The following is a 57,671-nucleotide window of genomic DNA, read 5'->3' as shown; positions in this document are numbered from 1 at the left end:
CGGGGTGGTAGAGGTCGACGCGTTTTCCGGGCCAGGTGCGTGCGACGTTGGCGGCGCTGCTGACCGCCGCCGCACCTCCGCCGATCACGGCGACGGACTCGGCTCGGGCAATCCGGTCGTGTGCGGCGCGCAGCTCGTCGCCGACGTCGGCTGCGGTCTGAAGCGTCGGCCGCCGCCAGAAGCCGTTCGTGACACCGGTCGAAATGACCAGCGCGTCATAGCCTTCGATGGCCGACGTCCCGTCGTCGCGCTGCAGGAAGACGTGACGGGCGACGGGGTCGACGCCGGTGAGCGTGCCGTGCACGGTGCGCACCCGGTCCAGCCCGCGGAACCTGTCGAACCCGATCACGTAGTCGCGTGCCCAGTCGTCGGGCCGACTCAGCCGCAGGCCAAGTTCCTGACCGCTGACCAGTGCTGGTTTGACCGAGATGCCGACGACGTCGGCATGGGGTGCCAGTCGGATCGCGGTGAGGATGCCGCTGTCGCCGAGCCCGGCGACGACGACGCGCTTCCTGGTCACCGCGGCGCCTTTGGCGGCCCCGGCGAATTCGCCGCCTTCGGCGGCCATGGCACGAACCGCGAGACCCGTTCCACCACGGCCTGATACGCGGGGCGCCGCTCGAGGCTTCGCGTCTCCATCATGGGGATGCTGGCGCCGAGGAACATCGCCAGGATCGCGATCGCGCCGAGGACCAGCCACCACGCGTCGGCGGGTGCCGCCGCGACGCCGAACAGGGCGACGGCGAACCAGAAGCTGAACTCCCCGAAGTAGTTTGGATGCCGCGACCAACTCCACAGTCCGCGGTCCATCACGTCCCCCGGTTGGCGGTGCCGCACGAATCGGTGCATCTGGACGTCGGCCACCAGTTCCAGCGCGACCGCGGCAAGCCCGATGACGAACGCGAGCCACCCGAGCCATGCGAGACCCGGGCCGGGCCGGGTCACGGCGACGTACGCCGGCACCATGGCGAGGAACACCTGACACGTCGGGATCAGGTGGATGGCGACGAGGTCGGCAACCGGTTCGAGACGGCCCGCGCGCTGTTTGAACATCGGGTAACGCCAGTCCTGGTGGTGCAGGCCGGGGAAGGCGTAGACCCAGTTGGCCGTCAATCGAATCGCCCAGAGCAGCACCACGATCGAGATGAGCCAGCAGCGCAGTTGGTCAACGCCCGGCCCTGCCTGACTCCACCAGTAGAAGAGCAGCAGCGGCGGGATGACGCTCCAGTAGGCGTCGTAGAAGCTGGAGTTCCGGTAGGCCCGACTGAAGCCGAAGATCACGACGGTGGCGAGCAGGTCGGCCACGAAGGCGTCCAACCAGAGCTTGCCGGTGTGGGGTCCCCACGCCAACCAGGCCGCACCGACACCGATGGCGACGACGTAGGCGACGGTGACGATCGCCAGTGATCGGGTCTTACTCATTGGCCCCTCGGGTTCCGGGAGAGCCAAAAATGTAACACGTTCTAGTTGTCGCGCGACGGCCGACGCCAGGTCAGAACGTGTGTCGTCGATCTTCTGGCACTCTCGAAGACGTGGACGACACCTCGGCGCCGGAGCGCGAAGACCCGTTCGACGTCGCGATCGACGAGGCGGTGAACTCACTGCCCGCCGAACTCCTCGCCGCGATGGGCAACGTCGAGATCGTCGTCGAAGACGAACCTCCCGGCGGACAACGTCTACTCGGGCTGTACCAAGGCGTCCCACTGACGCGACGCACCACCGCCTACAGCGGCGTACTTCCCGACAAGATCAGCATCTTCCGAGGTCCGCTCACGCGACTCTTCGGCGCCGATCCGGACCGGCTATACCGCGAGATCAAGCACGTCGTACTCCACGAGATCGCACATCACTTCGGCATCAGCGACGAGCGGCTCGTCGAACTCGACCGCTATTGAGGCTTCAGCATCGGGGACGAACGGCTCGGTCGTCGTTTCATCGCGCCGCCGCTCGGGTAGCCAACCGGACGAGGCGCTCAGCCCAGCGCGCCGCCATCCGTAGTCCGATCGATGAGGTACTCGCATGTCGAACAACGACAGGACCGTCAGCACCAACCAGGACGTCGTGTCCTTCCTGACCGAGCAGCACGAGGCCATCAAGCGACTGTTCGCCGAGACGCTGGACGCGCCCGACGCTGCGGCACAACGGAAGTCGTTCGACGCCCTTCGCACGATGCTCGCCGTCCACGAGACCGCGGAGGAGATGATGGTGCATCCGCGAGTGCGCCGCAAGGTCTCCGGCGGTGACGAGATCGTCGATGCCCGGCTGTCCGAGGAGCACGATTCAAAGGTCGCGCTCGCCGAGATCGAGAAGCTCGACTTCGGCACCGCCGAGTTCAGCAAGGCGATCATCCATCTGCAGGCCGCCGTCCTCCAGCACGCCGAGAAGGAGGAGACCGAGGAGTTCCCCCGCCTCGAAGACGAACTGGACGCCGCGGAGTTGAAGAAGCTCACCGAGGCGGTCGTGTTCGCCGAGCGCATCGCACCGACGCATCCGCACCCCGGCGTCGAGTCGGGTGCCGCCAACTTCGCGGTGGGACCCTTCGCGTCGCTGCTGGACCGGGCGCGCGACGCACTCAAGGGCTCGGCGGCCTAAAACACGAGGCGTCGAGTCTGCGGGCAGATCGCGGTCGGCGACGAATTCGCGATCTCCCCGCACACCCGATGCGACAGAGGGGCCCCCCGGTGTCGGTTGACGGGTGTCGACTTCTATCGTGACTAGATGAGCAATGTTGCTGATTCCGATCGGGTCGCCGATCTGGCGAGGGCGGTCGTAGACGACCACGACCCGCGGTCCGTCCCTGTGACCGAATTCCTCGGCGCCTGTTACGACGCCGGCCTGTCGTGGGTGCACTTTCCCGAAGAACTTGGCGGACTTGGTCTTTCGCGCAGCAACCAGGCGATCGCGGACCGCATCCTCCAGGGTGCCGGCGGGCCGGTGCCGCTGGGGCTGAACCCGATGGGCTACGGCATGGCGGCGCCGACCATCCGCGAACATGCCCTGTCCGACGAGGTCAAGAAGGCTTGGCTGCGTCCGCTGGCCACCACCGAGGACATCTGGTGTCAGCTGTTCTCCGAGCCGGGCGCCGGATCCGACTTGGCCGGCCTCGCCACCTCGGCGGTGCGCGACGGTGACGACTGGGTGATCAACGGCCAGAAGGTGTGGACCAGTCTGGCCCACCGGGCGCGGTGGGGCCTGCTGTTGGCCCGCACCAACCCCGACGTCCCAAAGCACAAGGGCCTCACGTACTTCGTGGTCGACATGCACTCCGCGGGCGTCGAGACGCGACCGCTGCGCCAGCTCACCGGCCAGGCGGAGTTCAACGAGGTGTACTTCACCGACGCGCGCATCCCCGATGCCCACCGCCTCGGCGAGGTCGGCAACGGCTGGGGCGTCGCGATGACGACCCTGATGAACGAGCGCAGCGCGCTCGGCGGCAGCGGCAGCAGGCGCGGCGCGGGCACCATCTCCGAGGCGGTCTCGCTGTGGGCGGCCCGCCCTGAACGGCAGACGCCCGTTCTGCGCGACCGGCTGACCCAGCTGTGGCTGCGGTCGGAGGCACAGCGCCTGACGTCGGAGCGCTCTCGGGTGTCGGCGACCGTCGGTGGGCCGGGTCCGGAGGGTTCGATCGGCAAGCTCGTCGGCGCCGAGCTGAACCAGCAGATCTACCAGTTCTGCATGGATCTGCTTGGGCCAGAAGGCATTCTGTACCACGGATATTCGAAGCCCGAGGATGGACGGGAGGATGCAAAAGACACGGACTGGCGCGGTCCCATCCAGCAGCGGCATCTGCGCAGTCGTGCGAACACCATCGAAGGCGGCACGTCCGACGTGATGCGCAACATTCTCGGCGAGCGGGTCCTCGGCCTGCCCGGTGACCTGCGTGCCGATGCCGGCATGCCGTGGAAGGAGATCCCCCGTGGCTAAGACGGCTGATGTGGCTGAGACGCTCGCGAACGAACCCCGTGCGGAGTTCATGTTCACCGACGAACAGCAGCAGTTGCTGTCGGCGGTCCGCCGGTTCGCCGCGGAGAACTTCGACGAGACGACGGTGCGTCGGCTCATGGAGTCCGACCCGCCGTTCGATCCGAAGGCGTGGAACCGCCTTGGCGCCGAGCTCGGCGTGCTCGGCCTGTCGGTGTCCGAGGCCGACGGCGGCGTTGGCGGCACTCTCGTCGACCAGGCCGTCGCCGTCGAGGAGCTCGGCGCGGCGCTGGCGTGCGGACCGATCTTCGGCACCGTCTACCTCGCCATTCCTGCGCTGGTCGCCGCGTCGTCGGGACCGGCGCGCGACGAGCTGCTGGCCGAGCTGGTCGAGGGTCGCCGGACGGCGGCATTCGCCGTGCCCGACCGGGCGGGTGCCGTGGACGCGTCCCTGGTCGACGTGACGGCGACCCCCTCGGGGGACGATTGGACGCTGACCGGAACCGTCGACGGCGTGGTCGACGCCGGTGCGGCCGACGACCTGTTGGTCGCCGCGATCGGCCCGGACGGTGTCGCCCTGTTCGCGGTCGACGCCGCAGGGGCGGGCGTGGAACGGACAAGTCAGCTGACGGTCGACCAGACCCGACCGCAGGCCGTGGTGACGCTGTCGGCGGCGCCGGCCCGCCTCGTTGCCGGGCACGACGAGGCCGAGCGCGTGATCGACCACGCCTTCCAGGTGGCGTCGTCGCTGCTGGCGGTCGAACAGGTCGGCGCGGCTCAGCACATGCTCGACGTCGCCGTCCAGTACGCCAAGGAGCGGCTTCAGTTCGGCAGGCCGATCGGCTCCTTCCAGGCGGTCAAGCACCGGTTGGCCGACATGATGGTCGACCTCGAGCACGCCCGGTCGACGGCCTATCACGCGGTGTGGGCGCTGACCGACGGCTCGGACGATCCGGCGTTGGCCGCCAGCATCGCCCAGGCGACGTGTTCGGCAGCGTTCAGCCGGATCGCCGCCGACGCCATCCAGACACTGGGCGGTATCGGGTTCACCTGGGAGCACCAGGCGCATCTGTACTTCAAGCGGTCGATCGTCGACGCTGCGTTGCTCGGCAGTGCCGAGGAGCACCGGTCGCGGGTGGCCGAACTGGTCCTTGACACCGCGTCGGCCGAGAAGCCGCCGCGCGTCGCCGACGGCACCCGCGGCTAGCGTCGAGACTGCGTCCACGGTCGCGAAACGTGCGCAATGACGACCGTCAGCGCAGTCTCGTCGGCGGCCACAGCCCGTCTCACCACAGCACGCGGTAGTTCCACAGCGCCCCGGCGACGAGCACCACGCCGACGCCGAAGAACAGGATCCGCACGGTCACCGGGCCGAAGCGGGTGGTCGCCCGCACGATGTTGCGCTGCGCGCGCCTGGCTCTGATCGTCCGTCGCGTCGACAGTGCCAGCACCAGCAGTGACGGAAGCAGCGCCACCGAGCAGTAGGCGACCACGACCAGCGGCCACGCCGACGGCATTGGTTCACGCGCGGACAGCATCGTCAACGACGTCAGGTACGGCACCGACGTCGCGGACTGACCGAAGCCGATGACGAGCCCGACGATCGCGAACAGCCAGGGGTTGCGCCGCGTCAAATTCAGCGCCCAGAGCGGCGGGGTGGGGCGAGCGGAACCCGACAGACTGGCCACCGCGATCAGCACGACGCCAAGCACCAGCTGGCCCCAGTACCGGAGGGTCGGCGTCACCTCGAGGTCGACGCGGTCGGTCAGGAAGCTCAGGCCGAGGACGGTCAGCACGCCGAACGTCGTGGTCGCCGCGAACACGCCCCCGATGAAGCTCAGCCCGCCGGGCAGCGCCGACCTGCGGCTCAGCCTGCTGTCGTAGACGACCGCCGAGGTCACCCCCAGGTTCAGGACGTTCAACGAGTCGAGTAACGCGAAGCCCAGCAGCGGTAGCAGTAGTCCCAGCATGACGTGACGAACCTACGGGACGTACCTTGGCGGCGCCCCCGGGGCGTGAACGTGGCCCGTTCGGGTACCCCTTGTCGCGACTCGCCTCTCGAAAGGACCCATGACCGCAGCACGATCGCATCTCGACCAGTCCGACTTGGCCGAAGCCCAGCACATCGTGAAGGCGGTGGCCGACGCGTTCTCGGCAAAGGTCGTCGGGCAGCATCACCTTCGCGAATCGATGCTGATCGGCGTGCTCGCCGGCGGCCATCTGCTGGTCGAGAGCGTGCCGGGGCTGGCGAAGACGACCGCCGCCAGGGTCGTCGCCGAAGCGGTGGGCGGTGAGTTCAAGCGCATCCAGTGCACGCCCGACCTGCTGCCCAGCGACATCATCGGCACCCAGATCTACGAGGCGGCGACCAATTCCTTCGTCACCCGGCTCGGCCCCGTGCACGCCAACATCGTGCTGCTCGACGAGATCAACCGGTCTAGCGCGAAGACCCAGAGCGCGATGTTGGAGGCCATGGAGGAACGTCAGACCACCATCGCCGGCGTCGTGTATCCGATCCCGGAGCCGTTTCTGGTGATCGCCACCCAGAACCCGGTCGACCAGGAGGGCACGTATCCGCTGTCGGAGGCGCAGACCGACCGCTTCATGCTCAAGGAAGTGGTCCACTACCCGTCGACGGAGGACGAGGTCGAGGTCATCGCCAGGATGGACTCGGGCCTCTACGACAAGGACCACCGCACCGCGCCGGTAGTCAGCCTCGACGACGTGCGCCGCGTTCGGCAGCTGGTGGGGTCGGTCCACATGGACCGGGCTCTGATCCAGTACGCCAGCCATCTGGTCGGGGTTACCCGCGATCCCGAGGCGCACCTCTCCCCCGGCATCGCGCGGCTGATCGAGTACGGCGCCAGCCCCCGCGCCACCATCGCGTTCTGCCGCACGGCACGGGCGCTGGCCGTTCTGCGCGGGCGGACCCACGTCGTGCCCGACGACGTCGCGAAGCTCGCTCACCGCGTGTTGCGGCACCGCCTGATCCTGGGGTTCGAGGCGGCCAGCGCCCGCGTCACGCCGGACGTGGTGGTCGACGCCGTCCTGCAGGCAGTGCGGGTGCCGTGAGTGGGCGTCCATCTGGACCGCGCCAGGGCGCACTTCGGCCGTGACGGCAACGGCCTGCTCGAGGGCGGTCGGTACGCGCTGGTGCACACCCGCAGCCTCGAGTTCGACGACCTGCGTCCGTACGTGCAGGGCGACGACGTCCGCGACATCGACTGGAAGGCCTCTGCCCGTTCGGGTCAGGTGCTGATCAAGCGCTTCGTCACCGAGAAGCACCACAAGATCATGGTGGTGGCCGACGCGGGGCGCAACATGACCGCGGCCGCGCCGTCGGGTGAACTCAAGGGCGACGTGGCGGCCAACGTCATCGGTGCCATGGGTTTGATCACGTTGAGGAGGTCCGACGAGATCGGCATGGTGTTCGGCGACGCCCGCGGGTCGGTCGACGTTCGCCTGCGGCGCGGGGAGACTCACGTCGAGCACATGTTGCACCGGTTCCACGATCACGTCGGCAGCGGCCCGGCGCCGAGTCACGTTCTCACCCAATTGGATTGGGTGGCACGGCATCAGCGTCGCCCCCTGTTGATCGTCGTGGTGTCCGACGAGCCCGACGTCGACGACCGGCTCGACGGTGCGCTCACCCGGCTTACCGCCCGGCACGACGTGATGTGGGCGATGGTGTCGGACATGCCCGCGATCGGATCGAACGAGGACGACGGTTTCGACGTGGCCGACGGTCGCTTCGTCTTCGGCGGAGCCGCCCTCGGCCAGGGGGTGGTCGACGCGTATCGCCGTGCGGAAGAGCAACGCCGCGAGCAACTCTCGGAGTTCATGGTCGGACACGGCATACCGCACGCCGTGATCGGCGGCAGCGCGGCCATCCGCACCCGGCTGATCGCGATGACCGAGGTGTACGCCCGTGCCGGATGACCTGTTGCGCCACGTGATCGGTCCGACACCGTATTCGTCGCTGTGGCTCTGGCTTGCGATCGCGCTGTCGGCGCTCCTCGTGGGGTGGTACGCCGGCGTGCTTCTGTTCACCATGCCGCGAAAGCGACTGGGGACCGTACCGCTGGTCGGGGCCGCCCGGGACCGGATGGTCCGGTACCGCGCCGCGCGGACGGTGCGTGCCATCGGTGATCGCTACCGGGCGGGTGAGGTGTCCGCCGGTACCGCAGGAGAAGCCGTCAGTCGCGAAGTGCGACGATTCCTGCACCAGGTGACCGGCGTCCGCGCGGAGTTCATGCAGCTCGACGGTATCGAGCGCAGCGAGATTGCCTCGGCAGCACCGCTGTTGACGAACCTCGTCGACATCCGGTTCAACCCGGAGTCGACGTTGGACGTGGGCCTGGTCAGTCGGGACGCCGAGGAGCTGATCCGGTCATGGGCCTGACGTGGATGCTGGTCGTCATCGTCGGCTGCGTCGCCCTCGCGGCCTGCATCGCAGCGGTGGTGCTGCGCCCGATGCGGGCGGAACGCCGGAGGCTGCGGCCGTTGGCCAACTCGCGACGCCTCACCTTGCTGCCGGAGTACGCGCGGGCCGTTCGGGCCAGGACGATCGCTGCGGTTGTGACGATCGTCCTGCTCGCGGTGATGTTAGCCGGATCGGTGATCGTCGCCGCGCGCCCCACCGGATTGCCAACGGCGGCAACGCAGTACGGTGGGGGCGACCCCGAGGACGTGATGCTCTGCGTCGGCGCGCCCACGACGGACCCGGCGGTGAACGCGGCGCTGGCCTACTTCGCCAGTCAGGTCGACACCTTCGGAACCCAGCGCATCGGCATGACGTCGTCGAATCGCCGGGTGATCCCGCTGACCCGGGACTATCAGTACGCGAAGCAGACACTGTCGGATTACGCCAGGCCCGCCGACCAACGCGGTGACGTCGCGGCGTTCTCTGCCCCGGTGTCCTACGTGGACTACTCCGCCAACCTGGACGACCTGCTGACGTTGTGCCTGACCGGGTTTCCGGACTTCGAACAGACCACCGCGCAGCGCCGTTCGTTGATCTACGTCGGGCCAGACACTGCGCCGTCCGGTGGCCCGGCGTTGTTCACCGCCGACCGGCTGCGCGACCTCGCGGCCACCGGCGGCGTGCAGCTCAACGCCGTGATCACCGGCCAGGATTCGGGTGGCCTCGCGTCGCTGGCCGGTGCCACCGGCGGACGAGCGCTGCCCGCGGGGCCTAGTGTGGTCGCGAGCCTCGACGACATTCGTGACCATCCACCGGCCGCCAAGTTCAGCGAGGAGGCCGACGGCGCGACCGCGCCCGAGACCCCGGACGTTCCCGTGCTCATTGCACTCGCGGCGGCGGTGGCGTTGGCCGGATGGCCGATGGTGCAGCGCCGATGACGTTTCAACCCGTGTTGCCTCCGTTGCTGCTGGCCGCCGTCGCCGCGATCATCCTGGTGGCCCGCATCGCGGCGCTGCGCCGGCTCACCTCGGCGGCCCGCACCCGCGGGATCCTGTGGCGCTGGGCGGGTCTCACGCTCGCGGCGCTCCTGCTCGTCGCGAGCGCGGCCCGGCCCGTACTGGACCCCTCGGCGGAGAACACCCGCGTCGCGGATTCGCAGGCGCCCAACGTCTTCCTCGTCGTCGACCGGTCCCCCGACATGAGCGTCGCAGACGGACCCGACGGGTCGTCGAGGATGACCGCGGCGCGGGGCGACGTCGCCGAACTGCTCGACCGGTACCCCGACGCCCGCGTCGCCGTCATCTCCTTCGCGAGCCGGGCGGCGTTGGATTGGCCCCTGTCGGCGGACACCTGGAGCCTGCGTCCGGTGGCGTCGGTATTGGCGCCCTATCCGGTCAGCCCCGACGCCGTCACCGCCACCAACGCGGGGGCGGCCGGAAACATGTTGCGCTACCAGCTGATCGGGGCCGTCCAGCAGTATCCGCGGGCGAAGAATCTGGTGTTCTACCTTGGTGCCGGCGCTGCCGAGGCGGCGTTGCCGCCGCGCGACTTCAACTTGCCAGAGGGTGCGGTCGACGGCGGGGCCGTGCTCGGCTACGGCAGCGCCGCGGGCGGTCCGATTCCCGGCACGGACGTCACACGATCCCCGGTGGACGAGGCGACGCTGCGTGGCGTCGCCGATCAGATCGGCGTCCCGTACGCACTGCGCAGCGGTGTCGGCGACCTGACCTCGGTGCTGCCCGCCGAACCCACCGGCGACGATCCGGCCACCGTCGGCAGCGGCACCGCGAGCCGCACGGAGCTCTACTGGGCACCGGCGGCGTTGGCCGCGGTGCTGGTGCTCCTCGAGCTCTACTACGTGCTCCGTGAGTTCCGACGGACGCGGCTGACCAATGCGAGCGTGACCGTATGAGCCAACGACGTTGGTGGAAGCGGGGTTCGCTACGTGTACGACTGCTGGTGTCTTCAGCGCCGGTGTCGCTGGTGGTGGTCGTCGCGCTGCTGAAGCTGTGGACCGTCGTCGCCGCGGGCGGGTCCGTGGCCACCGACTTCGCCGAGCGGAACACCGACGCCCTGGGCCGTGACGTCGCGACGCTGAGCGTGCTCGACGTCGTCGAGCCGGCCCGAACCCGTTTCGCCGCAGGCACACTCGCCGTCCTGAAAGACCGCCTCACCGAGGCAGACGGGCAGTTCGCCGCGGCCTTGTTGCAGACCGCGCAGGCGCAGTCGTGCCCGGTGCGGGTCAACCTCGAACTGGTCAGGGAGACCCTCGGCGACCGGGCGGCCGAGAAGTTCGACGGTGCCGCCGTCGGCTGGTATCGCAGCGCGTTGGCCGTCGTCGACGACGCACCCGACGGATGCTTCACGGGCAGCACCGACGCCGACCCCGACCGTCGCGCCGTGCTCGAGGCCACCGTGGCCCGCCTCAACGCCAAGATCGACGCCGTCTCGGCGCTCCCCCCGCCACCACCTCCACCACCGCCGGCGGCACCACCACCACCACCACCACCACCACCGCCGTCGGTCCCCGGGTCGACCCAGCCCGACGCGCAGCTGCGGCTCAACCCCGGCGTCGGTGACCCCCTTGATCGGCTACAGCAGATCCTGCGTGACGCGGCGGCAGCCCAGAACGGCGGTTAGCCCCGGCGCGCTCTACCCTCGGGGAGTGTCATCGGTATTGACGGTCAACCGCACCCAGCAGGACCCCGGCGGACCCAAGACGGGAATCGACAAGCGTCCGACGAGCGAGGCGGTCGCCGTCCGGGCACCTGGCCCGATGCGCGGCGGTCTCGGCAGCGGCATCGTCGGCGACGTGATCGGCAACCGCAAGCTCCACGGCGGTGACGATCAGGCCGTCTACGCCTATGCCCGTGAAGATTTGGACACCTGGGCGGCGCACCTGGACCGCGAACTGACCAACGGCATGTTCGGAGAGAACCTCACGACGGCGGGCGTCGACGTCACCGGAGCGGTCATCGGCGAGCGGTGGCGCGTTGGCACCGACGGCGTGCTTCTCGAGGTGACCAGTCCGCGGACGCCGTGCAAGACGTTCGCCACCCGACTCGGGGTCGACGGCTGGATCAAGACCTTCGCCCGCGGCGGCACCCCCGGCGCCTACCTGCGCGTGATCGAACCAGGATTGGTGTCCGCCGGGGATGGCGTCAACGTGGTCGAGCGGCCGCCGCACGGTGTCACCATCGGCGTGGTCTACCGCGCGTTACTGCTCGAGAAGGACCTGTTGCCGGAGATCCTGGTGGCGGACGCGCTGCCGGAGGACATCAAGGCGCTGGCGCGCAAACGCGCGGCGGCCACGTAGACGGCCCAAGAACACGTAGTCGACCCATGAAAAGAGGGGCACCCGTTTCCGGGTGCCCCTCCTTGGTCGGCGCCTGATTAGCGGCCGTTGCCCACGATGGCAACCGGCGGCCGGTTCACCTGCTGCTGGATGTCGTTGACCCACTGGTGGTGGTCGATGCCAGCGGAGTATCCGACCTGAGCCGGGTTGACGACGGGGGCTGCGGCGGCGGGCCCGGCCAGCCCGACGAGGGCGGCGGCGAATGCGGTGGCGGCGATGGTGGCAAATCCGAACTTCTTCACGGGGTGAGCCCTTCTTTCTAGATCCTCTTGGTGTGCTGATGGCTACAACAGCCAGTTCAGCGAAGTAATTCCGGTGGCGGCAATTGACCGCCGGATGGCAGGAACGCGTCGATTTGAAAAGTGTCTAGCCGATCTAGCAAACGGTCCAGGCGCACCACGCGACAGCGGCCGTTTGGCCTGTCGGCAGGTCGCGCATGATGGTGATCGTGACCACACGACTCGGCGTGATCTTCCGCCCGGACTTCCACCCACACGGCCTCCGAGGCGTCGCGACCGCGGCGGAGGCGGCAGGAGTCGACGAACTGTGGCTGTGGGAGGACTGCTTTCAGCAGGGCGGCATCGCCCAGGTCGCCGTCGCCCTCGCCGCGACGGAGCGACTCAACATCGGCATCGGCTTGATTCCGGCTCCGCTGCGCAACGTCACCGCAGCCGCCATGGAATTCGCCACGCTGGACGCGATGTTCCCCGGGCGGACCCGCGTCGCCGTCGGCCATGGTGTGCAGAGCTGGATGCGGCAGGCGGGTGCCGCCGTCGACTCTCCGCTGACCCTGCTGCGCGAATACGTGACCGCACTGAGGGCGCTCTTGAGCGGTGAGGAAGTCACCGCGGACGGTCGCTACGTGCGGTTGTCGAAGGTGCGCCTGGACTACCCGAGTGCGATCCCGTACCCAATCCTGATCGGCGGCACCGGGCCGAAGACGCTGCGGCTGGCCGGCGAGATCGCCGACGGGGTCCTGCTCGACAGCAGGTACGCCACCCACACGGTGGGCGAGGCATTGCGCCACGTCGCCGACGGACGAGCCGAAGCTGGTGACCGCCCCTTCAACACGACACTCTTCCTGGCCTGCGCCCCTGGTGACGGCGCCGAGCGGCGGCTTGCCGACGAAGCGGCGCGCCAGGAGGTGCCCACCGGGGGCGTGTTCGGGGTGGGCGGTACGGCCACGCAGATCGGCGACGGGCTGGCGCCCTACCTGGCCGCCGGCGTGGACGCGGTCGCACTCCAGCCGCTGGACTCGGCCGACCGGATGGCCGAATTCATCGCAACGGCGGGCGAGGTCCGCGCACTCACCTCGTGACGGTCATCAGCGGTTGCGGTGAATGATGATGAACTCGGGCCACTGCTGCTGCTGCACCACCGGCGCGTTCGCGGTGATCTGACTGTTTCCCGGGGACACGCACTGCGTCGCTGAGCCGACGTCGGTGCAGCTGAGCGGTGCTGCGGCCGCGGCGGGTGACATGGCGATCGCGAGGGCGGAGCCCCCTGCCACGGCCAGTGGGGTCAAGTAACGGGCTGTGAAGTGCATGAGCACATCCTTCGAGCCGCTCTCGCGGCAGTTGTCTTTCATTCAACTTCTCTATCAACGACATTGGCGCGCAGGCCATTCCGCCGGGCCGCGCCGATGTGGCACCGCACACAGTCGGAAATGAATCCCGGGCGGCGCAGGTTCAACCCTTTAGACCGGCGCGAAGGAAACTCCGAACCGGATGAGCGTCCGAATCGCGGCAAGCAGGCCACGAAACGAACACGTTCCAGATGAAGGGATGAACATCATGAAGAAGATGCAGAAGTTTGGCTTTGCCACGATCATCGCCGGTGGACTTGCCGCCAGCGCCCTGGGTCTCTCGGGTGCCGCGCAGGCCGACATCGACCACCACGCGTTCATCAATGACATCACGCAAGATGTCTACGTGCCGCACGTCGACACGACGGTGCACCAGAGCCGCTAAAGCAGATCGCAACGAAGGGGTACCCGCACTGCGGGTGCCCCTTCTTCGTGCGCTATGACTGGGTGATGGCGTCGATCGCGCGGTAGATCCGCTGCTCGCTGACCGGTCTCGCGGTGCCGAGCTGCTGCGCCCACAGACTCACCCGGAACTCCTCGATCAAGCGCGCTACGTCCCGCACGTCGTCGGCTGCGGCCCGCGCCGGCGAAAGCGCCGCGACCAGTTCGTCGTATGCGTCCTGCAGTTGGTGAACCCGGACCATCCGCTCGCGGTCGGCGACCAGGCCCTGCGGCAGCCGTTCGAGCCGACGGCCCACGGCGGTCAGGTAGCGGGCCAGGTCGAGCAGGTGCGTCGCCCCGGTGGCCACGACGAAGCCCTTGGGTAGCAGCGCCGCCAGTTGCGCGCGGATGTCCGCGACGGCGTCGGCGTGGGCGGGTGGTGGCGTGGCGGGTATGGCGACCTGAAGTTCGTGCAGTGCCGCCAGCACGCGTTCGGCCCGGTTGAGCACGTCGCGAGTGGTGGGGGCGATCGACGCGGCGACCCGGTCCCGCAGCGCGGTGAATTCGGCGCGGCTCCACACCGGCTTCGGCGCGAGGGCGGCCACGGCGGCGTCGGCGCAATCGTCGAGCAGCGCGGCCAGCGAACCGTCCGGATTGCTGCCGAGCACCAGGCGCTTTCGCGTGTCCAGCTGTTTCTCGAGGGCCTTCGTCGGCGACGGCGTCGACAGCCGAAGCAGGCGCCGGGTCCCGAGCCCGGCGGCGGCGGTCTGCTCGGCGGCGGTGGCGAACACCCGCACGTCGACCGTGGTTCCGTTGTCGACCAGCGCCGGGTAGCCGCGCACCGCGCGCCCGCCACCGGCCGTCTCCACCACGCGCGGGAGTTCGGCGAGGTCGTCGGGCCACGCCCGCAGACCGGTGCGTTCGAGCTTGCCTGCGAAGGCCTCGGCGACGGCGTCGCGGACCGGCGCAGCAAGTCGTTCCTGCAGCGCTTCCAGATCCTTTCCGCGAGCCAGCTCGGTGCCGTCACCGGCCTCGACGGCGAACGTCACCCGAAGATGGTCGGGAATCTTCCCCAGGTCGAAGGCGTCGACGGGAACCAGGACGCCGGTGCGGCGGCGCAGCTCTCGCTGCAGCGCGTCCAGCAGTGATCCGGCGCCGGGGTCGAGCGAGCCGACGACGGCCCGTGCGGTGTCGGGGGCGGGAACGAAGTTGCGCCGCAGGTCCTTTGGCAGCGACTTGATCAGAGCGGTGACCAGTTCCTCACGCAACGCCGGTACGTGCCAACCGAATTCGTCTCCGCCGAGACGGGCCAGCACCTCTACCGGGACGTGCACGGTGACGCCGTCGTCCTCACGACCGGGTTCGAAGCGGTAGGTCAGGGGCAACGACAGGTCGTCGGCCTCCCAGGTGTCGGGCTGGTCCGCGTCGGCGTCGTTGCGCAGCAGATCGTCGCGGGTGAAGGTCAGCAGGTCCGGCGTCCGGTGGCGCTGTTTCTTCCACCAGCCGTCGAAGTGCCTCGCCGACACCACCTCTGGCGGCACCCTGGCGTCGTAGAGCGCGTAGACCTCGTCGTCGTCGACCAGCAGGTCCCGACGACGGGCGCGCTCCTCCAGCTCCGCGAGCTCCTCCCGCAACCTGGTGTTGTCGCGGTAGAAGTGGTGCCGGGTCTGCCAGTCACCCTCGACCAGGGCGTGGCGGATGAACATGTCCCTGGCGACCACCGGGTCGACCTGGGCGTAGCCGATGCGTCGGTGCGCGACCAGCGGAAGTCCGTAGAGGCTGACGCGTTCGTAGCCCATCACCGCGCCGCGCTTGGCGTCCCAATGCGGCTCGCTGTAGGTGCGCTGCACCAGATCACCGGCGACACGCTCGACCACCTCGGGTTCTACGCGCGCCGCGGTCCTGCCGAACAGTCGGCTGGTCTCCACCAATTCGGCGACGACGACCCAGCGCGGGGGCTTCTTCGTCAACGCCGAACCGGGCGCGAGGACGAACTTGGAGTTGCGCGCGCCTGCATAGTCCCTGCCGTCGCCCTCGCGTAGACCGACGTGCGACAACAAACCCGCCAGGAGCGCGGCGTGCACGCTTGCCGGGTCGGCCGGTTCCTGGTCGTCGCTCTCGCGGATACCGAGATCGCGGGCGATGCTCCGCAGCTGGCCTGCGAGGTCCTGCCACTCCCTGATGCGCAGGTAGTGCAGGTACTCGGTGCGGCACATTCGTCGGAAGGCACTTCCCGACAACGACTTTCGCTGCTCGCCGAGGTAGCGCCACAGGTTGAGGTAGGAGCTGAAGTCGGAGAACTCGTCGGCGAACCGGACGTGCTTCTGCCGCGCCGCTTCCTCGTGGTCGGACGGCCGCTCCCGTGGGTCGGGTATCGACAGGGCCGCCGCCAGCACCAGCACCTCGCGAACGCATCCTTCGGCTTCTGCCGCCAGGATCATCCGGCCGACCCTGGGGTCGAGCGGGAGTTTCGCGAGCCGGCGGCCAAGCTCGGTGATGGCGCCCTCGCCGTCGAAGGCACCGAGCTCGCGCAGCAGTTGCACGCCGTCGCGGATGCTGCGCGCGTCCGGCGGGTCCAAGAACGGAAAGTTCTCGATGTCACCGAGACTCAGGGCGGCCATCTGCAGGATGACGGCGGCGAGGTTGGTGCGCAGGATCTCGGGATCGGTGTACCGGGGCCGCAGCTCGAAGTCGGCTTCGGAGTACAGCCGAATGCACACCCCTGGCGCGGTACGGCCCGAACGGCCCGCCCGCTGCGCGGCCGACGCCTGCGAGATGGGCTCGATCGGCAGGCGCTGCACCTTGGTGCGGCGGCTGTACCGCGAGATGCGGGCCGTCCCTGGGTCGACGACGTAGCGGATGCCTGGGACGGTCAGCGACGTCTCGGCGACGTTGGTGGCCAACACGATTCGGCGTGCCGACCGACCCGGCTGAAACACCTTCTGCTGCTCGGCCGTCGGCAATCTGGCGTAGAGCGGCAGCACCTCGGTGTTGGGGTTGAGCGCCTCGCGCAGCGCCTCCGCGGTGTCGCGGATCTCGCGCTCGCCGGACAGGAACACCAGCACGTCGCCGCGCGGCTCGGACTCCAGTTCGCGGACGGCGTCGACGATCGCCTCGGTCTGGTCCCGGACCTCGGTGCGGATCACGTCCTGGTCGGGATCGTCGGGATCGTCCTCGTCGGAGGTCGCCACGGGAAGTTCCAGTGGGCGATAACGGATTTCGACCGGGTAGGTGCGGCCGGAGACCTCGACGATGGGCGCCGCGCCGCCGGCACCACCGAAGTGCGCCGCAAATCGTCCCGGCTCGATCGTCGCCGACGTCACGATGACCTTCAGATCGGGCCGCTGCGGCAACAACTCCCGCAGATAGCCGAGCAGGAAGTCGATGTTGAGGCTGCGCTCGTGGGCCTCGTCGAGGATCAGCGTGTCATAGCGCAGCAACCGACGGTCGCGCTGGATCTCGGCGAGCAGGATGCCGTCGGTCATCAGCTTGACCAGCGTGCGGTCACTCGCGTGGTCGTTGAACCGGACGGTGTAGCCGACGGCCTCGCCGAGTGGGACGCGCAGTTCGTCGGCGATCCGCTGCCCGACGGTGCGGGCGGCGAGCCTGCGCGGTTGGGTGTGGCCGATGGTGCCGCGGATGCCGCGCCCCAGCTCGAGGCAGATCTTCGGCAGCTGGGTGGTCTTGCCCGACCCGGTCTCGCCGGCGACCACGACCACCTGGTGGTCACGGATGGCGGCGGCGATGTCGTGGCGCTTCTCGCTGACCGGCAGGTCGGGGTAGGAGATCTCCGGCACCGCCGCCAGCCGGGTCGCGACGAGGGCTTCGGCCGTCGTGAACTGGGCGGCCAGCTTCGCCAGGGTCTCCGGGTTGCCTCCGCTGCCCCGCAGCCGACGCCGCAGCCGGTCGGCGTCACGGATCGTCAGGCCGTCGAGGCGCGCACGCAAGTCACGCAATTCGTCGCCGGACACTCGGTCAACGATAGGCGGTCGGGGACGGACTCTCAGCGGCGCCAGAAGTCGTACTCATCGCGGCCCGGGCGGAAGCCGGCCGCTTCGACGACGTCCACGGCGACGTCGAACTTGTCGCCGACCCGGACGGGCACGTGCGCGTCGCTCCCGAAGGACACCGCACCGCCACCCTCCTCGTACCACCACCGCATCAGGGACACCGACGCGAGCGGGCTGGAGGTGTTGATCTCCAGCGGTCGATCGGAGCTGGCCAGCGCGCGGAACACCGTCCGGTACTCCTCCTCGAAGTCGGCCTCGCGGTACTCCCCCTCGCGCGCCGCGGGCCAGTAGCGCCGGGGGTAGTCGCAGTGCGCCAGCACCTCGAATACGTCGGAGCCCTCGACCAGGCGCAGCAGCTCGGCGAAGTAGGCCCGCACGACCTCGTCGGCGGGCCGCGACCGGAACACGTGGTTGGCGTAGACGAGGTGGCCGTCGTGCACGATCGAGTGCAGTGAGCCGAGCACGCGGTCGAAGGAACCAGATCGCAGGACCGCGGCGACGCTTCCGGCGAACAGGTGCGGCTCGCCTGCCTCGATACCCGACAGGATGCGCAGCTCGGGGAACTCGTGGCGGCACCGCTCGATGCTGGCCAGGTACTCGTCGACGTCGATGGGAAGCACCCGCTTGCGGGTCCCCACCTGCGCGTCCACCGGCGGGTGGTCGTGATCACCCCAGTCGGTGAAGTCGACGTGCTCGGTGAAGGACACCGCGGGCAACCCGATCTCGACGGCACGGCGACAGGTGTTCACCATGGAGGCGTCGGGGCCGGTGTCCCAGGAGAACTCCGTGTGCACGTGGTTGTCGGAGGGAAGAGTCACTAAGCCGGTCACGAAGCCCGTCATGAAGAACACAGTGGCATGGTCGGCGGGCCTGGGTATGAACGTGTGATGGCTCCGAACCGAATCCACCGGACGGTGGTCGCGGTTCTGCTGACCGTGCTGACGGCCTCGGCCTGCGTCGACGCCCCGCCCGCACCCCTCGCGCCAGCACCGTCGCCGACCGCCATCCCGCCGTCACCAGAGGCGCCTCCCGGCTCCGGTCCGCGCTATGTCGCGATGGGTGACTCGGCCGCCGCGGCGCCACTGGTGCCCGACCAGGCCGAACCGGTGGGCTGTCTCAAGTCGACCAACGACTACCCGTCGGTGCTGGCCCGCCGCATCGGGGCGGCGTCGTTCGCCGACGTCACGTGCAGCGGGGCGCGCACCGAGGACCTCGTCTCGCGTTCCCAGCCCACCCGCTCCGGTCCGGTGCCACCCCAGCTCGACGCGGTGACGGACGACACCCAGCTGGTGACCGTGACGATCGGCGGCAACGACGTCGACCTGCCGAAGATCGCGGCCACGTGTCGGCGGACCAGCCTGGACACCCCGCCCTGCTCGTCGGACCTGGTGGCCGACGGCGTCGACCAGATCTCGGAGTCGATCGCGGCCGACGCCGACGACTGGTCCGACCTCGTCGACGAGATCCGAGCGAAGGCGCCCGCCGCCAGGGTGATCCTCGTCGGCTACGGCACCTACGTCCGGCCCGAGGGATGTTTTCCCGCCGAGCCGATCAATCCGGTCGACGCGGCGTACTTCCAAGCCAAGGTCGACGAGTTGGACGGCCGCCTGCGCGAGGTGGCCGCCGACCGGGGCGTCGAGTTCTTCGACACCCGTCCGCTGTCAGTCGGACACGACATCTGCGCGGCCCCGCAGGACCGGTACATCGAGGGGTTCGCCCCGGTAAGCCCGGCGGCTCCGCTGCACCCCAACGGGGCGGGCGCGTTGGCGATGGGGAACGCCCTGGCGGACTACGTCGCCGCGGGCGGGTGAGTCAGCGGTCTGGCGACCAGTAGTCGAGCATCTCGGCGAAGGTGTCGAATGCGGGCCGCGAGACGCCGTAGGTGGCCTCGAAGTGGATGCTCAGGGGGAAGCCGAGGTCGGCGACGCCGTCGAGCACGCGCTTGTAGAGGTCGAGCATCAGCTTGCGCTTGACGGCGGGGTCGGCGGCCGCCAACTCCTTGACGAAGGCCTGTTCGGCGGCGACGGCGGCGTTGCCAGGATCCTGGATCAGCCAGTTGACCAGCCCGACGTTGGTCTCCATCTTCGGGACGAACCCGAACGACAGCAGCACCTCGGGACGGTGGTTCGTGGTCTTGGCGAAGTCGGTGAGGAAGCCGACGATCGTGTCGGAGTAGAGCAGCTGCGTCATCCCGTAGGTCGCGCCCTGGTCGCACTTGAAGTTGAAGCGACCGTGTTCGCCGTCGCGGGTGGGAATGAGGATCGCGCCGCGGTTGGGGACGACGTCGGCGTAGATCGACAGGGCGTCGGTGGGTGCAACGCCCGCGCCGTCGCCGTCGGCCATCGTGCGCGGGACCCCGACGAAGGCGATGCCGTCGAAACCGGCGTTCAGCAGCTCGCCGAGGCGTTGTTCGAGCGCGGGCTGGTCGAGGAAGGACGTGACCTGCGTGCACAGCCCGTTCATCGCAGGCAGCTCGGGCTTGATGATCGACCAGTATTCGAGGACGTCGAGCTTCGGCTTCATCTCGATGGGACGGTCGCCGTCCTCTTCGATCATGCCGGGGATCATGACGTGCCGGATGCGACCCTCGATGCCGGCGTCCTTGGACAGCTGCAGCACCTTGTGGGCTTCGTCGACGGCGTACCCCGCACCGCGGTCGACGTTGGGCGGGACGAGTTCCAGTGCGATGGTGTTGAGGGCCAAGGGACTGCTCCAATTCACATCATCGGATTCACGTCGTCGACTTCAGGCCGGGTGGCGTGTCGGATCGAGTGGCGCTGCGCTGCGCATGGCCCGGGATTTGCGGGCCGTCGGGAGGACACCCTACCGATCGACCCCACGGGGCAGCACTTTCACCGGCCCCTATGGGACCTTCCGACGTCGAGTTAGGCAATGCTAGCCTTGCCAAATGCAGCTCTTCAGACGCGTTATACACGCACCTCGTGCCATGGCCCTTGCCTCGTCGATCCTCGTCGGGGCCGCCCTCGTCGCAGGGTGTGGCAGCTCGTCCACCCCGAACGAGACGACCTCCTCCGCCGCTGCAGCCGCGGACACCGTCACCGTGTCGCACAAGTTCGGCGAGACCAAGATCCCCGCCGATCCTAAGCGCGTCGTCACCGCAGGCTGGATCGACCAGGACTTCGTCTTGTCCCTCGGCATCGTGCCGGTCGGCAGCCGCGGCGGCTACTTCGAGAACTACGACAGCTTCCCGTGGGTGCAGAAGGAGACGGGCGGCAAGGGCGTGCCCGCCATCGAAGGCGACTCCATCAACTTCGAGGGCATCGCGGCGGCCAAGCCCGACGTCATCTTCGCCATCAACGAGACCATCGACCAGAAGACCTACGACCGCCTCTCGCAGATCGCCCCCACCGTGGTGCAGTCCGCCGACTACCCGGACGAGGAAACCCCGTGGAACGTCCAGCTCTTGACGACCGGCAAGGCGCTCGGCCGCGAGGAGCAGGCACAGAAGCTGGTCGACCAGGTCAACGCCAAGTTCGACGAGGCCAAGGCCGCTCACCCCGAATTCGCGGGCAAGACCCTGGTGTCGGACTTCACCTCAGAGGCCAACTCGCACTACGTGATTGGCAAGGGCGACCCGCGCAACGCGATCTTCGACGGGTTGGGCCTTGACACGAAGGACACCGTCGGCGACGTCTCCGAGGAGAAGCTGAACGTCCTCGACGGCGAGGCGTTGTTCGTCAACGGCCTCAGCAAGGAACAGATGGCCGACGTCCCGGCGTTCCAGCGGCTCAACGTCGTTCGCGAGGGCCGGACCCTGTACGCGGGTTCGGAATCCAACCTCAGCGGAGCCATCGCCTTCGGCGGACCCAACGCCATGATGTACGCGCTGGACCTCTTGGTGCCCCAGCTCGGCAACGCCTACACGGGCAAGCCGGTGGAGGACCTCTCCAACGCCTAGCCTTTCCCCGCTTTTCCTGCGCGAGCAGTCGTAAAAGTGCGCGACACCCCGGCGTGTCGCGCACTTTTGCGTCTGCTCGGCGTCAGGGTGAACACCAGGCCGGGACTTCGCCGACCATCTCACCGTGCGGTTCGGCTAGATCGCGGCCTGATCAGCGTCTGTGCGTGCTAAGTTGCGATTCCGAAAGCGCTCGATCGGCGGCTCGAGATGCAATCGAAACTCTATTGCACTACATCCTCATTGGAGACTTCCCTCGTTGATGGATGAAGATGACGTAGGCCCTCACCCGAGTCCGCAAGCGGCATCGGTCCGCTGGGCGCGCGCAGCCGTTGTGATGGTTCTCTTCGTGACCGCCTTGGACTGGGTGGGCTGGGCCACCGGAATCGCCCAGTTGACGCGGTTCTACCCGGGCTGGCCGCAAATGACGCCGTGGACTGCTCTCTGGTTGGCGCTACTTGGGGTCGCAATCCTGATGGAATCGAGCGCTCCTTCCCTCAGCCGGGTGTGGGCGCAGCGTGGCCTGGTCGTGGCGGTGGGTGTGATCGCCACGATCGTCCTCGCGGAGTACCTGACCGCGAGGACGTTCGGCGTGGACCAAATGTGGTTTGGGGAAGCAGTTCGGGAGTTGCAATCGACCTGGCCGGGTCGTCCTAGCCCGCAGACGGCGCTATCGGTCCTCTTACTGTGCGCCGCGGTGGGTCTGAGACGACCCAACCGCCCGTGGATCCGCGTGCTGTGGGGGGTGTGCCTTGGTGCCGCGGTGGCAATACCGTGCGTGACAGTGCTGGCGTACTTGTTCGACGCCATTGCCCTGGTGAATGTCGCGTCATCAACTGGCATGGCGATGGGGACGGCGCTGGGCCTGGTGTTGCTTGGCGTGGCAGCACTGTTGGCGCGACCTGACCGGGGACCGATCGGTTGGCTGTACTTCCAACCCAACCGGCGAACGGCTGTTCGGCTGGTAGGCGTCATCGCAACCTTTCCGATCCTCGTTGGACTGTCGCGGCGACTCTTTCTCTACCTAGGCATGGGAGACGATGCGGGGTTGGCGCTGTCGACCGCGGTGGGCACCGCCATAGTCGGCGCGTCGACGTTCTATCTCAGCCAGCGCGAAGAGAGACAAGTCGAAGCCGCCGAATCGGATCGGGCCCTGCTCCGCGCCAGCGCGGGCGGGATGCTCAATTCCGAGGTGGTGTTCGAGGCGATCCGCGATCGTGGCGGCCGAGTGGTCGACTTCGTCTACCGCAGCGCCAACCTGGCCACCTATTCCTATCTAGGGCTCGGGGAGGACGAGCTACTGGGCCGCACTGCACTGGAGATCGACCCAAATCTCGAGGCCTCTGGCCTGATGGAGCAGTATCGCCAGTGCCTTTACACGGGAGAGCCACTGATACTGAACGACATTCGGCATTCCATCGAAACACTCGACGGTGAACGCATACTCGACATCCGTGCGACGCGCGCAAGTGTGGACATGATCAGCGTCGGCTGGAGTGACGTCACCGAGCGTTTCCGCGCTGCGCAGCACATCGCAGCTTCTGAAGAACGCTACCGCCTGTTGTCCCAGAACGTAGGTGACGTGGTCTGTCACATCCGAGACGGCAAGTTCGTCTGGCTTTCACCGTCCGTCGAAGCCAAGCTGGGCGCGCCCCCTGAACACTGGCTGGGTCGCGGATTTGCGGATGTCATTCCACCAGAGGACGTGTCGGCCCACGCCACTAGATGGAAGGAACTCGCGGAAGGCGGCAGTGTCAAGACACGCGTGCGGGTGGTCGCGGCGGATGGCGTGGCTCACTGGTTCGACCTGCACGCCAAGCCCTTTTACGACGTGGATGGCCGCCAGGATGGTGTGGAGGCCGCACTCCGTCTGGTCGACGATGAAGTGAACGCGGAGCAGGCGGTTGAAGAGTCGAACCTACAACGGGCGAAGGCCGACCAGCGATATCGCCGAGCGGTCGACAACGCAGCCATCGGGATGTGTCTGATCAGTCCAGACGGCCGCTTTCTGGAAGTCAACGACTCGCTGTGCCGGTTCTTCGGCTATGACGCCGAGACTCTGACACAGAAGACGTGGCAGGAGCTCACTTCCGCGGAGTACCTGAACGCGGACTTCGACAACGTCACGGAAATCTCGGAGGGTCGCCTCGACTCGTACCGGATGCTCAAGCAGTACATCCATTCCGACGGCCACTTGATCTGGGGCGATCTGTCGGTCAGCTGCACACGCTATGCGAATGGTGCTGTGGACAACTTCATCTCGCAAATCATCGACATCACTGCGGAAGTCGAGGCGCAGGAGGAGCTCAGAAAGCGAGATGAGCGGAATCATGTTCTGACCCAACGCCTTCAGGAGCAGGCAGACCGCGCGGCAGCAGAACTGGTCAGCGCCGCCTCCTACATCACGTCGATTCTCCCGGACGGCCTCCGCGGACGAGTCGCCGTCGCGTCGTACTACCTGCCGTCTCAGCAATTGGGCGGCGACTGTTTCGACTACCGGTGGATCGACGAGGATCATCTACTCGTCTATCTGATCGACGTCTCCGGACACGGGATCGAGTCGGCACTGCTGTCGGTATCGCTGCAAAACCTGTTGCGCTCAGGGGCAATTCCCACGGAAACCCTGCTGGCGCCCCACTCGTTGTTGGCCGAATTGAACCGCCGCTTTCCGATGATTCAGCAGAGCCACCACTACTTCACGATCTGGTACGGCGTGTACAACGCATCAACCCGCACGCTTCGCTACGCCAGCGCTGGGCATCCCCCCGCCTACGTGTTCAACCCCGGAATCGACAAGGCGGTCGGCGCAACCGAACTGACTTCGAAGTCGCCACCGGTAGGGATGTTCGACGACTCAGAGTTTTCGTCTCGCGTGTTTGCGGTGCCGCACGGCTGTCAGATCCTGGTGTACAGCGACGGCGCCACCGAGCTCGCTCTCGCCGACGGACACCAGTGGTCGCCTGCGGGATTCAAGAACCTCACCACCAGGCTGGCCCGCACGCGAAACTGGTCCCTCGACGAGTTGGTTGACGACCTGCGCGCCTTGACACCGACCGGCGCCTTCGACGACGACTGCTCACTCATCCAGTTGACGTTCGACTGACGGGTTGGTGGCGGGCGCAGTCGAGCGCGACCACCCTCAGCTCGCCGCCGACGCGATCGCGCCAGCCCTGCGCGAGCAGACGCAAAAGTGCGCGCCACCCCGGCGTGTCGCGCAGTTTTACGCCTGCTCGCGGACCGCTCGGCGTTAGTGCGTCTGGTCGCCGGCTAGCGAGCGAGTTCGGCGGCGATGCGCGGACCCAACTGCTCGAGTGTGTCGGCATCCAACAGGTCGGAGTGCCGGCACTGCAACGCCGTCACCCGCAGCTCGCCGCCGACGTGGTCACGCCAGGCGTGGGACGCGACGCCGAGATGGTCCATCTCCAGCATGGCGTCCACGAAGAACACGTCCCCGTCGTAGCGGCCGTAGTTCGCACCGATGCTGAATCGCTCTGCGGCGACGTAGCTTTCGATCGCGAGGGCAATCTGGCCGTCGTCGAGCATGGCGATCGCATCGTCCTGCTCGTGCATCAGGGCCACCGCCTCGTCGACCGTCATCTTGGCGTCGGGCGCCACCGGGAAGCCCATCTCCCGCAGCACCCGGGTGAGCACCGCGGCGGGGTCGAAGGCGTCGGATCCGTCGACCACCTCGGGATAGGAGTCCAGCATGCCGAGGAAGGTGACCTCACGACCTCGGTTGACCAGCACCTGCGCCGCGACCAACGCCACGGCCCCACCAAATGACCAGCCCAGCAGACGGATCGGGCCCGTGGGCGCGATGGCTTCGACGGTGTTAGCGTAGTCGGCTGCCAACTCTTCGATGGTCGCCGGCAGTGGACCACCGCTGAACAGTGGCGACTGCAGACCGTACAGGGGAATCCCCTGCGGCAGATGCCGTTTCAGCCCGCTGTACTGCCAGCTCAGTCCGCTGGCGGGGTGGATGCAGAACAGCGGCGGCTCGGATCCGGTGGTGCGCAGCGGAAGGACGTGGGCCAGGCCCCCGTTCGCCTCGGCTGCGTCGTCGGTCAACCTCTCGGCGATCTCCGCCACCGTCGACGCCGTCATGAGGTCTGCCACGGGCAGGTCGACGTCGAAGGCACTGCGTATCGCCGCCGCCAGCCGGACCAACAGCAGCGAGTGGCCGCCAAGGGTGAAGAAGTCGTCGTCGACGCTGGTGACCTCGATGCCGAGAACGTCCGAGAAGAGGCTGCAGAGACGTTGCTGCTCCGGTGTTTCCGGTGCGCGACCCGTTCCCGAGCCGATGAGCGGCGCCGGCAGCGAGTTCCGGTCGAGCTTGCCGCTGGGGGTCAACGGGAAGGCGTCGAGTTCGACGAACGCCGACGGGACCATGTGCACAGGCAGCGCCGACGCCGCGTGCTTGCGAAGCGCGTCGAGATCCGAACCAGTGGCCTGCCCCGTTGGCAGATAGTAGGCAACCAACCGGTTGTCGCGCACGACGACTCGCGCCGACGACACGGCAGGATGAGTGGCCAACACCGTCTCGATCTCACCGGGTTCGATCCGTACCCCGCGCAACTTGATCTGGTCGTCGGTGCGGCCGAGGTACTCCAGTTGGCCGTCACGCCGCCACCGGGCCACGTCGCCGGTCCGGTACATGCGCTCGCCGTCCCCGAAGGGGTTGGCGACGAACGTGGATGCGGTCAGGTCGTGACGGTGCAGGTAGCCGTCCGCCAATTGCACACCCGCCAAGTACAACTCACCCGGTGCGCCGGGAGGGGTCGGGTTCAGGTAGGGGTCGAGCACGTAGGTGCGCACGTTCCAGCCGGGCACGCCCAACGCCACGGGTCCACCGTCGGCAGTCCACCCCAGCACGTCCACCGACGCCTCGGTGGGCCCGTAGAGGTTGTGCAACGGCACGTCGAAAGTGCTGGCGAACCGGTTGGCCAGTTCGGACGACAGCGCCTCGCCGCCGACGGTCACCCGGGTCAGGGACGTGCATCGCGCGGCCAGCGGCTCCTCGAGGAACAGTTCGAGCATCGACGGCACGAAGTCCACCGCCGTGACCCGTTCGGCGACGATCGTGTCGGCCAGGTACCTGGGTTCGCGGTGCCCGCCCGGGCGGGCCAGCACCAACGTGGCACCAACACTCAACGGCCAGAACACTTCCCAAACCGAGGTGTCGAAGCTGATCGGGGTCTTCACCAGCATCCGGTCCTCGGACCCCAGTGGGTATGCGTCCTGCAGCCACGCGATGCGGTTCGCGATTCCCGCGTGCGGCACCGCGACGCCCTTCGGGCGGCCCGTCGTGCCGGAGGTGTAGAGCACGTACGCCCACGACGCCGGGTCGACGTCGGGGAGGTGGGCCGGCGCGGGCGCATCCCGCACGGCCAGGACCGTTGCCGGGTCGTCCAGCACCGCTGCCGGTTCGGCGTCGCCGACCATGAACGCCAACCGATCCGCCGGATACTCAGGATCGAGCGGGAGGAAGGCAGACCCGGTCTTCGCCACCGCGACGAGCGCGACGACCAGTTCGGCCGACCGCGGCAGGGACACCCCCACCACGGCGCCAGGTCCGGCACCGTCGCCGATCAGTTTCGCCGCCAACCGGTCTGACCACTCGTCGAGCTCGAGGTAGGTCAACTCACCGCCGGCGTGGCGCACCGCCGTTGCGGACGGTGTCCGACTGGCCTGCAGCGAGACCGTCGAGGCGAGGTCCGCCGCGGACACGTCGTGGTCGGTGGCGTTGTGGCCGACGATTACCTCGTCGTGCTCACCCTCCTGGAGCAGCTCGACGGCACCAACGGCACGCGCGGGCTCGGCCGCCAGCCTGCCGAGCAGGCTCACCAGGCGCTGCGCGAGGGTGTGCACCGACGACTCGTCGAACAGGTCGGAGCCGTACTCGGCCAGCACCGTCGACTGGCCATCGACACCCTCGTCTATCAGGGTGAATCCGAGATCGAACATCGCAGTGGTGACCGTGGTTTCGCGCCACGTGGTGGGCAGACCGAACATCTCGGCGTCCTCACCGTCGCCACGGTGATAGCCGATGAAGACGTTGAAGAGTGGATTGCGGCCCGCGACTCGCGGTGGGTTCAGATCCTCGACCAGCCGCTCGAAGGGCATGTCCTGATGTGCGAAGGCCGCCAGGTCCGCGGTCCGGACCCTGGCCAGCAGCTCGTCGAAGGTGGGATTGCCCGACACGTCCGCGCGCAGGACGACGGTGTTGACGAAGAAGCCGATCAGGTCGCTGAGCGCGGCCTCGTCGCGACCCGCGACGGGGGTGCCCACCACGATGTCGTCGCCGGCGCCAAGGCGGTGCAGGAGGGCCGCCACCGCCGCGTGCAGGACCATCAGCATGCTCATTTGACGTTCGCCGGCCAGCTGCTGAAGCGCGACGACGACGTCGGTGGGCAACTCGACCTGCAGCGTGCCGCCCGACCCGCTTGGCCGCGCCGGGCGGGAGCGGTCGGCCGGCAGGGTGAGCTCGTCGGGCGCGTCGGCCATCGCAGCGCGCCAGAACTCCAGCTGCTCCGCACCGGTCTCAGCCAGCAGCTCCCGCTGCCACAGCGCGTAGTCGGCGTATTGCACCGGCAACGCGGGCAACTCCGCTACGTCACCGGACACCCTGGCGGCGTACGCGCGGTTGAGGTCGGCGATGAACGGCGCGTCCGACCACTCGTCGGTTGCAATGTGGTGCATCAGCAGCACGACCGTGGCGTCGTCGACACCCGTGCGGAATACGCTGACCCGCAACGGAATCTCGACACCGAGGTCGAACCTGTGCCCGGTGGCCTCGGCGACCTGCTCGGCCAATCGCGAGTCGTCGCAGTCGACGACGTCCAGCGACACGCGCGTCCCGAGCGGCAGAACCCTTTGGCAGAGCCCTCCGTCGTGCTCGACGAACACCGTGCGCAGGGATTCGTGCCGGTCGACGACGTCGCCGAGGGCGTCCCGAAGTGCGTCGAGGTTCAGCGCCCCGTGGACGCCGAAGACCAGCGGGTAGTTGTACGCCACCCCGGTCTCGCCGAGCCGGTCCAGAATCAGCAGGCGCTCCTGCGCCGGTGAGACCGGAAGCCATTCGGGTCGGGCGGACGCGACGAGCTCCGGTCGGGACGACGGTGACGTCGGGCCGGACTCCACGCGGGCAGCCAGTGCGGCGACCGTTGGGGCGTCGAAGACGTCGCGAATCGACAGCTCGACGCCGAGCGCCGCGCGCACTCGGTTGACCAACCGGATGCTCAGCAGCGAATGCCCGCCGAGGCTGAAGAAGTCCGCATCCACGCTGTCGACCGGCACGCCGAGGACGTCGCCGAACAGTTCACAGAGTCGCTGCTGTGCAACGGTTTCCGGCGGCCGACTGGGTCCTGAGGCTACGTTCGGCTCCGGCAGTGCCTTGCGGTCCAGCTTGCCGCTGGGCGTCAGCGGATAGGCCGCGAGCTCGACGAAGGCCGACGGCACCATGTGAATCGGAAGGGATTCGAGCGCGTGCTTGCGCAGCGCATCGGTGTCCGGCGTCGCCGCGCCGTCCGCGGGCAGGTAGTACGCGACCAGCAGGTCACCGCGAACCACGACGCGTGCCGAGGACACCGCCGGGTGGGCACCCAGAACGGTTTCGATCTCGCCGGGTTCGATCCTGACCCCACGCAGTTTGATCTGGTCGTCTGTTCTGCCCAGGTATTCCAGCGCCCCGTCGCGACGCCAGCGCACGGCGTCACCGGTTCGGTACATCCTGGTGCCGTCCTCGAAGGGATTGGCCACGAAGCTCTGCGCAGTGAGCCCGTGCCGGTGCAGATACCCGTCGGCCAGTTGCACCCCGGCCAGATACAGCTCGCCGGGAGCGCCCACCGGAACGGGGTTGAGGTAGGGGTCCAGCACGTAGGCGCGGACGTTCCAGCCCGGCACACCAAGGGCGACCGGTCCGCCGTCGGCGGTCCAGCCGAGGACGTCGACCGATGCCTCGGTGGGTCCGTAGAGGTTGTGCAGTGGCACGTCGACGACGTCGGCGAACCGAGCCGCCACGTCGGCCGACAACGCCTCGCCGCCGACGGTGACCCTGGTCAGCGACGTGCAGAGGGCGGCCCGGGGTTCCTCGAGGAACAGTTCGAGCATCGACGGCACGAAGTCCACCGCAGTGACCTGTTGGGAGACAATGGTTTCCGCCAAATAGCCGGGGTCGCGGTGACCACCGGGCTGGGCGACGACCAGGGTGGCGCCGACGCTCAAGGGCCAGAACACCTCCCACACCGACGTGTCGAAGCTGATCGGAGTCTTCACCAGCATCCGGTCCTCGGACCCCAGCGGGTAGGCGTCCTGCAACCACGCGATGCGGTTGACGATGCCCGCGTGTGGCACCGCGACACCCTTGGGTCGGCCCGTCGAACCGGACGTGTACAGGACGTACGCCAGCTGACGTGGGTCGACGTCGGCGGGCGGCGTCACCGCCGTGTCACCGCTGGCACATACCACCGTGTAGGGGTCGTCCAGCACCACGGCCGGCGCGGCGTCGGAGGTCATGTACGCCAACCGATCCGCTGGATAGTCGGGGTCGAGCGGCAGGAACGCCGCACCCGACTTCGCGACGGCCACCAGGGCGACGATCAGCTCCACCGACCGGGGCAGCGACACCCCGACGATCGAACCCGGTTGGGCACCGTCCTCGACGAGGTTGGCGGCCAGCCGGTCCGACCACCCGTCGAGCTCGGCGTAGGTCAGCTCGCGTCCGTCGAAGACCACGGCCGTCGACGTCGGTGTGCGCGCAGCCTGCCGAGACACCAACGCGCCCAATCCCGTTGCCGGAAGATCGCGGGTCGTGCGGTTCCGGTCGGTCACCAGATCGTCGAACTCGCCTGCGGCGAGCACCTCGACGGCTCCGATCGGACGTTCGGCGTCGACCACGACCTCGCAGAGCATCCCCACCAGCCGAGAGGCCAGCGTTCGCACGGTCGATTCGTCGAAGAGGTCGGCGCCGTACTCGGCCATGATGGTGGCGCCGCCGTCACCGCCCTCGTCGACGAGGGTGAAGCCCAAATCGAACATCGCCGCCGACGAGTCGGGGTCACACCACTGCGTGGGAAGCCCGAACATGTCCGCATCCGCACCGGCGCGGCGGTGGTATCCGATGAAGACGCCGAACAACGGGTTTCGGCCCGCGACACGGGGCGGGTTGAGGTCTTCGACGAGCCGCTCGAAGGGCAGCTCCTGGTGGGCGAATGCCGCCAGGTCCGTCGTCCGGACCCGGGTCAGCAGGTCGCCGAACGACGGGTTGCCCGCGACGTCGACCCGCAGCACCACGGTGTTGACGAAGAAGCCGATCACGTCGTCGAGCGCGGCGTCGCCACGGCCCGCAACCGGAGTCCCGACGACGATGTCGTCGCCGGCACCCAACCGGTGCAGAAGCGTCGCGACCGCCGCATGCAGCACCATCAAGACGCTGACCTGGCGTTCGGCGGCCAGGTTACGCAGTGCCGCAGCCACTTCCGGTGAGATGTCGAGGTTGACGGTGCCGCCGACGCCACTGGGCCTCGTCGGCCTCGGGCGGTCGGTCGGCAAGGTGAGCTCGTCGGGCGCGCCGGCCAACGCCTCGCGCCAGTACGTCAGCTGCTCGTCGCCGATGGCCGTCAGCAGGTCGCGCTGCCAGAGCGCGTAGTCGGCGTACTGCACGGGCAGGCCGGGCAGGTCCGGGTCGGCACCGGCGATCCGCGCCTCGTAGGCGCGGTTCAGGTCGGTGACGAACGGGGCGTCGGACCACTCGTCGGTCGCGATGTGGTGCAGCAGCACGACGACCGTGTGGTCGTCGGCTCCGGCCCGAATGACGTCGACCCGCAAGGGAATCTCAGATGCCAGGTCGAAGGCGTGCGCCGTCGAGGCGGCGATCTGCGCCTGGACGTCGTCCTCGGCGCGGTCGAGGACCTGCACCGGCACGGGGGTTCCGCCGGGCAGAACCTGCTGGAACGGGACGCCGTCCGAATCGCCGAACACCGTCCGCAGCGACTCGTGGCGGTCGACGACGTCGCCGAGGGCGGCGCGGAGCGCGTCGACGTCGAGCGGTCCGCGGACCCGGAACACCAACGGATAGTTGTACGCCAGGCCGGTCTCGCCGAGCCGGTCGAGGATCAGCAGACGTTCCTGCGCGGACGAGGTCGGCAAGACCTCGGGGCGCTGCGACGCCACCAGTGCCGGCCGAGGCGCCTGCGCGGCCGGCTTCGAGTCAAGGAGGTCGGCGAGCGCGGCGACGGTCGGCGCGTCGAAGACGTCGCGGATCGACATCTCGACGCCGAGCCCGGCCCGAACCCCACCGATCAGACGGATGCTGAGCAGCGAATGGCCGCCGAGGTCGAAGAAGTCGTCGTCCACCCCGACTTCGTCGAGTTCCAACACCTCACCGAAGATCCGGCAAAGCGTCTCCTCGGTCGCGGATTGCGGCGCCCGGCTGGGGGCTCGCTGGGTGCTGGGGTCGACGTGCGGCAGGGCTCGAACGTCGAGCTTTCCGTTGTCGGTCAACGGAAGTCGCTCGAGTACCGCGATCGCCGATGGCACCATGTACCCGGGCAGTGCGGCCTTGAGGTGGCTGCGCAACTCGCCGATCAGTGACGAGGCTTCGTCGTCGGAGAGCGCCAGGCCGCCCTTGGGCACCACGTAGGCGACCAGCTGATGCGACCCGGAGGTCTTCGGATCGGGACGGGCGACGACCGCCGCCTGCGTCACGCGTGGATGTGCGGCGATCGCACTTTGCACGTCGCCGACTTCCACGCGATAACCACGAATCTTGACCTGGTCGTCGGTGCGGCCAAGGAAGTCAAGGTTTCCGGCCCGGTCGTCGGCGGCGCGTCGGCGGACCACCAGGTCTCCGGTCCGGTACATCCGCCCGTCGGGCTCGAACGGGTTGGCCACGAACCGGCCAGCGCTCAACCCCGGCTGACGGAGGTAGCCGCGGGCGAGACCCGCTCCGGCGATGTAGAGCTCGCCCGCGACGCCGTCGGGAACGGGACGCAACCACGGGTCGAGAATGTGGGCCCTGGTGTTCCAGATCGGCGTTCCAACAGTGGACGTCGCGCTGTCATCGGTTCCTCCGCCGAGGGTGTTGATGGTGTACTCGGTTGGACCGTAGAGGTTGTAGCCGTAGCTGGTGTCGCTGTCGCGCAGCCGGTCCCAGACCGCCGCCGACACGGCCTCACCTCCCAGCAGCACTAGGACCGGCGGATGACCTTCCTTGTCGAGAAGCCCCTGGTCGAACAGCAGCTGGGCGTAGGTGGGCGTCACGTTGACGACGTCCACGTCGTGCTGATGGCAGTAGGCCACCAATGCGGTTGCGTCCCTGCGCAAGTCCTCATCGCAGATGTGGACCTCGTGTCCTTCGACGAGCCACAGCAGCTCTTCCCACGACATGTCGAAGGAGAACGACACCGTGTGGGCGATCCGCAGCCCTCGCCCGCCCGCCTTGGCGATGGCGGGCGCGAAGATGGCCTCGCGGTGGTTGAGGTGCATGTTGGTCAGGCCGCGATGCGGGGTGACGACACCCTTGGGCTTGCCGGTCGACCCCGAGGTGTAGATGACGTAGGCCGGGTTGTCCAGCGACGGCGCGAATCCGTCCCACTGCGTTGTCTCTGCGGCCAATTCGGCTCGCACGCCGTCGTCGTCGAGGACGACGACGGGGCAGTTGGGCGGGGTCGCCGCCGCGATGCGGGACGCCACGGCCGTCGTCGTGAGCAGGCACACCGGTCCCGCGTCGGCGAGCATGATCGCCAGTCGCTCGTCCGGGTAGTCCAGCTCGAGCGGCAGGTAGGCGGCGCCGGCCCGCAGCACCGCGAAGAGTGCGATCACGGCGTCGATCGAGCGTGGAATTGCCAGGGCAACAGTCTGTTCCGGACCGATTCCGCGGTGCCGTAGCAACCATGCCAGGCGGTTGACATGTTCGTCCAACACTGCGTAGTCGACGCTCTCGCCCGCGCACACCAACGCCGTGGCCCGTGGCGACTGCGCGCAGCGCTCGGCGAGCAGGTCCATCACGGTGGCGGCGGGAAGGTTGTGGCGGGTCGAATAGTCGTGCGCCACCAGCGCGGCGGTCTCGTCGGGAAGCAGCATCGGAACTGCCGCCAGAGTCGTTGCACCGTCGGCGATCTGGAGCATCGCCTGGCGCAGGCGGTCCAGCAGACGCTGGGCGTCGGCCCGGTCCACCACGTCCGGTCGGTACTCGAGCTTCACCCACAGTTCGCGTCCGGGAGAGGCCACCCAGGTCAACGGGTAGTGCGACGCGTCGATCGAATCGTGTCCGACGATGCCGTACTCAGACTCCATGTCGGTGAAGGTGTCGTCGTCCAGGAAGTTCTGCAGGACGTAGAGGCTGTCGAACAGTGCCCCGCCGCCGGAACCGAGTGCACGGTGGATATCGCCGAGGCCGAGGTACTCGTGGTCCATCAGGGCCAGTCGGTCGGACTGCACGGCCCGCATCGTCTCGGCGACCGAACGGCTCGGATCGAGCCGCACCCGCGTCGGGACGGTGTTGAGGAAGAGACCGATGACGTCTTCGATGCCCTCGAGGTCGGTGGGACGTCCGGCGACGGTGGAGCCGAAAACGACGTCGTCGCCGCCCGTTTCGTACGCGAGCACCATCGCCAACGCGGTGCTGATGAGGGCGTTGAGGGTGACGCCCGCCTCGCGGGCCGCCTGCACCAGCATCGTGCTCTGTTGCTCGCTCAACGTGAAGTCGAGGCGGAGCGCCAGCGTGGGCTCGGTGCCCACTGCGGCGGGCACCAGAAGCGTCGGTGCGGCGAGGCCGGACAACGCCGTGGCCCACTGCCGCGCCGAGGCGTCGCGGTCCTGGCAAGAGAGCCAGCGCAGGTAGTCGGTGAAGTGGGCGGTCGGCTCGGGGAGCCGGGCCGACACACCCGTCTTCGCGGCCCCGTACTCGGCGAACAGTTCACGCAGCAGCTGCTCACGGGACCAACCGTCCAAGAGCAGGAAGTGATAGCTGAAGATCAGGCGGTCGCGTTCGGCGGTGCGGGCGACCGTCATCCTGGCCAGCGGGGGCGAGGTCAGGTCGAAGGTGCGTAGCCGGTCGGCGGCGGTCATCTCGGCCAGGCGTGCGTCGAGGTCGGCGGGCGCCACGTCGGTCAGGTCGACCAATTCGGGCTCGCACACTGGGTCCTTCGCGATCGCGGCGACCGGATGCGGCAGGCCGTCGGCGAGGAAGGACGAGCGAAGCACCGGGTTGCGCCGCATCACCGCCGAGTACGCGGTGCGCAGTGCGTCGAGGTCGACGGGCTCGGCGAACTCGAAGACGTTCTGCACGATGTACACCGCGGCCTTGGCGTAACTGGCTTGGAAGTACACCCCCTCCTGCAACGGCGAGAGCGGCCAGATGTCTTCGACGGCAAGCGTCGTCGAGGCGGTGACGCGGTCGACGTCGGCCTGGGACAGCTCGACGAACGTCAGGTCCGACGGCGTGAGGGAGGGCGCAGAGGGGCCGCCCCCGAGCTGACCGAGCTCACGCAGCACCGCCGACCAGTGCTCGGCAAGGTCGACGACGGAGTCCTCGCCCAGCTCCCCGTCGGCGTAGGTGAGCGTTGCACGCAGTACCGGGCCGTCGACGGTCTCGTCGCAGATGGCGTTGATCTCCAGCAGGTAGGGGGTGCCGAGGTCGGGGTCGGGGCCACCGCGAAGCGCGGCCACCTCCGGTGCCGAGTCCCAATCCCCCGTGCCGTCGGCCGCCCAACGGCCGAGATAGTTGAACAGCAACTGCGGTGCCGGCAGCCGGCCGAGGGCCGCCGCCGTGCGGGGGTTGCAGTAGCGCAGCTGGCCGAATCCCAGGCCGCCGTCGGCGACCGCGCGCAGTCGCTCCTTGGTCTCCTTGAGGACGGCGACGTGGTCGTCGGACGTGTTGACTGGCAACCGAACCGGTGCGATCGCGGTGAACCAGCCGACGGTGCGGGACAGGTCCAGATCGGCGTCCCACCCGTCGCGACCGTGGCGTTCCAGGTCCAACACCAGTGGTGCATCGGAGCTTCCGCCCTTGGCGCCACGCCAGCGCCGTACGGCGACCGACAGGGCGGCCACCAGCGTCTCGGTGACGTCGGCGTTGGCCATCGCGGGGACCGACGTCAGCAGCGGCACCGTCTCCGCGGCCGTCAGCCGCATCTCGTGGTCGCGGGTCGAGCCCACCGTCAGACCGACCGTGTTGGCCCGGTCGTCGAGTTCGCCGCCTGGCGCGAGCGTCGAGGTCCAGTGTTCGAACTCCGCCAATCGCGCTGCCTGCTGTGCGCTTTCGTTGACGGTCCTGGCGTAGGACCGGATCGAGGTCGGCACCGCGGGCAACGCGGGGCGCGTGCCCGCCCGCACCTGGTCGAAGGCCTCCCCCAGGTCGTCGATCATGATGCGCCAGGAGACGCCGTCCACCGCAAGGTGATGCACCGTCAGCAGCAGGCGACCCTGTCGATCGGGGCCGAGGTCGAACCACACGGCGTCAACCAGTGCCCCGGTTCCGGGGTCGAGGCGGTCGGCCGCCGCGTCGGACTGCACGCCGATCGCATCGACGAGTTCGTCGTCGGTGAACGCGGAGGCGTCGATCCGGCGGATCGAGACACGGGGCGCAGCAGCCGTTTCCAGCGACCACAGCATGGGCGCAGGCCGGTGCAGTCGCAGTCCGAGCGCGTCGTGGCGCACGACGACGGCGTTGACGGCCGCGTCGAGCTGCTCGACCGTCGCTCCGGCCGGTGCGAGGAGCAGCTCGGCTTGGTTGAGTCGGTCCACGCCGCCACCGAGCTCCGCGAGCCGCTGCACGATGGGCGTCAACATGACCTCGCCGAGGTCGGGTCCGGCGTCGGTGTCGTCGATGGCAGCCTGCTGTGGCGCCACGGCCTCGGCGGCCGCGGCGAGCGCTGCTGGCGTGCGGTTGACGAACACCTGCTGCGGGGTGATCCGGACGCCTTGTCGGCGGGCCCGGTTCACCAGCTGGATGGCGACGATGCTGTCGCCGCCCATCGTGAAGAAGTCGTCGTCGACCCCCACTGTGGCTCCGAGGATCTCAGAGCACAGCGCCGCCAACAGCTCCGCCGTGTTCCCAGGTGTCTGGGCGTCGGCGACGGGACGCGCGGGTGCGGCGGGCGCCTCGGTGGGTGCCGGCAGCGCGGCACGGTCCAGCTTGCCGTTGACCGTCAAGGGCAGGGAATCCAAGACCACCAGCGCGGACGGCACCATGTAGTCGGGCAGCCGGGTGGCCAGTTGCGCACGCACCTCGGCGACGTCGACCGGGGTGCGGCCGACCACGTATCCGACCAGCCGGGTGCGGCCCGTCTCGTCCTGACGGACCGCTGCCGCGGCGTTCGCCACGTCCTCGAGGGCCGCGAGCGCCGACTCGACCTCGCCGAGCTCGATCCGGTAGCCGCGCACCTTGACCTGTTGGTCGGAGCGCCCGACGTAGACGAGCTCACCGTCCTCGGTCCACATCGCGGTGTCACCACTGCGGTAGAGCCGCTCGCCGGCGCCGTCGAACGGGTTGGCCACGAAGCGCGTCGCGGTGAGGCCGGGTTTGCCGACGTATCCGCGCGCGATCTGCCCGCCCGCGACGTAGATCTCGCCGACGACTCCGGTGGGCACGGGCTGCAGCGATTGGTCCAGCAGGTGGATTCGCAGGCCCGGGATGGCGTCACCGATGACGCTGCCAGTGGCGCCTGCCGAGTCGGAGACCTCGAGCGGACGGTGTGACACGTGCACGCAGGTCTCGGTGATGCCGTACATGTTGACCAGCCGCGGCGAATCCGCGTCGTGCCGCTCGTACCAGGCGGCGAGTCGGGTGGCGTCCAACGCCTCCCCGCCGTAGACGACGTAGCGCACCGACCCGAGTGACGACGTCCGGCCACCCTGCCGGTCGGCCTCGATCAGCGGGTAGAACGCCGACGGGGTCTGGTTCAGCACCGTCACCCGTTCGGAGGCCAGCAGTTCCAGGAACCGGTCGGGGTCGCGGGCAACGGCCTGCTCGACGACGACGAGTTGGCCACCGTGCAGCAGCGGACCCCACAGTTCCCACACCGAGAAGTCGAACGCCGCGGAGTGGAACATCGTCCAGACGTCGTCGGGACCGAAGTCGAAAAGTGCTGCGGTGCCGTCGAACAGCGCCGCAACGTTGCGGTGGGTGACCGTCACGCCCTTGGGGACGCCGGTCGAGCCGGAGGTGTAGATGACGTACGCCGCGTGGTCGGCGGCCAGCGCCGGTACCTGCGCCGTGCCCGCTCGCTGGTGCGCGGCGTCGTCGACGAGCACCAGTGGGGTGGATTCGGTCGAGACTCCGTCGGGCAACCGGTCGGCCCGGTCGACCAGGATGCACACCGGTGCCGAGTCGGAGACGATGTGCCGAAGCCGCGCCTCCGGTGAGTCGACGTCCAACGGGACGTAGGTGCCGCCCGCCTTGATGACGGCGAGCAGCGCGACGATCAGATCGAGTGACCGTGGCAGCGCGACGGCGACCCTGGACTCCGGTCGAACGCCGAGCGCGGTCAGCGTCGCGGCGACCGCCGAGGCCCTTTCGTCCAGCTGGGCGTAAGTGATGCGGTCCGCCCCGCAACTGACCGCGGTGCGGTGTGCGTGCGCGGCGACGGCAGCGCCGAAGGCGTCGACGAGCGTGCGGTCGGGGCCTTGCCGGGACGTCGTCCCCGAGACCAGATCGCGTTCGGCGTCAGTCCGCAGGTCGACGTCGCCGACGGGGGTGTCCGGGTGTTTGGTGAACGCCGCAAGGATGCGCTCGACGCGTTCGGCGAACCTGTCGGCCTGGGCCGCGGTGACCGCACCGGTGTCGTACTTGATCTCCACCGTGAGCCGGTCGTCCAAATACGCGACGAACGACACCGGGTAGTGCGGTGAGTCGGTGCCGGTAAAGCCCTGGAAGTGCAGTGCTCGAGCGTCATTCGACGGCTCGCTGGCCACCGTCGGGAAGTTCTCGACGACGACCATGGTGTCGAAGAACTCCCGAACTCCGGCGAGCCGGGCCAGTTCGGCAAGGCCCAGATGCTGGGCGTCGAGGACGGTACTCTGCTGATCCTGCAGGTCCACCATGACCGCCGCGATCGACGTGTCGTTGTCCCAGGCCATCGGCACCGGGAGGGTGTTGATCAGGAGTCCGACGATCGAGTCGGTTCCGGCGAGCTCGCCGCCGCGACCCGACACCGTCGACCCGAACACCACGCGCCTGCGGTCGAGAAGTCGCCCGAGGAGCAGTCCCCACGCGCCGTGCAACACGGTGCTGAGCGTGACGCCGCGTTCCCGTGCCGTCCTGGTCAGTTCGGTCGTGAGCTCGGCCGAGAGTCGACGAACCGAGCTGCTGTGTTCGCCAACGGTTTTCGGCGTCTCGAAGAGGTGTGTCGCCTCGACCCCGATCAGCGCCGTCTTCCACGCCTGCCGGGCGGCGTCCTGGTCGCCGCCGCGAACGGCCTCGACGTGGTCGCGCAGCGTTCCGACCAGCGGGGCCAGGCCCGTGCCGACTCCGAACGCCGCGTTGTAGTGCGCGACGACGTCGCCGAACAGCACCGGGTAGGACCACCCGTCGGCGACGATGTGGTGCATGGTCTGAACCAGCCGGTGGTCCTGGGCGGTCAACGACACCAGTGCGTACCGAACCAATGGCGGTGCCGCGAGGTCGAACGGTCGTGACAGTTGTTCGCGGGCAACGTCGTCGAGACGCTCAAGCGCGGCGCGGTCGTCCGCGGTCGTCGCGTCGACGACCTCGAGGGCGACCGGTACGTCGGCCCAGATGACCTGCGCGATCCGACCGTCCCGCAGCTCGTGGAACCCGGCCCGCAGCGCCTGGTGTCGCGCCATGACGGCGCTCAGGCTGGCGCGCAACGCCTCTGGGTCGACCGGTCCCGAGAGCTCGGCGATCTGCTGCACGCGGTAGGTGTCGGTGTAGTCGTCGTCCCCCGCGCCGAGGGCTCCGTGGAAGTACATGCCCTCCTGCAACGGCAGCAGCGGCAGCACGTCCTCCACGGGTCCGGTCGCCTGCCAGCCGTCCAGGTCCTCTTGGGCGACGTCGACGAGCGGGAAGTCCGACGAGGTGTGCCCGGCCAGGGCGTCGCATCGGGTCAGCGCCGTCAGCGCGGCCGACCACAGCGCGGCGAGTTCGTCGACGTCGACGGCATCCAGCAGTCCGCCGGGCCAGGACAACGTGAAGGTCAGGCGCGTGCCACCGGGTCCGTCCTCGGCGATGGCGTTGATCTCCAGTGCCACAGCCGGATTGGTGGGGTCGACGCCCTCCCGCAGACCACCGAACTCCGCAACCGGCTCCCACGCCTTGCCGCTGCCCCCGGCGAAGCGCCCGAGGTAGTTGAAGAGGATTTGGGGTGCGGCCCCGGCGACGGGTCGGGCGGAGTCGAGGTGGCGCAGCACGCCGTAGCCAAGTCCGCGGCTCGGCGTGGAGCGCAGCTGCTCCTTCACCGCCTTCACCGCCGCCGCCAGTGCCTTACCGGCCGCAAGGACGTCGTCCCACTCGACGGCCCCCGGATCGAGGCGCACCGGGTAGATCGCCGTGAACCAGCCGATCGTGCGGGACAGGTCGAGGTGCCCGGCCACGAGCTCCGGTTCCCTGCCGTGGCCCTCGAGGTTCACGACCGCCGCGGTGCTCTCGCGGTGCCCACGGTCGGCCCGCCACCGTGCCAGTGCCAGCGCGAGCGCGCTGAGCAGCACGTCGTTGACGCCACCATAGACCGCGGCGGGGACCGACGACAGCAGTGCCGAGCTGACGTCACCCGGTAGCGAGAAGCTTTGACTGAGGACGGTTTCCGCCGTGTCGACGGCCGGGTCGAGGGGTCGGTGGCCGAGGTCCGGGTCGGCCGTCGCCAACACGTCGTTCCAATACGGCGCCTCGCCGTCGAAACGCGTCGCGGCAATGGCACCCGACCAAGTCCGGAACGACGTCGGAACGTCGTCGAGAGAAACGGGCCTTCCCGCGGTCACGTCCGCCCACGCGGCCGTCAGATCCTCGGTGACGATGCGCCACGAGACGCCGTCGACGACGAGGTGGTGCACGACCAGCAGAAGCTCGCCGCTGCCCTCCGACGCGTCGTACCAGACCGCGCGGACCATCCGGCCGTTCTCTGGGTCGAGTTCGGCGGCAGCGGCGTTGGTGGCTGCCTCGACGTCGGATGCGGTGAGAGCGCCATCCCGGACGGTCAGCACCGAACCGGCCGACACCGGCTCGGGCGGCACCGTAAGCGTCCAGCCGTCGCCGCCCACGTCGAGGCGCGCACGCAGCATGTCGTGGGTGTCGAGCATGGCCTGGATGACGAGTTCCATTTGGCTGCCGGTGATTCCGGCGGGGGTGGCCAACACCGTCGACTGGTAGAAGTTGGCCAATGGTGTCTGCGCGTCGGCGGTCTCGGCGAGCATCGGCGTCGCGGCGATCGTGCCGATGCCGCTGTCGCGCTCGGCGGGTGCCGTCGGCGTCGTGGAGCCGTCCGTGACAGCGGCCAGCGCCGCGACGGTCCTGCGGCGGAAGACGTCGCGCGGGGTGAGGTGCAGACCCGCCTTGCGGGCCTTGCCCGACACCGCGATCGAGGAGATGCTGTCCCCGCCGAGGGTGAAGAAGTCGTCGTCGATGCCGACCTGCGGGAGACCGAGTACGTCGGCGAAGATGCTGGCCAACAACGCTTCTCGGTCATCTCGCGGGTTCCGCGACGGGCCGGACGCAGGGACGACGGGATCGGGAAGGGCGCGGACGTCGAGCTTTCCGTTGACCGTCAGGGGGATCGCGTCGACGAATCCGTACAGCGCGGGCACCATGTAGTCGGGCAGGGTCTGCGACACGGCCGCTCGCAGCTCGGCGGCGAACGCCTCCTGATCCTGCCTGGGATCCTCTTGGACCACGTAGCAAACCAGCTGCTTCACCGACGCCGACGGGCCTGGGCGTGCGATGGCGACGGCCTGGCGCACCTCCGGCAGCGCGGAGAGCGCCGCGGCAACCTCGCCGAGTTCCACTCGGTAGCCGCGGATCTTCACCTGGTCGTCGCTGCGCCCGAGGAAGTCCAGCGTGCCACCGGCGTCGGACCGCCGGGCCACCAGATCGCCCGTGCGGTACATCCTGCCGCCCTCGGAGAAGGGGTCGGCCACGAAGCGGTCCGCAGTCAGGGCGGGCCGGTCGAGGTAGCCGCGCGCCAGCCCGGCGCCAGCGATGTACAGCTCGCCGACGACACCGTCGCCGACGGGACGCAGCCACGAATCGAGGACGTAGGCGCGGGTGTTCCAAATCGGTTGTCCGACAGTGGGGGTCGCACTGTCGTCGGTTCCGGCGCCGAGGGTGTTGATGGTGTACTCGGTGGGGCCGTAGAGGTTGTAGCCGGTGCCGTTCGGAAGGTCGCGGAGGCGACGCCACACGTCGTCCGACACGGCCTCACCGCCGAGCAGCACGAGCGTCGGCGCATGGCCGCCGTCCTCCAGTAGCCCCTGCTCGAACAGGTGGTGTGCGTAGCTGGGTGTCACGTTGACGACGTCGACGCGGTGCTGGTGGCAGTACGCCACCAACGCGGTGGCGTCCCTTCGCAGTTCCTCGTCGCAGATGTGCACTTCGTGGCCTTCGACGAGCCACAGCAGTTCCTCCCACGACATGTCGAAGGAGAACGAGACCGTGTGCGCCACCCGCAGTCGTCGGCCACCGGCCTTGGCGATCGCGGGTTCGAAGATCTCGACGCGGTGGTTGAGCTGCATGTTGGTCAGGCCACGGTAGGGCGTGACGACACCCTTGGGACGTCCCGTGGACCCGGAGGTGAAGATCACGTAGGCCGGGTGCTCCAGGCGTTGTGGCCCAGCACTTCTCGCGAAGTCACCGAGCTCGGCGTCGGTGAGGGCGTCGCCCGGCGTGTGGGCCAGCGCGTCGCGGACGCCCGGGTCGTCGAGCCGCAGCACGGCGCCACCGAGCTGGTCCTGGTGATCGGCCACCTCGGCGCTCGAGGCGTGGCAGACGAGCAGCACCGGACGGGCGTCGTCGAGCATGCCGGTGAGCCGAGCCACGGGGTAATCCCGTTCCAGCGGCATATAGGCGGCACCGGTGCGCAGCACCGCGAACAGCGCCACCACCATGTCCACCGAGCGGGGAAGTGCCAGTGCGACGACGCGCTCGGGACCGGCGCCGCCCTCGAGCAGGCGGCGGGCGAGCTGGTTGATTCGCCCGTCCAGCTCGGCGTAGGTCAGCCGGGTGTCACCGAAGACCAGCGCGGTCTCGTCGGGGCAGCTGCGGGCCCGGTCGGCCAGCAGGTCGGCGATGGTGTCGTCACCGATGTCGTGTTCGGTCGCGCGCCACTGCCGGGCCAGCGCGTCGCGCTCGGCGGGCAGCGCCAGGTCGAGGTCGCCGAGCGCGGCATCGGGTTGGGTCAGAAGCGCGTCGACGGCGCGGACGAGGCGCTCGACCATCGCCGCTGCGGCCTCCGGGTCGACGACGTCGGGCCGGAACTCCAGCTTGATCGTCAGCCGCTCCCCCGGGGTCAGCACCCACGTCAGCGGATAGTGCGTGGTGTCGACGAAGTCGACGCCGACGATGCCGTGCTGGCGCTCGAACTCGGTGAACGTGTCGTCGTCGAGGAAGTTCTGCAGGACGTAGAGCGCGTCGAACAGGGGCTGGTGCCCGGCACTGCGGGTGATGTCGCCGAGCCCGACGTATTCGTGTGCCATGAGGTCGAGGCGGAAGTCCTCGACGCGTCGAAGTAGTTCGGCGACAGTCGTATTCGGTGTCGTCTCCACGCGTACCGGGACGGTGTTGAGGAACTGGCCGATGACGTTCTCGACACCGGGCAGCTCTGGTGGCCGGCCCGCGACGGTCGTGCCGAACACGACGTCGGTGCTTCCGGTCTCGTAGCCGAGCACCATGCCGAGGGCGGCGGTCAGGACCGTGTTGGCGGTGGTGGAACTGGTTCTGGTGTGCTGCTCGAGGCGGGCGGTCACCTCGCGGGACAGCTCGCCGTAGACACGTTGGGGCAGTGCGGGTTCGCGGCCGACGGCATCCGGCGCCACCAGCGTCGCCTCCGGCAGTCCGGCCAGGGCGTCGGACCAGGCTTGGACGGACTCGGCCTGATCCTGGGCGTCCACCCAGCGCAAATAGTCGACGTAGGTGCTCTTGGCGGCGGGCAGGGCGCCACGGATCCCGCGGGAGTCGTACAGCGTGAACAACTCTCGCAGCACGAGCTCACGCGACCAGCCGTCCCACAGCAGGAAGTGACAGGTGAGGAGCAGCCGGTCCCCGCGCCCCGGCAGCCGGATCACCGTCAACCGGACCAGCGGTGGCATCCGCAGGTCGAAGGGGTTCTCGGCGTCGGCGCGCATGACCTCGGCGAGCCGCTCGTCCGCGGCTTCCGGCGTCAGGTCCGACAGGTCGACGAGCGTGACGTCGGCGGGGACGAAGCGGCCGATGTACTGCACGGGCCGCACCAGATCCTCACTGGTGAAGCCTGCCCGCAGATTGTCGTGCCGCGACAGCAGCGCACCGAACGCGGTACGCATCGCGTCGACGTCGAGCGTGCGGTCGAAGTCGAAGACGTTCTGGGCCAGATAGGTGTTGACGTCGTCGGTGTAGGTGGACTGGTAGTAGACACCCTGCTGCAGCGGCGACAGTGGCCACACGTCCTGCACCTCGACGGGGCACCCGTCGACGAGGCGGGCGAGTTCGTCGTCGGCGAGGCCGTGCCAGGCGGCGGGCTCGGCCGTCACGGCCAAGCGCTCGGGTGACGCCTCGGTGACGCGGGTGGCGAGGACGTCTTCCAGCGCTCGGGGGGTGCGGAGCTGGAACAGCTCCTTGGTCTGGATCGTCACGCCGGAGCCCGCGAGACGGTTGACCACCCGCAGGGCGAGCAGGCTGTCACCGCCGAGGGCGAAGAAGTCGTCGTCGATCCCGATCGCGTCGGAGATGTCCAGCACGTCTTGGAAGACGCTGCAGATCGACGACTCACGCTCAGTCCGCGGCGAGACCTTGGAGACCGACAGCACGGGTTCGGGAAGCGACGTGCGGTCGCGCTTTCCGTTGGGCAGCAACGGGATGGCCGTCAGCTGGGTGACCGTTGCGGGCACGAGGTGCGCGGGCAACCGCTTGGCGAGGGCGGCGCGGATAGTCGCCTGGTCGACCGGCGCGGCGTCACGGGGCACCACGTACGAGTCCAGACGTGCCGACCCGTGGGCCCCCTGGTGGACGGTGACGACGGCGTCGGCGACGCCGGGCAGGTCGGCGAGTGCCGCTTCCACCTCACCGAGTTCGACGCGGAATCCGTTGATCTTGACCTGGTCGTCACTGCGACCGTTGAACTCGACGTCGCCGGCGCTGGTCCACCGCGCGAGGTCGCCCGTGCGGTAGAGCCGTGCCCCGTCCTCGCCGAACGGGTCGGCGACGAATCGGGCGGCGGTGGTGCCGCCCTGGCCGTGGTAGCCGCGGGCGAGTTGGACTCCGCCGACGTAGATTTCGCCGATGGCGCCGGGCGCAACCGGCTCCAGGTCGGGGCCTAGCAGCAGGATGCGGACGCCGGGAACCGGTCGGCCAAGGGTCGTCCGGCCGTCGTCGGGCACCGGTCCGGCAAGCACGTCGCCCGCGACCTCGGACGACCCGTACGAGTTCACGATTTGGGCGTCCGGGGACACCCGGCGCAGCGCGGCGACGGTGGCGTCGTCGAGCGCCTCGCCGCTGCAGATCCAACGCCGGACGTGGCCGAGGCCCGTCGGGGCCGACTCGACCATCGCGGCGGCGAGGCTGGGAACGACGAGAAGTTGTGTGGCTCCGACCTTTTCGACGAGGTCGGCGAGGGCGGCGGCGTCACGTGCCGTGTCCTCGTCGGCGATCACGGTGCTGGCGCCCGCGACGAGCGCTCCGAGGAGTTCGGTGGTGCCGTCGATGAAGCTCGTCGAGCTCTTGGCGACCCGCACGTCGTCGTGCTCGTGCGACCACGCCTCTGCGGCCCACTTCAGCCGGTTGGCCAGGGCGCCATGGGTTCCGATGGTTCCCTTGGGCTGTCCGGTGCTGCCGGAGGTGTAGACGATCGAGGCCGCGTCGTCCGGGCCGACCTCGACGCCTCCCGCGGCTCGCGCGGTGGGGCGTGCGTCGACCGGCAGGGTGGGCAGTTGGTGCGACGGCAGCGGACGGCCGTCGGTGATGACCACCCGCGGCCGGGCGTCGGAGAGCATGTAGGTGATGCGCGCTTCCGGATACTGCGGGTCGACGGGCAGATATGCGGCGCCGGAACGCATGACCGCCAGCAGGGCGATCGCCAGGTCGTTGGTGCGCCCGGTGGCGACGGCGACCACGTCGCCAGAGCCCACTCCGGCTTCGGCGAGGGCTCCCGCCAACCGGGTGGCCTCCTCGTCGAGTTCGCGGTAGGTCAGTCGTCCGGCACCGTCGGTGAGCGCGACGGCGTCGGGGGCGCGGCGAACCTGCTCGGCGAACAGGTCGAGGACGGTGCCGTGCCACGCCGGCGCGCCGGTTCCCGTGGCCACCTCTGCGTCGACCTCGGCCGGGGTGAGCAGTTCGACGTCGCTGCACGCGGTGTCAGCGGAGTCGACGATCGTGGTGAGGATTCGTTGGTAGAACGCGAGCACGCGTTCCGCCGTCGCGGCGTCGACTCTTGCCCGGTCGTGGGTCAGTGCGATGGTGAACGGATCCGACGGCTTCACCATCAGGGTGACGGGGTAGTGCGGCGCCTCGACCACGTCGACGGATTCGACGCGGATCGTCGCCGTGGGGTCGTCGGCGGCCGGGTAGTTCTCGATGACGATCAGGGTGTCGAACAGCTCGGGCACGCCGATGGCGTGCTGGATGTCCGCGAGTGCGACGTGGTGGTACTCGAACAGCGCCGTCTGTGCGTCGGCGAACCGGCGGACGACGGTCTCGACGGAATCGTTGCTCGACCAGTGTGTTCTGGCGGGGACGGTGTTGATCAGCAGGCCGACCATGTCGTCGATGCCTGCGACGTCGACGCCTCGACCCGACACGGTCGAGCCGAAGACCACGTCGGTGCGCCCGCTGAGCCGACCCACGGCGATGCCCCAGGCCGCGCCGATGACGGCGCTGACGGTGACGCCGTGGCTGCCCGCCCACTCCACGATTCCGTCGGCCACGTCGGCCGGTACCCGAGCGCCGACCTTGCCGAAGCCAGAGGATCCGGACGTGCTGGGCGGCAGTGCATCTGCCAGTCGGGTCGGCTCCTCGACCGAGTCCAACTCGGTGCGCCAGGCCTCGAGCGCCTCGTCGACGGGGGCGGCGGCGACCCAGTTCAGGTAGTCGCCGTATCGGGGCGCCGCGGGCAGCGGGGTTGCCGGGTCGTCGTGCAGTGCGGCGAGCTCACGCAGCACGACGGGCACCGACCAGCCGTCGGCGACGATGTGGTGGACGGTCTGAATCAGCACGTGCCGGTGCGACGTCAGACGGATCAACGCGTAACGCATCAGCGGTGGCACGGCCAAGTCGAACGGCCGGTCACGCTGTTCGGCGGCCACCTCGTCGACCCGGCTCGTGGCGGCGCCGGCCTCGACACCGGTGAGATCGAGGTAGAGCCAGGGCATTTCGGGTGTCGACCCGATCACCGAGACGATGCTGCCGTCGGCGGCAGGCTGGAAGGAGGCGCCGAGGTGACGGTGCCTTTCCACGATCAGATTCGCGGCTGCGCGCAGGCGCTCGGCGTCGACCGGACCGGCCAACTCGACGATCTGCTGGACGACGTAGGGGTCGACGTCGGCGTAGGTGGAGTGGAAGTAGATGCCCGATTGCAGCGGCGACGGCGCCAAGACGTCGACCAGGTCGCCGAGGCCGCCCTGGAACGCCTCGACGTCTGACTGCGTGATCGCGACGAGCGGGAAGTCCGACGGGGTCGGGCCGCTGACGGCGTCGCTGGAGGCGATGGCGGTGAGGGCGTCGACCCACAGGCTCGAAAGTGCCTCCATTCGTTGCCGATCCAGCACGCCGGCCGGCCAACTGAAGGTGGCTTCCAGGTACGCGCCGTCGTCGCTCTCCACGGTGATGGCGTTGACCTCGACGGCCCGGGGCAGCGGCATCCGGGGATCGCGGTCCTCGGCGACCGCGTCCTCGGCGAGCGTCCACGGTTCGTCACCTGCGCCGCTGAACCTGCCAAGGTAGTTGAACAGGACCTGCGGCTGGACCGCAAGGTCGGGCCGGGCATCGCCCGAAAGGTACCGCAGCGCGCCGTAACTGAGTCCGTTGCGCGGCACCGCACGCAGTTGCTCCTTGACCGTCTTGACGGCGGCGCCCAGTTCCCGGCCACCGGGCATCAGCCGGTCCCACGGTGTCGCACCGGGGTCGACCCTGACGGGGAACAGGGTGGTGAACCAGCCGAGTGTCCTAGACAGGTCGAGGTGGTCACCAGCAGCGCCGAGGTGTTCGGCCTCGCGGCCGTGTCCCTCCAGCTCGAGCAGCAGCGAGGACGACTCACACCCGCGCCATTCGGCGAGGGCCAATGACAGCGCGGTGACCAAGACGTCGTTGACGCCCCCGCGAATCGCGTTCGGGACCGGGCCAAGCAGGCGGCCCGTGACGTCCGCACCGACGCGGACCACCAGTTTGTCCTCGGTCGCGACCACGTCGACCGCCGGGTCGAGCGGCCTGCTGCCGATCGTCGGCTCGACTGCGGCGCCGGCGACCTGACGCCAGTAGTCCTCGTCGCCGGCGAAGGTGCCGCCCGTCGTGGCGGCACGGAGCTCGTCGGCCCATTGCCGAAGCGGCGTGTCCGCGGAGGCGAGTGAGATCGGTTGCCCGGCCCGAACGTCCGACCATGCGGAGGCCAGATCGTCACTCAGCAGCCGCAGCGAGACGCCGTCGACGACGACGTGGTGGACCATCAGGATGAGGCGACCGGGGAGGTCGGCGCCGGCGTCGAGCCACACGACGTCGACCATTCGTCCGTTGCGCGGGTCGAGGCGTTGCACTGCAAGCGAACGCTGCTCGGCGGTCACCGCGTCGGCGTCGCCGTCGAGCGCGACTCTCGTCAGCACGTCGGCCGCCGTCACCGTGCCGACGGCGGGAATCGTCAGCCCGCCGGCGTCGACGGTGCTGGTTCTGGCGCGCAGGACGTCGTGGCACGCGAGCAAGGCGTCGACCATGGCCGTCAGCGACGCCGTCGTCAGTCCCGCCGGGGTGTGCAGTGTGACGGACTGGAGGAAGCCGTCCATGCCGGTCGAGCCGTTTCCGACCTCGTCGAGCCACGCGAGGATCGGCGTCGCCGCGACGTCGCCGACGGGGTCGACCGCAATCGCCTCGGGCGCGGATGCACCCAAGTCCGGTGCCGCGGTCGCCAATGCGGCCGGGGTGCGCATGGCGAAGATGTCGCGCGGCCGCAGCCTAAGGCCGATCTTGCGGGCCCGGCTGATCAGGCCCATGGCGACGATGCTGTCGCCGCCCAGGGCGAAGAAGTCGGCATCGGCGCCAACGCCGTCGACGCCGAGGAGTTCGGCAAAGATGTCGGCGATCGCGCGTGCGCGTGGGTCGGTGGGCGCGGGCCCCATGCTCGGGGCGGCCGTCGGCGGCGCAGGTAGTGCGCGTCGGTCCAGCTTGCCGTTCGCGGTGACCGGGAACTCGTCGAGCACCACCACGGCGGCGGGCACCATGTGCTCCGGCAGCTTCGATGCACACCAGGCGAGCATGTCGTGGGCGTCGACCGAGGTGTTGGACACCACGTATCCGGTCAACTGTGCTCCGCCGGAGGGCGTTTGGCGCATGATGACCGCCGCATGGCGGACCTCCGGATGCGACGCCAGAATGACCTCGATCTCCTCGAGCTCGACCCGCATGCCGCGTATCTTGACCTGGTTGTCGGCCCTGCCGAGGAATTCGAGAACGCCTTCGGCGGTCCAGCGCGCCAAGTCGCCGGTGCGATACATCCGCGAGCCGTCGTCGTCGAAGGGGTTGGCGACGAAGCGCGACCCGGTCAGCCCTGGCGCGTGAATGTAGCCCCGCCCCAACAGGAATCCGGCGGCGTAGAGTTCGCCGCCGACGCCGACCGGTACCGGCTGGAGATCGTCGTCGAGGACGTAGAGCTGGGTGTGCGGATTCGGCCTGCCGATGGAGGTCTCGATGCGCTCGGCGCTGTCGCGGTAGATGACATGCGAGACACCGATCGTCGCCTCGGCGGGACCGTACCCGTGGTAGAGCGTGGTACTCAGCTGGGTCCGGAACCGGTCGAACAGCGCCGGCGTCAGGACCTCTCCGCCGCACCAGACGTGCTTCAGCCCGGACAGCAGGCTGGTTCCCCGAGAGAGGTCGAGGAGCACGTCGAGCATCGACGACACCAGGTAGACGAAGGTGACCTTCTCATTCGAAATCAGGTCGAGCAGGTACTGCGGGTCGCGCTCGCCGCCGGGCTCGGCCACCACGACGTACCCACCGGAGACCAGTGGCAGCAGGATTTCGTTGACGGAGATGTCGAACGACAGCGGCGCCTTGAACAGCGACGCGTCCCCCGGCCCGAAGCCGAGGACGTCTTGGACCTGCCAGGTCAGCCTCTCGGCGATCGCCTCGTGGCGGATCATCGCGCCCTTGGGCTTGCCGGTCGACCCGGAGGTGAAGATGACGTAGGCCAACTGACTGCCGTCGATGACGGTCAACGGTGCGGCGGTAGGTTGGTCGCCGAACGCCCAAGCCTCAAGGGCCATTTCGACCGACTCGGGGTCTTCCGGCATGGCCGTTCCCGGCGCCACGACGACCGCGGTGGTCCTGGTGTCGGCGAGGACCTGCCGCCTGCGCTCCGCAGGCCACTGCGGGTCGACGGGAACGAAGGCGCCGCCCGCGGCCAGGATGGCCATCGCGGCCACCACCATCTCGACCGAGCGCGGCAACGCGATGGCCACCATCTGTTCGTGCGAAACACCCATGGCACGAAGATGATTCGCCAACTGGTACGAGCGGTCGGCCAGCTCGCGATAGGTCAGCCGCACGTCGCCCGCGACGACGGCCAGCGCGTCGGGGGTCAGCTCGACCTGCCTGGCGAAGGCGTCCGGCACCGTCGTCGTGGTGTCGGGCCAGCTCTGATTGTTCCACTCGCGCAACAGGTCCAAGCGGTCGCTCGGGGTCAGGCCGTCGTCGATCTCGGTCGTCGTCATGTTCTTACTCTCCGCGAGAATGGTCTGCTGCCCAGGCGCGCCACAACTGGGCGTAGCGCCCACCCGCCGCGACCAGGTCATGGTGGCTTCCCTCTTCGACGACCCTGCCGTGGGCCATCACGATCACCCGGTCCGCCGTCGCGGCCTGGGTGAGTCGGTGCGCGATGATCAGGGTGGTGCGGCCCGCGGTGACCGCGGCGGCAGCACGCTCCAACTCGCGCGCACCCTGGCTTCCCGCCTCGGCGGTCGCCTCGTCCAGGATCGCGACGGTCGGGTCCGCGAGCATCAGCCGGGCCAGCGCAAGTTGTTGCGCCTGAGCCGATGTCAGCTCGTGGCCGCCTTCGCCGACGACGGTGTCGAGCCCGTCCTCGAGTGCCGCGACCCACTCGTCGGCGCCGACCGCGCGCAGCGCGTCGTGCACCTGCTCCTCGGTGGCGTCGGCCTTCGCCAATCGCAGATCGTCGACCAGCGCGCCTGCGAAGACGTGTACCTCTTGGCTGACGATGGCGATGTGCCGACGGCGCTGTTCGGGCGTCAGACTGGCCACGTCGACGCCGCCGACGCGTACGACCCCCCGCTGTGGTGTCAGTGCGCCTGCGGCGATACCGGCGACCGTCGACTTGCCGGCCCCGGTGGAACCGACCAGCGCCACTCGGCGTCCCGGCTCGAGCCGGATGCTGACGCCGTGCACGACGGTGTGTTCACCGTCGTAGCTGTAGTGCAGGTCCTCGAGGTCGAGGGACGCGTCGCGCGGATCGGAACCGACTGCGGCCGTCGGTCTCTCAGCCTGGTGGGGCATGGTGACCAAACCGACCAGCCGGGCCAGGCTCGCGCCGGCGTCCTGAGCCTCGTCGAAGGTGAAGAGCAGCTCGCTGATCGGGCTGAACAGTCGATGGAACAGCAGCGCCGCGGCCGTCGTCTGACCGACCGTGCCGTCGCCGGTCTTCACCAGCCAGAACCCCGTCACCAAGATGACGGTCAGCCCGATGAACTCGGCGCGGTTGATGCGTCCGACGAAGCGCGTGAAGAGGGTGAACACGGCGAGCGAGATGTCGCGGACCCGCGCGGAGGCGGTCTCGATCGCGGATTGGTGCTCGACGTGCATGTCGTAGGCGTGGACCGTAGCCGATCCAATCATGCTCTCCATCAACACCTGTGAGCGTTCGGCGATGGCCCGGCGCTCCTCGGCGTATCGGGGTGCCGACCGTGGGAGGTACCAGCGCAGCGCCAACACGTACAGCGGGACGGCGACCGCCCCGGCCAGGCCGAGACGCCAGTCCAGGCCGACCATGGCGACCAACGAGAGTGCGGCCAACAGGATCGACGCGTACATCGTCGGGATGACGTCCGTGACAGCCTTGCCGATCGTCGCGACGTCGGTGCTGACGCGGGACAGCACGTCGCCTCGCCCGACGCGTTCCACCGTCGCCGTCGGCAGCGACAGTGCGCGTTCGACCCCGGCTTCGCGCAGATCGGCGAGCGCGATGGCGCCGAGCCTGCCGATGAAGTAGTTCGACAGTCCGCTGGCCAGGCCGCCGACCACGGCGGCGGTGGTGACGATGACCGCGATCGTGACGATCACCGACGGCGGTGAGCCGTCGATGATGCGGTCGACGAGCACGCCGAGTACGTACACGGGCAGCACCGCCGTGGCGGCGGCGACCAGCCCGACGACGAGCGTCAGCAGCCCAGAGCCGGCGCGGCTCCTGAGCTCGCGGCGCAACCAGGTCCAGGTCTCGCGACCGGTGGCGACGGGAAGGATGTCGTGCTCTGCAACCGCAGTCGTCATCGCAAGACCGCCCGCTGGTAGTCCTGGCGTTCCATCAGCTCCACGTGTGATCCCGTCGCCACTACCCGACCTCCGTCGATGAGCACGACCCTGTCCGTCGCCGCGAGCAGCGCGGGGCTGCACGTCACGATCAGCGTCGTGAAGTTCCGAGTGTCCGCACCGTGTCGCATCTCCGTGATGCCCTGGGCCACCGCGCTTTCGGTGACCGCGTCCACCGCGGTCGTCGGTTCGTGCAGGACCAGGACGGGTGCGCGCCGCAGCAGTGCTCTGGCAAGCGTCAGCCTCTGACGCTGTCCGCCCGACAGACTCGCGCCGCGCTCGGTGACGCCGTGGTCGAGACCCTCGCCGTGCACCTCGACCACGTCGACGGCACAGGACGACCGCAGCGCGGCGTCCAATTCACGGCCGTCGGCGACGTCGTCGCCGGTGAGCAGGTTCGACCGCAGCGATCCGGTGAAGAGGTCGGTTTTGTGCGGCTCCACTAGCAGCGCTCGGTGTGACTCCGTGAGGTCGAGGTCCTCTAGTTTCACCCCGCCCACCCGGACCTCCCCGCTGTACTCCCCCGGCACCAGTTGCCCGGAAAGAACTTTGACGAGGGCGTCTGCGTCGGCGGACTGGGCGGCGACGACGCCCACCATGGCTCCGGCCGCGACCGACAGGGTGGTGCCGTCGAGCGGCCCGTGCCGGACGTCGACGACGTCGAGCGAGTACGGCGCGGAGTCGAGGCGTGTCGACCCCGGGGTCAACGCGACCGGCGCATCCTCCACCCAGCCGACGCGCACGGCGGATGCGCGGGCTTCCGCGACCCAGCTGGGCACCTCGGCCATGGTGTTGAACGGTTCGAGTAGGAACTGGGCCAGCCCGATGACGGTGATCAACTCGCCGATGGAGATTTCGCCGCGCAGCGCGAACCACCCTGCGGTGACGGCGACTCCGACAGCGAGCAGTGAGCTCATGGCGGTGGAGACGCCGATGTAGACGCCCTGCGAGCGGGTGGCCCGGATGGTGGCGGCCAATGCCTCCTGGCTGACCGTGCGGTAGCGCTCGGTGGCCGCGTCCTCGGCGCCGATGCCGCGCAGGGGTCGCAGTCCGGCGATCAGATCCGCCGACATCGCCGTCGCCTTGCCCGCGAGTTCCTGTTGGTCGGCTACTCGTCGGGTGATCACCGGTCCACCAAAGTGCAACAGGTACAGGATGACCGGGGTGCCGATCAGCACGACCAGACCCAATGGCACGTCGATGGTGAGCAGCACTCCCGCGCACACCACGATCGCGGTGATCGAACCGGCGATCCGAGGTACGTAGTCGAGCAGGTACGACGTCTCGTCGGCGTCGGTGCCCGCGATCGAGAGCAATTCGCCGCTGCGCAGCGGCGTCCGCAACCGGAAGGGGTGCAGGATCCGCAGGGACAGCTCGACCCGCAGCTGATGGCCTTCGGTGGCGATGGCGCGCATCAGATGTCTCGCGCCGGCCTGGTAGCAGAACGTCAGCAGCAGGAACAGTGCCGCGAGGACCGCGATCCACACCACCAGCTGGCCGACGTCACCGGTCTCGACGGCACGGCCGATGACCACGCCGATCATCACGGGGACCATGGCCTCGCACAGCTGGTGACCACAGATCAGCAGCGATCCGACGGTGAGCAGCCGGGCATTGCGGGTGACGGTTCGTCGCAGGATCGCGTTGCCCGTTCGCGCTTCCTCAGCCTTCGTCGACGAATCCGTGGTCGTCTCTACGATGTCGAGTCAGCTCCTGGCGACGCCGCCGCCATCCGCAGCTGCAGGCTCTTGGGACGCATGTCCGTCCAGTTCTCGTCGACGTAGTCGAGGCAGGCCTGTCGGCTCGCCCCACCGTCGGCGCCGAACGCAATCGTCCAGCCACCCGGCACTTGCTTGAACGTCGGCCACAGCGAGTGCTGGTCCTCGCTGTTGACGAGGACGTAGAAGTTGGCCGTCTCGTCGTCAAATGGATTGCCCGACATGCGCTCTCCTCAATACTGGCTTGGGTACCTTCACGGCGCTGTACGCACTCTGGGCGCGACCGCCTGAACCACGCAACTCTATCAAAGGTTAGGCTAGCCAAATCTAGGCACATACGGGAGGCGGCACATGCGGGTAGCAACGTTCGGATACCAAACCTGGGGCCACAAGACCCTGGAAGCGCTCATCAAGTCAAATCACGACGTCGTCTTGGCGGTTACACATCCGCCGAGTGATCAGCCGTACGAGTCGATTTGGGCGGATTCCGTCGAAGAACTGGCGCGTGACCACGGCATTCCGGTGCATCTGGCACAGCGGCCCGACGACGAGCTGATCCAGCGCGTCGCGGCCGCCAAACCCGACATCATCGTCGCCAACAACTGGCGGACCTGGCTGCCGAGGGAGCTGTTCGACCTGCCGCCGCACGGCACCCTGAATCTGCACGATTCCCTGTTGCCGAAGTTCACCGGATTCTCCCCGGTCATCTGGGCGATGATCAGCGGCGCAACGGAAGTCGGGCTGACGGCTCACCGCATGGACGACGAACTCGACACCGGCGACATCGTGCTCCAGCGGTCCATTCCGATCGGGCCGAAGGACACCGGGACCTCCCTGGTGCGTGCCACCATCGAGCTCATTCCCGACGTGCTGATCGAATCGCTGGACCTCATCGAGCAGGGCACCGCCATCTGGACACCCCAGAACCTCGACGAGCGCACCTTCTTCCACAAGCGTTCGGCGCGGGACAGCATCGTCGACTGGCGTTGGACCGCAGAGGACTTGGACCGTTTCGTCCGCGCGCTGTCCGATCCCTACCCGAACGCCGTCACGTACTGGCGGGGCCAGCGGATTCGCATTCTGCGCGCCTCGGTGTCGCGGTGCTGCTACGGCGGCACCCCGGGCCGGGTGTTCATCGCCGAAGGTGACGGGATGGTCATCGTCGCGGGCCCGAACGCGCACCGAGGTGACGCGCCCGGGCTCGTCGTCGAGGCTGTTCGCCTCGACGACGGCACCGAGCTGCCCGCGCTGGAGTTCTTCGGGCGCGGCGGCGGCTACCTCACCGACCAGCCCTAGCTGGTCGAGGAGGAGCCGACGATCCGTCGCCGCGACGGCCCGAAAACCGGGTCGTTGGCGATGGATTCGACGATTTCACCGCAGCGCACGGCGATGTTGGAGATCAGCGACGAGCTGAGACCGTGCGTGTGCTCGGTACCGCCCTGCAGGTAGATCGCCCCCGACACGTCGCGCGCCGTCCGCAGTCGGTAGTCGCGCTCGACCCCGGGTCCGTCGGCGGCGAACACCTCCGGGTCGCATAGATCGCCGAGGATGTCCGGCAGGGACATCGGAGCGAAGCCGGTGGCGTAGACCACCGCGTCGCAGTCCAGCGTCTCGAGCGTCTTGGTCGGGTGATGCTCGACGACCACGCGTACCCCGCGCTCGTCCTCTGTTGCCGACGTGATGCCCGAGGCACCGTGGAAGTACAGCCGGCGATTGCCCGCCACCCGCTCTGCGTACTCCCTCGCGTAGAGCGCTTCGATCAGAGGAAGGTCGACACACGAATAGTTGGTGGCGCGGTGGTAGTCGAGCAGCCGCTGGCGCACCGTCGGCTCGGCGGTGTAGAAGTCGTCGACCGCCGCGGGATCGAAAACCCGGTTGGCATAGGGACTGTCGTCGGCCGGGCTGAATCCGTACTTCGCGAATACCCCGTGCACCTCGGCGTCTGGATAGGTCGTGTGCAGGTAGTCGGTGACCTCCGCGGCGCTCTGTCCGGCTCCCACGACGACGAAGCGCCGGTGCGTGATCGACGGCAGCTTCTTCAGCTTGTCGAGCACCTCGTGGTTGTGGAACTGACGCGGCGTCTCGGTGACCCCACCCGGCAGCTGCGGCCGAAGCCCGCCGGCCAGGACCACCGCACGTGCGCGCAGCGTCCCGCCGGCGGCGCCTTCGAGGTCGACGGCCAGGCAGTCACCCTCGTCGCGGACGGCGACCGCCCTGGTGCCGTAGTGCACCTTCGCGGCCACGCGGGTGGCCGCCCACTCCAGGTAGTCGTGGAATTCCAACCGCGTCGGGAAGAACGTCTGATGGTTGATGAACTCGTTGAGCCTGCCGCGCTCGGTCAGATAGCTCAGGAACGTGTACTGGCTTCGGACGTTGCGCTGGCTCGCGAGATCCTTCAGGAACGAGATCTGCATCGTCGTGCCCGGAATCAACATGCCGGTGTGCCAACCGAATTCAGCCTTTGATTCGACGAACTCGGCGGTGATCGTCTCTCCGTCGCCGCACGTCTCGTTGTGCTCCTCGACGGCGATGGCCAAGCCGAGATTCGACGGTCCGAAGCCGACGCCGACGACACCGAGGACGTCGTCGTCGGTGCGTGCTCGGTGATTTCCGTTCACGGTCATGGTCATCACCGGCTCGCCAGCTGGTCGACCGCGCCGGGAACCGGCTGAGCCGGGTCCGCGCCGAGGGCGACGATTCGGTTGCGGTCGTCGACGTGGACGACGCGTGGCGCGTGGCGCGACACCTCGCGCTCGTCGAGCTGCTTGAACGACATGATGATGACCAAGTCGCCCGGGTTGATCAAATGGGCTGCGGCGCCGTTGATTCCGATGACTCCCGATCCGGACGCGCCGGTGATCGCATAGGTCGTGATCCGCGCCCCGTTGGTGACGTCGACGACGTCGACCTGCTCACCTTCCAGGATGTCCGCGGCTCGCATGAGGTCCTGGTCAATGGTGATCGACCCCACGTAGTGCAGGTCGGCCTGGGTGACGGTGGCGCGATGCACCTTGCCCCCCAGCATGGTTCGGAGCATTGCTTGCCCTCCAGCGTTGTTGACGTCCGTGGCGGCCAACGCGTCGACAGCTGGCCGGTAGAGAGGTTACCCTAACCTTAGAACGTTCACAGGCTCAGGTCCACCCCCGGTTCGGGTGGTCAACGGCGCGACGGGTCCTGCCTCCTGGCGCGCAGGCGACTGGATGCCCGCGGAATGACCAGTGGCGTCCCCGTCTCGGGGTCGTCGATGACCTGACACTCCAGTCCGTACACTTCCTCCACCAGGGTCGCGGTGATGACGTCGGCCGGGTTCCCCTGAGCCACAATGGCTCCCGCCTTCATCGCGATGATCTGATCGGCGAACCGACAGGCGTGGTTCAGATCGTGCAGGACGGCGACGATGGTGCAGCCCTGCTCTGCGTTGAGATCGGCGAAGAGGTCGAGCAGCTCGATCTGGTGGGCGATGTCCAGGAACGTGGTCGGCT

The 57,671-nt window shown here is 68.7% G+C and carries 32 protein-coding genes (2 of these 32 running past the window's edge); 17 read left to right on the top strand and 15 right to left on the bottom strand.

Going from position 1 to position 57,671, the window contains the following annotated elements; all coding sequences use genetic code 11:
- Both ASD37_RS24785 and ASD37_RS24780 read right to left on the bottom strand, forming a co-directional pair.
- On the bottom strand, positions 1–520 hold the start of the coding sequence (locus tag ASD37_RS24785; RefSeq protein ID WP_056558288.1) for an FAD-dependent oxidoreductase. 590 nt of this gene lie to the left of the window's left edge; only the first 520 of its 1,110 coding nucleotides appear in the window; the start codon lies at positions 518–520; the stop codon falls past the left edge of the window.
- The gene (locus ASD37_RS24780; protein WP_056557898.1) at positions 517–1,422 is read right to left on the bottom strand and encodes a DUF1295 domain-containing protein; all 906 of its coding nucleotides are present in this window, start codon (positions 1,420–1,422) and stop codon (positions 517–519) included. Before ASD37_RS24780 ends, ASD37_RS24785 begins: the two co-directional genes overlap by 4 nt.
- A 110-nt stretch (positions 1,423–1,532) precedes the next feature.
- Between ASD37_RS24780 and ASD37_RS24775 the strand changes: the two genes are divergently transcribed.
- The 4 genes from ASD37_RS24775 to ASD37_RS24760 all read left to right on the top strand — a co-directional run bounded on the left by ASD37_RS24775 (position 1,533) and on the right by ASD37_RS24760 (position 5,128).
- Entirely contained in the window at positions 1,533–1,895 is a 363-nt protein-coding gene (locus ASD37_RS24775) for a metallopeptidase family protein (protein WP_056557896.1), read from the top strand.
- Positions 1,896–2,019: 124 nt separating this feature from the next.
- Entirely contained in the window at positions 2,020–2,592 is a 573-nt protein-coding gene (locus tag ASD37_RS24770; protein WP_056557894.1) for a hemerythrin domain-containing protein, read from the top strand.
- Between the two features lie 126 nt (positions 2,593–2,718).
- Positions 2,719–3,924, top strand: coding sequence for an acyl-CoA dehydrogenase family protein (locus ASD37_RS24765; RefSeq protein ID WP_056557893.1), 1,206 nt, complete (start codon positions 2,719–2,721; stop codon positions 3,922–3,924).
- 49 nt (positions 3,925–3,973) lie between these two features.
- A complete protein-coding gene (locus ASD37_RS24760; RefSeq protein WP_056558285.1) occupies positions 3,974–5,128 on the top strand; it encodes an acyl-CoA dehydrogenase family protein in 1,155 nt (384 codons plus the stop codon).
- Between the two features lie 79 nt (positions 5,129–5,207).
- Here ASD37_RS24760 and ASD37_RS24755 read toward each other — a convergent pair whose 3' ends face one another.
- A complete protein-coding gene (locus tag ASD37_RS24755; RefSeq protein ID WP_056557891.1) occupies positions 5,208–5,891 on the bottom strand; it encodes a GAP family protein in 684 nt (227 codons plus the stop codon).
- 100 nt (positions 5,892–5,991) lie between these two features.
- Between ASD37_RS24755 and ASD37_RS24750 the strand changes: the two genes are divergently transcribed.
- The 7 genes from ASD37_RS24750 to ASD37_RS24720 are packed head-to-tail and all read left to right on the top strand — an operon-like array spanning position 5,992 to position 11,660.
- The gene (locus tag ASD37_RS24750) at positions 5,992–6,993 is read left to right on the top strand and encodes a MoxR family ATPase (RefSeq protein WP_056557889.1); all 1,002 of its coding nucleotides are present in this window, start codon (positions 5,992–5,994) and stop codon (positions 6,991–6,993) included.
- Positions 6,994–7,860 (top strand): DUF58 domain-containing protein, encoded by an 867-nt coding sequence (locus ASD37_RS24745; protein ID WP_056557887.1) that lies wholly within the window; start codon positions 6,994–6,996, stop codon positions 7,858–7,860.
- Positions 7,850–8,323, top strand: coding sequence for a hypothetical protein (locus ASD37_RS24740; protein WP_056557885.1), 474 nt, complete (start codon positions 7,850–7,852; stop codon positions 8,321–8,323). The genes ASD37_RS24745 and ASD37_RS24740 overlap by 11 nt, the downstream gene beginning before the upstream one ends.
- Entirely contained in the window at positions 8,314–9,282 is a 969-nt protein-coding gene (locus tag ASD37_RS24735) for a hypothetical protein (RefSeq protein WP_056557883.1), read from the top strand. Before ASD37_RS24740 ends, ASD37_RS24735 begins: the two co-directional genes overlap by 10 nt.
- A complete protein-coding gene (locus tag ASD37_RS24730; protein WP_056558282.1) occupies positions 9,279–10,256 on the top strand; it encodes a VWA domain-containing protein in 978 nt (325 codons plus the stop codon). Before ASD37_RS24735 ends, ASD37_RS24730 begins: the two co-directional genes overlap by 4 nt.
- A 47-nt stretch (positions 10,257–10,303) precedes the next feature.
- Positions 10,304–10,984 (top strand): hypothetical protein, encoded by a 681-nt coding sequence (locus ASD37_RS24725; protein WP_370073089.1) that lies wholly within the window; start codon positions 10,304–10,306, stop codon positions 10,982–10,984.
- Positions 10,985–11,009: 25 nt separating this feature from the next.
- Positions 11,010–11,660 (top strand): MOSC domain-containing protein, encoded by a 651-nt coding sequence (locus ASD37_RS24720; RefSeq protein ID WP_056557879.1) that lies wholly within the window; start codon positions 11,010–11,012, stop codon positions 11,658–11,660.
- Positions 11,661–11,737: 77 nt separating this feature from the next.
- Here ASD37_RS24720 and ASD37_RS24715 read toward each other — a convergent pair whose 3' ends face one another.
- On the bottom strand, positions 11,738–11,941 hold the full coding sequence (locus tag ASD37_RS24715; RefSeq protein WP_056557878.1) for a hypothetical protein: 204 nt from the start codon (positions 11,939–11,941) through the stop codon (positions 11,738–11,740).
- A 206-nt stretch (positions 11,942–12,147) separates the two neighbouring features.
- On the opposite strand from ASD37_RS24715, the gene ASD37_RS24710 reads away from it, so the two are divergent.
- Complete coding sequence (locus ASD37_RS24710) at positions 12,148–13,017, top strand: LLM class flavin-dependent oxidoreductase (RefSeq protein ID WP_200959991.1); 870 nt, start codon at positions 12,148–12,150, stop codon at positions 13,015–13,017.
- 6 nt (positions 13,018–13,023) lie between these two features.
- Here ASD37_RS24710 and ASD37_RS24705 read toward each other — a convergent pair whose 3' ends face one another.
- Entirely contained in the window at positions 13,024–13,245 is a 222-nt protein-coding gene (locus ASD37_RS24705; RefSeq protein ID WP_056558279.1) for a hypothetical protein, read from the bottom strand.
- Positions 13,246–13,492: 247 nt separating this feature from the next.
- Between ASD37_RS24705 and ASD37_RS24700 the strand changes: the two genes are divergently transcribed.
- Positions 13,493–13,669: a hypothetical protein gene (locus ASD37_RS24700; protein WP_156721079.1), complete on the top strand. Its 177-nt coding sequence runs from the start codon at positions 13,493–13,495 to the stop codon at positions 13,667–13,669.
- A gap of 52 nt (positions 13,670–13,721) precedes the next feature.
- Here the strand turns inward: ASD37_RS24700 and hrpA are convergent, their stop codons facing one another.
- Together hrpA and ASD37_RS24690 are read right to left on the bottom strand one after the other, a co-directional pair.
- Positions 13,722–17,636 carry an ATP-dependent RNA helicase HrpA gene (hrpA, locus tag ASD37_RS24695; protein ID WP_056557872.1) on the bottom strand — a complete coding sequence of 1,305 codons (3,915 nt, stop codon included), beginning with the start codon at positions 17,634–17,636 and terminating at the stop codon, positions 13,722–13,724.
- A gap of 32 nt (positions 17,637–17,668) precedes the next feature.
- Complete coding sequence (locus ASD37_RS24690; protein ID WP_056558277.1) at positions 17,669–18,517, bottom strand: PHP domain-containing protein; 849 nt, start codon at positions 18,515–18,517, stop codon at positions 17,669–17,671.
- A 45-nt stretch (positions 18,518–18,562) separates the two neighbouring features.
- Between ASD37_RS24690 and ASD37_RS24685 the strand changes: the two genes are divergently transcribed.
- Positions 18,563–19,486, top strand: a complete 924-nt coding sequence (locus ASD37_RS24685) for an SGNH/GDSL hydrolase family protein (protein ID WP_056557870.1) — start codon at positions 18,563–18,565, stop codon at positions 19,484–19,486.
- Between the two features lies 1 nt (position 19,487).
- Here ASD37_RS24685 and ASD37_RS24680 read toward each other — a convergent pair whose 3' ends face one another.
- Positions 19,488–20,378: a mycobacterial-type methylenetetrahydrofolate reductase gene (locus ASD37_RS24680; protein ID WP_056557868.1), complete on the bottom strand. Its 891-nt coding sequence runs from the start codon at positions 20,376–20,378 to the stop codon at positions 19,488–19,490.
- Positions 20,379–20,583: 205 nt separating this feature from the next.
- Here ASD37_RS24680 and ASD37_RS24675 point away from each other — a divergent pair, with 205 nt between their 5' ends.
- Both ASD37_RS24675 and ASD37_RS24670 read left to right on the top strand, forming a co-directional pair.
- Positions 20,584–21,594: an ABC transporter substrate-binding protein gene (locus tag ASD37_RS24675; RefSeq protein ID WP_235568541.1), complete on the top strand. Its 1,011-nt coding sequence runs from the start codon at positions 20,584–20,586 to the stop codon at positions 21,592–21,594.
- A 346-nt stretch (positions 21,595–21,940) separates the two neighbouring features.
- Positions 21,941–24,694 (top strand): PAS domain S-box protein, encoded by a 2,754-nt coding sequence (locus tag ASD37_RS24670; protein WP_162253312.1) that lies wholly within the window; start codon positions 21,941–21,943, stop codon positions 24,692–24,694.
- 164 nt (positions 24,695–24,858) lie between these two features.
- Here ASD37_RS24670 and ASD37_RS24665 read toward each other — a convergent pair whose 3' ends face one another.
- The 4 genes from ASD37_RS24665 to ASD37_RS24650 are packed head-to-tail and all read right to left on the bottom strand — an operon-like array spanning position 24,859 to position 54,413.
- Positions 24,859–50,643: a non-ribosomal peptide synthetase gene (locus tag ASD37_RS24665; RefSeq protein WP_156721078.1), complete on the bottom strand. Its 25,785-nt coding sequence runs from the start codon at positions 50,641–50,643 to the stop codon at positions 24,859–24,861.
- A 4-nt stretch (positions 50,644–50,647) separates the two neighbouring features.
- Positions 50,648–52,432, bottom strand: coding sequence for an ABC transporter ATP-binding protein (locus ASD37_RS24660; protein ID WP_056557860.1), 1,785 nt, complete (start codon positions 52,430–52,432; stop codon positions 50,648–50,650).
- Entirely contained in the window at positions 52,429–54,171 is a 1,743-nt protein-coding gene (locus ASD37_RS24655) for an ABC transporter ATP-binding protein (protein ID WP_056557858.1), read from the bottom strand. Before ASD37_RS24655 ends, ASD37_RS24660 begins: the two co-directional genes overlap by 4 nt.
- Positions 54,165–54,413 carry an MbtH family protein gene (locus ASD37_RS24650; protein WP_056557856.1) on the bottom strand — a complete coding sequence of 83 codons (249 nt, stop codon included), beginning with the start codon at positions 54,411–54,413 and terminating at the stop codon, positions 54,165–54,167. Before ASD37_RS24650 ends, ASD37_RS24655 begins: the two co-directional genes overlap by 7 nt.
- A gap of 127 nt (positions 54,414–54,540) precedes the next feature.
- On the opposite strand from ASD37_RS24650, the gene ASD37_RS24645 reads away from it, so the two are divergent.
- A complete protein-coding gene (locus ASD37_RS24645; protein ID WP_056557853.1) occupies positions 54,541–55,485 on the top strand; it encodes a methionyl-tRNA formyltransferase in 945 nt (314 codons plus the stop codon).
- Here ASD37_RS24645 and ASD37_RS24640 read toward each other — a convergent pair.
- From ASD37_RS24640 to ASD37_RS24630, 3 genes are all read right to left on the bottom strand, one after another.
- Positions 55,482–56,813, bottom strand: a complete 1,332-nt coding sequence (locus ASD37_RS24640) for a lysine N(6)-hydroxylase/L-ornithine N(5)-oxygenase family protein (RefSeq protein WP_056558274.1) — start codon at positions 56,811–56,813, stop codon at positions 55,482–55,484. The two genes, ASD37_RS24645 and ASD37_RS24640, sit on opposite strands and share 4 nt — an antisense overlap.
- A 5-nt stretch (positions 56,814–56,818) precedes the next feature.
- Positions 56,819–57,226, bottom strand: a complete 408-nt coding sequence (gene panD / locus ASD37_RS24635; protein ID WP_056558270.1) for an aspartate 1-decarboxylase — start codon at positions 57,224–57,226, stop codon at positions 56,819–56,821.
- Positions 57,227–57,345: 119 nt separating this feature from the next.
- On the bottom strand, positions 57,346–57,671 hold the 3' end of the coding sequence (locus ASD37_RS24630) for an ABC transporter ATP-binding protein (protein WP_056557851.1). Its footprint extends 502 nt past the window's final position; only the last 326 of its 828 coding nucleotides appear in the window; its start codon lies off the right edge, out of view; its stop codon occupies positions 57,346–57,348.

Source organism: Mycobacterium sp. Root135 (genome assembly GCF_001426545.1).
Taxonomy (GTDB): Bacteria; Actinomycetota; Actinomycetes; order Mycobacteriales; family Mycobacteriaceae; genus Mycobacterium.
This window is presented reverse-complemented; position numbering and strand designations above follow the sequence as displayed.

Bases quoted from the DNA above. Each gene is read 5' to 3' on its own strand.
- ASD37_RS24650 (WP_056557856.1), bottom strand. From the start codon at position 54,413: ATGTCGGGCAATCCATTTGACGACGAGACGGCCAACTTCTACGTCCTC.
- ASD37_RS24640 (WP_056558274.1), bottom strand. From the start codon at position 56,813: ATGACCGTGAACGGAAATCACCGAGCACGCACCGACGACGACGTCCTC.
- ASD37_RS24755 (WP_056557891.1), bottom strand. From the start codon at position 5,891: ATGCTGGGACTACTGCTACCGCTGCTGGGCTTCGCGTTACTCGACTCG.
- ASD37_RS24735 (WP_056557883.1), top strand. From the start codon at position 8,314: ATGGGCCTGACGTGGATGCTGGTCGTCATCGTCGGCTGCGTCGCCCTC.
- ASD37_RS24760 (WP_056558285.1), top strand. From the start codon at position 3,974: ATGTTCACCGACGAACAGCAGCAGTTGCTGTCGGCGGTCCGCCGGTTC.
- ASD37_RS24685 (WP_056557870.1), top strand. From the start codon at position 18,563: ATGGCTCCGAACCGAATCCACCGGACGGTGGTCGCGGTTCTGCTGACC.
- ASD37_RS24675 (WP_235568541.1), top strand. From the start codon at position 20,584: ATGCAGCTCTTCAGACGCGTTATACACGCACCTCGTGCCATGGCCCTT.
- ASD37_RS24645 (WP_056557853.1), top strand. From the start codon at position 54,541: ATGCGGGTAGCAACGTTCGGATACCAAACCTGGGGCCACAAGACCCTG.
- ASD37_RS24770 (WP_056557894.1), top strand. From the start codon at position 2,020: ATGTCGAACAACGACAGGACCGTCAGCACCAACCAGGACGTCGTGTCC.
- ASD37_RS24660 (WP_056557860.1), bottom strand. From the start codon at position 52,432: ATGACGACTGCGGTTGCAGAGCACGACATCCTTCCCGTCGCCACCGGT.
- ASD37_RS24780 (WP_056557898.1), bottom strand. From the start codon at position 1,422: ATGAGTAAGACCCGATCACTGGCGATCGTCACCGTCGCCTACGTCGTC.
- ASD37_RS24705 (WP_056558279.1), bottom strand. From the start codon at position 13,245: ATGCACTTCACAGCCCGTTACTTGACCCCACTGGCCGTGGCAGGGGGC.
- ASD37_RS24700 (WP_156721079.1), top strand. From the start codon at position 13,493: ATGAAGAAGATGCAGAAGTTTGGCTTTGCCACGATCATCGCCGGTGGA.
- ASD37_RS24690 (WP_056558277.1), bottom strand. From the start codon at position 18,517: ATGACGGGCTTCGTGACCGGCTTAGTGACTCTTCCCTCCGACAACCAC.
- ASD37_RS24665 (WP_156721078.1), bottom strand. From the start codon at position 50,643: ATGACGACGACCGAGATCGACGACGGCCTGACCCCGAGCGACCGCTTG.
- ASD37_RS24750 (WP_056557889.1), top strand. From the start codon at position 5,992: ATGACCGCAGCACGATCGCATCTCGACCAGTCCGACTTGGCCGAAGCC.
- panD (WP_056558270.1), bottom strand. From the start codon at position 57,226: ATGCTCCGAACCATGCTGGGGGGCAAGGTGCATCGCGCCACCGTCACC.
- ASD37_RS24730 (WP_056558282.1), top strand. From the start codon at position 9,279: ATGACGTTTCAACCCGTGTTGCCTCCGTTGCTGCTGGCCGCCGTCGCC.
- ASD37_RS24765 (WP_056557893.1), top strand. From the start codon at position 2,719: ATGAGCAATGTTGCTGATTCCGATCGGGTCGCCGATCTGGCGAGGGCG.